Raw genomic sequence first — 57099 nt, 5'->3', positions numbered from 1 at the left:
GCTCGCGCGCCGCGTGCGCGGGCTCGCCGCCTTCGGGGCGCATGCTTTCCTCGACCTCGTCGAACACCACGAGCGTGAGCTGCGGCGCGCCTTGGTCGTCCTGCTGCAGCGGGCGCACCGTGATGTTGAGGAACACCTGGCGTCCGTCCTCGCGCTTCTGCACCAGCCGGGTCTCCACGCTGCGGGCCGTCTGCCCGGCCTTGAAGAGCGCGGTGCGCAGCTCGAGCCGCAGGTCGGGCCGCACGTTGTTCAGCAGGTTGTTCGACGGCTCGCCGCCGGCGCGCTCCAGAAAGCGGCCGACACCGTTCGACAGGTGCAGCACCTCGTGCTCGCCATTGATGAGAACGCTCGGCGGCGAAAACTGCTCGAGCGCACGCTGGTGCAGCTCCGCGAAGGTCGGCCGATCGGGGTGCTTGCGCGCGCGCAACGTCTGGATCGCACCGGCGCCGCCGGGCCGCGCTGGCGCATCGCTGATCAGCGGCAGCTGGCGCACGGCCGCCGGTCCCGGGTTCGCGCGGTAGATGCGGTTCTTCTTGTCGACGGCCGTGAACATGCTCCCGACCGCATCGATCGATTCCGAGGTGCCGAGAAACAGGTAGCCGCCCGGCTTGAGCGCCATGCGGAACATTTCGAGCACATGGGCCTGCGCCGCGCGGTCGAGATAGATCAGCAGGTTGCGGCAGCAGATCAGGTCGAGCCGCGAGAACGGCGGATCGCGCAGCAGGTTGTGCAACGCGAACAGCACCGGCTCGCGCACCACGGTGGCCACCCGGAACTGGTCCTGATCGGCCACGAAGTACTGCCTCAGCCGCGTAGGCGAGAGGTCTTCCGCGATGCCCTGGGCATAGAGGCCCCTGCGCGCCGAGGCGATGGCGCGTTCGTCGATGTCGGTGGCGAAGATCTGGATGTCGAGCGGCTTGGACTGCGCGTCGATCCCCTCGCGCAGCAGCATGCTCAGCGAATAGGCTTCCTCGCCGGTCGCACAGCCCGCCACCCACGCGCGCACCTGCTCGCCCGGCTGCAGGCCCTCGATCAGCGTGGGCAGCGCCTCGCGCGCCAGCGCCTCGAAGGCATCGGGGTCGCGAAAGAAGTTGGTCACGCTGATGAGCATGTCCTGCAGCAGCGGGGTCGCTTCCTCGGGATGCGCCTTCAGGAAGTCGCGGTAGGCCGGCAGGTCGGCGATGCGGTTCACCTGCAGCCGGCGCTCGATGCGGCGCAGCACCGTGGCGCGCTTGTAGTGGTGAAAGTCGTGCCGGGTGTAAGTGCGCAGCAGCCCCATGATCTCCTGCAGCGCTTCTTCGGCCAGTGCAGCCGCGGACGGCCCGCCGGGCTCCTGGCCGGCCGCTGCGGGCTCATTCGCGCCGGGCAGCCGGATCTGCTTCGCATTGCGCCAGTGCTCGACGAGGCGCTGGCCCATCTGCGCGGCCGGCAGCACGATGTCGACCATGCCGGTACCGATCGCCGCGCGTGGCATGCCGTCATGTCCTGCATCCTCGGGCGACTGCGCTATCGCGAGGCCGCCGTTCTCCTTCACGTGCGTGAGGCCGACCGCCCCATCGCTGCCGGTGCCCGACATCACGACGCAGACGGCGCGCCGGTCGTGCACCTCGGCCATCGTGCGGAAGAACACGTCCACCGCCACGTGCCGGCCCTTGATGCGCTCGCTGGGAACGGGCTGCAGGTGGCCGTCGTTCATCATCAGCTCGACGCCCGGCGGGATCACGTAGACGTGGTTGACCCGGATGGGCACCACCTGCGTGACCTGCGTGACCGGCATCGCGGTGGCGCGCTGCAGGATCTCCGGGGCACTGCTCTGGTGCTCGGGCGACAGGTGCAGGATCACCGCGAACGCCATGCCCGGCTCCGGCGGCATCCCTTCGAAGAAGCGGATCAGCGCCTCGAGCCCGCCCGCGGAGGCGCCGATGCCGACCACGGGCATGTCCAGCGTGCTCGGCACGAGTTCGGGTTCGTTGGACGAAGACGGCGGGGGCGTGGGCGGTTTTGGCATGAAGGTGTCGTTGCGCAGCCGCCGCTTGCGTGCCTGCCAGCGTGTGGCGTTCCAGCCCCGATTCTGCCCCCCTGGCGGAGTCCGGCGCGCGACCCTGCGGTCCGCGATGCCGGATTCGCACTGATCCTACAGGCGCTCGCGACGGCCGCTTGCCGATGCGACATGCCCGCGGCGCAAGGTCGCGGGTCATGCCCACCCGCTTCACGAGGTTCTCGGCCATGCGCCCTTCCACCCCAGCCCTTGCCATCACCATCACCCTTGCCGCGGGCGCGCTGCTCGCGGGCTGCGGCGGCAGCAACACCGCATCCAACGTCGAAGCGCCCGGTGCCGGTACGGGCGCGAAGACCGCCGCGCTAGAGAAAGGCGCCGCGGCGCTGCAGGACAAGCCGCCGATCGAAGCGCTCAACGCCTACCTCGACGGCTTTCACTTCTACAGCGGCAACCTGAAGGCCCAGATGGAGGCACACCACTACTGCGCCGTGCTCAACGAGGAGCTCATCCAGTGCGTGATCTACGACGGCAACACCCGAGCCGCAAAGATCATGGGCGTCGAGTACATCGTGAGCGAGCGCCTGTTCCAGATGCTGCCCCCGCAGGAAAAAGCGCTCTGGCACAGCCATGTGCACGAGGTCAAGTCGGGGCAGCTGATCGCGCCGGGCATTCCGCAGGCAGCCGAGCACGCGCTGATGCAGAAGCTGGTCGGCACCTACGGCAAGACCTTCCACACTTGGCACACCGACCTGCAGAAAGAGCTGCCGATCGGCATTCCGCAGCTCATGATGGGGTTCACCGCCGACGGCCAGATCGACCCCGCGATGGTGGCCGAGCGCGACAAGCGCTTCGGTGTCGACTCGATGGAAAAGAGAAAGCAGCGCGAAGACATTCCGTCGCCCCCGATCGCCGAAGGCGCCGACAGCTGGCTGAAGGGCACGCCGGTGCAGATCGCCGATCCCACCGGCACCGAGCACCAGCACCCGAAGGGCGCGCAGGCGGGCCGCTAGACGCTGCAGGAACAGCAGTCGCGGCTGGTGCCCGACCGAGGCAGCTGACCCCCTCGGCAGCGCTCGTCAGCCGCCGCCCACTCCCACGTTGACCTTGCCGGTGCCGCCGCAGGCCGTGCAGCGCTCGCCACCGTCGCCCGCGCCGATGCCCGGCGCGGGCATGACGGTCATTCCGGCTGCGGCTGCGGCTCCGGCGGCACGGCCGACGCCATGGCACGCGCGGCAAGGCTCTTGGCGCGCGCACTTCGCGCTTCCTCAGGGGTGAACTCATGGGCCAGCCCCAGACGGTGCGCGGCACGCCCGCCCTGGCGCGCAATCTCCCGCTGGCGCTTGGGGTCCATCCTCGCAAAACCGCGCGGGGCGCGCGTGCGATCTTGTTGATCGTCCATTGAAGTGCTTTCCTTCGATCCGCGAAACAGTGCGGGCCTGTGCGCGCAACCCTTGCGCGCCGACCCGTTCACCGGCAAGCGGCGTGCCCGCTCGCCCTCAATCGGCAGTAACGGCCTTCTGCACCGCCTGCGCTTCGGCCAGCGCGCTGAGCTTGCCGTCGGTGGCGGTCTCCTCGGCCAGCGAGGCTTCGAGCAGCTCGATGGCGTCGGCGTGACCCAGTTGCTTGGCCAACGTGCACAGCGAGTGGTAGCCGGCGATCTCGTAGTGCTCGACCTTGCGCGCGGCGCCAATCAGTGCCGCGTCGAGCACCGGCCCCTTCTCGATCTGGTCGATCAGCGAATCGCCTTCCTCGACGAGGCCGGCCATGCCTTCGCACTTGATGCGTTTGAGCTTGATCTTCAGCAGTTCGGCGATCTGCTCGATGCGCTCGACCTGGCCGCGCGTCTCTTCCAGGTGGGTCTCGAAGGCCAAGGCGAGGCCTTCGTCGGTGGCGGCGCGCGCGAGCTTCGGCAGCGACCTCGTCATCTGCTTCTCGGCACTGTAGGTGTCGGAAAGCTCGTGGACGAAGAGATCGGAAATGTTCTTGACGGGCATGTGACTTCCTTCGAAAAAGTGAGGTCGGTGGATGAAAGAAACGCAGGGAACACGCAGCCATGTTTGGGACGCGCACGCGGGGCCCAAGCAAGGCCGTTTCGCGTCGGCGTGTCAGCCGCCGCCGCACGCCGGAGGGCACGCCGCTTGCCCGCAAGAAGCTGCGGCGGCGCCGAGCGCGCAGCCGTTCGATCGACAACAGACCCCACCCAACAAAGGAGCAGTCCCCATGTTCTCTCACAACAAGCGCCTGCAATACACGGTGCGCGTCAGCGAGACCAATCCCGGCCTCGCCAACCTCATGCTCGAACAGTTCGGCGGTCCTCAGGGCGAACTCGCGGCAGCCTGCCGCTACTTCACCCAGGCGCTCGGCGAAGACGATCCCGGCCGCAAGGACATGCTGTTCGACATCTCCACCGAGGAGCTGAGCCACCTCGAGATCATCGGCACCATCGTCGGCATGCTCAACAAGGGCGCCAAGGGCCGGCTTGCCGAAGGCGTGGAGGAAGAAGGCGAGATGTACCGCACCATCACCGGCGCGGGCAACGACAGCCACATCACGCAGGTGCTCTACGGCGGCGGCCCGCCGCTGGTCAATTCGGCCGGCGTGCCCTGGACCGCGGCGTACATCGACACCATCGGCGAACCCACGGCCGACCTGCGCTCGAACATCGCGGCCGAGGCGCGCGCAAAGATCGTCTACGAGCGCCTGATCAACCTCACCGACGACCCCGGCGTGAAGGACGCGCTGACCTTCCTCATGACGCGCGAGATCGCGCACCAGAAGTCGTTCGAGAAGGCGCTGTACGCGATCGAGCCGAACTTTCCGCCGGGCAAGCTGCCGGGCGATCCGCGCTTTACCAGCGTGTACTTCCGCATGTCGAAGGGCGAAGCGGACCTGCGCGGGCCGTGGAACCAGGGCGAGCGCTGGGACTTCGTGCCCGTCACCCAGGACTCGGGCCCGGTCGACGGCGGCGACGGACTCGCGACCGTCGAGCTCGACGACGCCGATGCGGCCACGCTGCAGCAGATGGCCGAGCGCACGCAGTCGCAGCCCGCCGGCGACCCGCTCACCGGTGCCGAGCTCGGCATGGGCGAAGGGCCCGCGTCGGGCCCGGCCGACGACGGCCCGGCCGCGGGTGCCAAGAAGAAGAAGGCGAAGTAGGTAAGAAAGAAAGAAAAGAAGGCGCCGGGCCTCAGCGCACGGCGAAGCCCGACGGGCTCGGCGCCTTCAGCGTGAGCTTGCGAAGCGCGGCGCTCACGGCCGCCAGGTCGTCGGCCTCGCGCAGGCTGCCCTCGGGGTCGCCGGTGCCGTCGTCGCGCTGCATCGCGGCCAGGCGGCGCAGGATCGATTCCTTCTCCTGCAGTGTGCGCAGGCTGGTCCAGAGCGCGCCGTCGGTCACTTCTTCCTGCGTGGCCGCCAGGCTGCGCAGGCTGAAGGCGTGGCCGGTGTGGCAGCGGTAGCGCACCGGCCGCTTGTCGTTGAGTTCGAACAGCACGCCGCCGCAGTCGGGGCACGTGAACATCGAGGGCTCGGCAATGGCTTTGAGCTTTTCCACGGTGGATCCTCCGAGACCGATTTCATATTCGTCGCGCAGTGTCGACGACACTGCCGCGGCCGCCACGGCGTCGCGCGGCCCGGCCAGTTGGATCAGCAGCCCCGGCAGCGCCGCGAGCTTCACCACGTGGTCCACCTGCGTTGCAGCCATTGCCGCGCGCGGCATGCCGGGCTCGTGCGCCTCGGCCGGGTCCTGCACCACCGCGAGGCCGCCGCAGTCCTTGATGGCGCGCAGCCCCGCGCTGCCGTCGTCGAGCATGCCGGTGAGGACCACGCCGACGGCACGCGGCCCGCACTCGAGCGCGACGGAGCGGAACAGCGGATCGATGGCGGGACGGGCATGGTGTTCCTTCGGCCCGCGGTTCAGGCGGATCACGCCGCCGTCGAGCAGCATGTGGTGGTCGGACGGCGCCACGTAGATCGTGCCGGCGGTGGGCACATCCCCCGGCCTCGCTTCCACCGCGCGGTTGGGTCCGCGGGTGTCCAGCAGCGACGCGAGCTGGCTGCGGTGAGCGCCGATGTGCTGCACCAGGAAGATCGGCGCCGGAAAGCCGGCCGGCAGTGCGGCAACGAACTGGAGCATCGCATTGACGCCGCCCGAAGAGGCGCCGATGCAGATCGCTTGCAGGGAGGCATAAGGCTGGGACATTCCTGGCGTGCAGAAGCAAGTACGCGAAGATGCACCTTTGCGGCAATCCGCATGCCCGCGGCCGTCAGCCCGAGACGCGCCGGTTCCGCAGCAGGCGCTGCACGTCGCCCAGGGCCACCGGCTTGACGAGATGCTCGTCGAAGCCCGCCGCCAGCGCCATCTGCTTGTCTTCGGGTTGGCTCCAACCGGTGGCGGCCACCAGCAGCAGCCCGCGTCCCCAGGGTTGCGATCGGATGCGCCGTGCCACCTCGTGGCCGTCGAGCCCCGGCATGTCGACGTCGAGCACGGCGGCATCGGGGCGCAACGCCTCGGCGATGCGCAGCGCGTCGATGCCGTTCTCGGCCGTCTCCACGTGGAAGCCCGAGATCGACAGCACCCGCGCCATGCCCCAGAGCGCATCGGCGTTGTCATCGGCCAGCAGCACGCGCAAGGCCCGCTCCGACACCGGCGGCTGTCCGGGCCCCGGCGGCGGCAGGTTCGCCACGTGCTCGGCACCGGCGGCCTGCGCCTCGCTGCGCGCGAGCGGAATGCGCACCGTGAAGCGGCTGCCGTGCCCGCTGCCCGCGCTCTCGCCCATGACGCTGCCGCTGTGCATCTCGACGATGCTGCGCACCAGCGCCAGCCCGATGCCAAGCCCGCCGGCCGCGCGGTCGTGCGAACGCACGCTCTGCGTGAACATCTCGAACATCGCCTGGACGGTATCGGGCTCCATGCCGATGCCGTTGTCCGTCACCGTGAACACCGCCTCGCGCGCCGCGGCGTCGGGGTGCATCGACAGCAGGATCACGCCGCGGTCGGGCGTGTACTTGGCCGCGTTCGACAGCAGGTTCGACAGCACCTGCGTCAAGCGCATCGGGTCGGCGTCGAGCCTGACTTCCTCGGCGCTGACATCGAGCTCGAAGGTATGGCGCCCGAGCTCCATCAGCGGCCGCGTGGCCTCGACGGCAGCCTCCACCACCGCCTGCGCCGTCAAGCGTTCGCGGCGCAGCGCGAGCCGGCCCATGCGCAGGCTGGACACGTCGAGCAGGTCGCCGAGCAGCGCCTTCATGGCCGAGGCCTGCCGCTGGATCACACGCGCGGCGTGCGCCTGGTCGGGCGTGAGCTGGCTTTCGGGCGCCAGCAGCTGCGCCGCGCCGCTGATCGACGCGAGCGGATTGCGCAGCTCGTGCGAGAGCACCGCGAGAAAGCGGTCCTTGGCGGCATCGGCCGCTTCGAGCGCTTGCTGCGCCGCGCGCTGCTCGCTCTGGTCGCGCAGCACCTTCACCATGCCGATCACCGCGCCATGACCGTTGTGCATCGGCATGAGCGCGCCGCTGGCCCAGAAGTGCGAGCCGTCCTTGCGCTTGTGCTGGCGGTCGTCGGCCGCGCGCCCTGCCGCCAGCGCGGTGCGCGCCTCTTCCTCGGGCGCGCCGGCCGTGCGGTCTTCCTCGGTGAAGATGATGTCGGCCGAGCGCCCGAGGATCTCGGGCTCGGTGTAGCCGAGCAGCCGCTGGGCGCCGGTGTTCCAGCTGGTGACGCGGCGCGCCATGTCGACCGAGAAGATGGCGTAGTCGACCGCGTTCTCCAGCATCAGCCGCAGCCGCTCCTCGCTCTCGCGCAGCGCGGCCTCGGCGGCCTTGCGCTCGGTGATGTCGACGAAGCTCAGCACCACGCCGGCGATGCGGTCTTCGATGGTGCGGTAGGGCCGCAGGCGCGCCAGGTACCAGGTGCCCTGGTCGTCGCCGACCTCGCGCTCGCAGGGCAGCAGCGTCTCGAGCACGCGGTGCGCGTCGTCCGGCAGCTGCGGATAGTCGAGCGAGGTGGCCAGGTCGGAGAGCGGGCGCCCGACGTCGGCGGCGATCAGCTTGAACACCGCGGCCGCGCTGGGCGTGAAGCGCGTGACGCGGAACGCACGGTCGAGGAACACGGTGGCGATGGCGGTCGCGTCCATCAGGTTCAGCATGTCGCTGTTGGCCTGGCCGAGGTCGTCCACGCGGCTCTTGAGCTCCTGGTTGACGGTGGTGATCTCCTCGTTGATCGACTGCAGCTCCTCGCGGCTGGTCTCGAGCTCCTCGGTGGCCGACTGGAGCTCCTCGTTCATCGCATGCAGTTCCTCGTTGCTGGCCTTGAGCTCCTCGGTCGAGGTCTCGTACTGCTCGACGGTCTCGCGCAGCTGCTGCTTCAGGCGCTCCACCTCGCGCTCGAGGTGGCCGGCGACGGAGGCAGGGTCGGCGCGCGGCACCACGACGACCTCGCGCAGCGCAGCAGCCGCTTCGCTGGAGCGCAGCAGCACCAGCAGTGCGCCGCCGAGTTCGTCGACCGGAATGACCTCCAGGGCCACGTCGACATCGCGCCCACCGAGGCGCACGTGCACCGGCCCCACATCCAGCGGCTGCCGCCGCTCATGGGCCTGGTAGAGCGCGGTCTGCAGCTCGGACCTGAGCTCGGGCACGATGGCGCGCAGCACGTTGCGCGACGGCTCTCCGCCGCTGAAGTGCAGGAACGCGGTTGCGGCCGGCGAGACGTGCAGCATCTCGTGCTCGGCATCGAGCAGGATCGACGGCGGACCGAGGCGGTCGAGCAGCTTCAGGTGCAGCTCGGCCCAGCTCATCGCACGCGTGCCGGCAAAGGGCGCGAGCGCGATGCGCGGCAGCGGCACCGCGACTTCGCCGGCCACCACCGGTGCCGGCGCGAGCCGGCGCACTGCCCCTTGGAGCACCGGGAGCGCCGGCCGGGGCACGTCCTGCTGCACATGGAGACCGTACGGCGCGTCGACGGCGGAAAACAGCGTGCGCTGGTCTCCGGCCGATTCCTGCGGACCGAGGAAGAGCAGCCCGCCCGACTGCAGCGAGAAGTGCAACTTCGCGAGCACCTTGGCCTGCGCCTGCCGGTCGAGGTAGATCAGCAGGTTGCGGCAGCAGGCGAGGTCGATGCGCGCGAACGGCGAGTCCTTGAGCACGTCGTGCACCGCGAACAGCACCATCTCGCGCAGGTCGCGCCGTATGCGCCAGCCGCGCGGCTCGCGCACGAAGAAGCGGCGCAGCCGGTCGGCCGCCAGGTCGGCCTCGGCGGCGCTCGAATAGATGCCTTCGCGCGCGGTGCGGATCGCTTCTTCGTTCAGGTCGGTGGCAAACACCTGCACCGCCGGCGGGCTCTCGAGCGTCTGCGCATGCTCGCTGAGCAGCATGGCCACGGAATACGCCTCCTCGCCGGTGGCGCACGCCGCCACCCAGACGCGCACCGTGTCGGTCGCGGTCTTGCCGGCGAACAGCGTCGGCAGCCGAGCCTCCAGCGCCTCGAAGCAGGCCGCGTCGCGGAAGAAGTGGGTCACGCTCACGAGCATGTCCTGCTGCAACGCGCCGGCCTCGCCTGGCCGGGTGCGAAGGCACTCCAGGTAGGCCGCGAGGTCGCTGGCGCCGTTCACCTGCATGCGCCGCCCGATGCGCCGCAGCACCGTGGCCCGCTTGTAGTGCGCGAAGTCGCGTCCGGTGCGGTGCCGCACGAAGGCCATCACTTCCCTGAAGGACGACTCTTCGTCGCGCGCCACCGGCGACACGCCCGCCCCGCCTTCCCGGGCCAGCTGTTCGGCCGGCAGCCTGAGCTGCGACTCGATGCGGCGGTAGGCCTGGATGCGCGCAGCGATCTCGCCGACCGGCAGGGTCCAGTCGACCATGCCGGTGGCGATGCACGCCAGCACCATCGCGGCGTGGCGGGCTTCCTGCGGCGCCTGCGCGATGGTGAGCCCGCCGCGCTCCTTGATGCGCTTGAGGCCGATCGCTGCGTCCTCGTGCCGGCCCGACAGGACCACCGCCACCGCGCTCGGGCCGTGGCTGTCGGCCAACGCGCGGAAGAACATGTCGATCGCCGTGTGGGCGCCGCGCGCCGACGCCAGCGCCACCGGCTCGATGCGTTCGCCGCGCAGCCGCAGCGTGCTGCCGGGTGCCACCACATGCACCGCGTCGGCCTGCATGCGCTCGCGCGTGTCGACCGGCAGCACCGGCATGCAGGTGGCGGCGCGCAGCATGTCGAGCACTGCCGCGCGCTCCTGGGCAGCGCAGGGATGCAGCACCACGACGAAAGCCATGCCGGTATCGGCCGGCGCGGCCTCGAAGAAGGCGCGCAGGGCTTCGAGGCTGCCGGCGCAGCCACCCAGGCCCACCACGGGCAGCAGCCGCCCGCGGCGCGGCGGCGCCGCGTCGTCGGCAGGATCGGCGTTCAACTCATCCAATGCGCTTTCTCCTGGTTGCAAGCCGCCATCCACCGATCGGGTCCCGGGGGCGGCACGCAGTTTGCCGGGTGCCGGGCAGGCCGTGCGCGAGAACCCCAAGAAAACGCCTCGTGCGCCTGGAGGTATGCATGAACGAACTCAGCCGTTACTTCGCCCATCATCCGCTCGAGAATCCAGCGAACTACCTGGGAACCGACTTCGACCCTGCCGGCGCCGCGGCCTACAGGCTGCGGCTTCAAACCTGGCAGGAGAGCTACCGCGCGCGCCCGCCCACCCTGCACGAGAGGCAGCCTTCGGGCGCCGCATCATCAGGCCGGCGGCACGGGCCGATGCACGCCGCGTCGCCGCCTCATTCGCGGTACTCCTTCAACCTGTTATAGAGCGTCTTCATGCTGATGCCGAGCAGCGCCGCAGTACGCTCCTTGTGTCGCCCGCAGTGCTCGTAGGTGGCCAGGATCACCTGCCGTTCGATGTCGGCGAGCTGCGTGCCCACCTCGACCACCAGCCGGCTCTTCCCCGCATCGAAGCCACTGGCGGCCCCCTCGGACGCGCCGCCTGGCACTGTCGGCGGCCACGGGTCGGGCGCCTCGGCCGCCGCGTCTGGTGGGGGGAGCCATTCCTCGTCGATGTCGTCACCCGATGCCATCACCCAGGCCCGCTGCACCACGTTGCGAAGCTCGCGCACGTTGCCGGGCCAGGCATAGGCCTGCAGCCGTGCCAGCGCTTGCGGCGTGAACTGCTTGGCCCCGCCCTCCTGGCGGACGAGATCCTGCAGGAAGCTGATGGCGATCCGCACCACGTCCTCGCCGCGCTCGCGCAACGGCGGCAGGGAGATTGGGAACACGTTGAGGCGGTAGAGCAGGTCTTCGCGGATCGCGCCCTGGGCCAGCGCCTTGCCGGTGTCGCGGTTGGTGGCCGCGATGATGCGCACGTCGGTCTGCTGCACCTGGGTCGAGCCCACGCGCATGAAAGTGCCGCTCTCGAGCACCCGCAGCAGCTTCACCTGAAGCTCGAGTGGCATCTCGGTGACCTCGTCGAGGAACAGCGTGCCGCCATGTGCGCGCTCGAAGAAGCCCTGGTGCTGGCGCTCGGCGCCCGTGAAGCTGCCGCGCTCGTGGCCGAAGATCTCGCTCTCGACCAGGTGCGGCGACAGCGCACCGCAGTTCACCGCGAGGAACGGCTGCTCGCGCCGCCGGCTCAGGTCGTGCACCGCGCGGGCCACCAGCTCCTTGCCGGTGCCGCTCTCGCCATGGATGAACACCGACACCGCGGTGCCGGCCACGCGCGAGATCTGGCGGTAGACGCGCTGCATCGGCTGCGAGCGCCCGATCAGGTGCCCGAAGTGCCCGGTCTCACGCCAGAGCTCCTGCACCTCGTCGAGCTCGGCGCGCAACTGCGACGGCGCGATCAGCCGCGAGAGCAGCCCCTTGAGGTGTTGCGGATTGATCGGCTTGACGAGGTAGTCGGCCGCGCCGAGGCGCAGCGCTCGGATCGAGGTCTCGAGGCTCGCCTGGCCCGTCATGAGCACCAGCACCGTGTCCTTCACGATGTCAGGATCGTCCAGCAGGTCGAACCCGTTGCCGTCGGGCAGGTGCAGGTCGAGCAGCAGCAGGTCGGCCCGCTGCATCGCGAGCATGCGGCGCGCGGCCGCGATCGAGTGGGCGTTCATCACCGTGTGCCCCTCGCGCGCAATCAGCGCGCCGATCATGCGCGCCGAATCTTCGTCGTCTTCAACAATGAGTGCGTGGCCCAATTTGTTCCCCGGCTTGCTGCCTGCCCTGCGCTCTTGCCTGCGCCCGCGCCTTGATTGCTTGCGTTGCTCCGCGTCACTCCCTGAAACTCGAGCCTGCCTCGCGGACAGGCGTTCGCCGGACAGCTCAATCGGCCATGCCTTGTGCGAATTCGTGCACTCGCTCTGTCAGCGAGGTCATACGAGCGACCTGGCGTTCGAGCACCGCCATCGCTTCGTTGCGCGTGGCGTCGTCGTCGGCACTGCGCAGCAGCTCCAGCGCCACGGCCATGGCGCCCACGGGGCTGCGCAGGTCGTGCTCGAGCCGCCGCGCCGCCTCTGCGCGTGCCGCCTGGCGCCGTGCATGGTCGGCCAGCGCCAGGTGGGCCGCCGCGGACGAGCGCGCCTGGCGCGCGCACACGAGCCCCAGGCTGAGCAACAGCACGCCCGCGCCGGCCAACTTCGCCCACGCGCCCTCGTTCCCACTTGCCGGAATTTTCATTGGCCGGAGTGTGCTGCAAGCGCAGGCGGCTGTCTCTACCCTGCCGGTCCGCAAGATTTACCGCAAGGCTTTCTGCCGGTGGCGGGGTTCGGCCCGATTTTCGCGAACTTTCGAGTTACTGATCAAGCCGATTCCGGCCCCCGCGGCGCTGGCACGTCCGTTGCGCAGGACCGTCTCCCTGCCGACCGCCCCGCCAGGCCAACACACGGAGATCCATGAACACTTCCATTGCCATGCAGGCCCGCCAGATCCAGGCGCCGGTCTTCTCGCGCCGGCTGCAGCAGGCGGTGCGGCTGCTCCAGATGTCGTCGCTCGACTACGCGCAGGCGCTGCGCGAAGCGGCCGAGCTCAATCCCTTCCTCGAAGTCGATGCGGCCTCTCAGGACGGTACCGAAGCGGGGGCCGTCGTGGCGGCAGACACGGCCGAGGCCGCGCCGGCGCTCGCCGACCATGCCAGTGATGCCGCCGCCTTCGACCGCCTCACCGCCGCGCCCGCCACGGGCGAACGCCACCTGTCGCACGACGAGAGCTTCGACCTGATGCAGCGCGTGCCGCTGCCCGATTCGCTGCGCGCTCACCTGCATGCGCAGCTCGGCGTGCTGCGGCTGTCCGAGCGCGAAGCCGCCTTCGCGCAGGCGCTGGTCGAGGCCCTCGACGAGGACGGCTACCTGCGCATCTCGCTCGAAGAGATCGGTACCGCGCTCGGCGAATGCCATGCCGACGCCGAACAGGAGCTGCGCACCGCGCTGCGGCGCGTGCAGGCGCTCGAGCCGACAGGCGTGGCGGCGCGCGACCTGGCCGAATGCCTGTGCCTGCAGCTCGATGCGATTGCCGACGACGGCACGCGCCAGCTGGCGCGCCGCATCCTCGAACAGCACATCGCGCTGCTCGCCGCGCGCGACACCGGCCGGCTCGCACGCGCACTCGGCGCCGCCGCGCACGAGGTGCAGGCCGCGGTCGACGCCATCCGGCGCCTGAACCCGCGCCCGGGCTGGCAGTTCGGCGAGACCGGTGCGCGTTTCGTGGTGCCCGACGTCACCGTCCGGAAGGTGGCCGGCGCGTGGCGCACCTCGCTCAACCCCGGCGCCGTGCCGCGCGCACGCGTGAACGCCGACTACGTCCAGCTGTTCGAGAAGCACGGCGGCAACCGCTGCCCCGCGATGAAGGAATGCCTGGAGCAGGCGCGCTGGATGGCGGGCAACGTCTCGCAGCGTGCCGCCACCATCCTCGGCGTGGCGCGCGCCATCGTCGCGCGGCAGAAGCTGTTCCTCGAGCACGGCCCACTCGCGATGAAGCCGCTGGGCTTGCGCGAAATCGCAGACGAGGTGGGCGTACATCCGTCCACCGTGTCGCGCACCGTGCACAACAAGTACATCGCCACGCCGGTCGGCGTCTTCGAGCTGCAGTATTTCTTCTCGCGTGGGCTCGCGCATGCGGCCGGCGGCGCGAGTGCGCCCGTGGCGCTGCAGGGCCTGATCCGCGAGCTCATCGCGGTGGAAAAGCCGGTGGCACCGCTCAGCGACGCCGCGCTCGCGCGCCAGCTCGCGCAGCAGGGCTTTCGCATTGCGCGCCGCACGGTCACCAAGTACCGCCAGAGCATGAACATCGACCCGTTCGAACGCCGCCGCGAGGCCGTTCGGCGCCACGGCAATCCCTTGACGATGGAGCAACCGCAATGAGTGCACGCGAACCTGCAGCAGCGGGCGGCGATCCGGGGGCCGGCGATCGCCACGATTTCGCCTACCGCGGCTGGCGTTTCATCTACAGCGCGCGCCGCATGGCCACGGGCGTGTACCGCCCCGTCGTGGTTTGCCTGGGCCAGGGCGCCGGCCACCGCGAACAGGCGCTGCCCGACGACACCGACGAGATCGGCTATGCCAGCGAGGCCGAGGCGTTGCGCCATGCCGAGCAGCAGGCGATGCGCTGGGTGCACGACAGAACAGGCGACGGCCAGGGACAGTTCTAGGACGCCAGCGCGCAGGCGGCGCGGCCTTCGGCGGTGATGGCGGTCACGATCGCACGCGCGATGCGGCGTTCGCCCGTGCGCAGCATCACGGTAGGTTCCGTCTGCGCCTGCAGCAGCAAGGCGCTGCGCAGCGCGAGGATCTTGTCGATCTCATCGGGTTCCGAGCACACCACCGGCAGTTTCCGGCGCGAGAGTTGTTCGAGCAGTTCGTAGCACTCATTGGCGCGGCCCGCGCGCCGCCGCGATCTTTTCATGGCAGTTATCCAGCATCGAGAAAGAAGGAGTCGGTCCGGGAGCAATGCGCTTTCCGGCGCTCGATGGGAGCGGCAATCGGCATGCCCGAGGCAGACATGCGCGGGCACGCGCGGTTGCCTCGCGGCAGCTGAGCAAACCAAAGCTCAATGCCTCATGCGAGGGAGGCGCATGTAGTCTGCATTTGCAGCCCACACGAGAAACGCTCCTACGCGCTGCCACATTCGCCGCACCGAATCTTCATCCAGGGTGAACAAACACCGGCTCGACAACCTTTTCTCTCGTGGGTGCGAGTTGGGCGGCGGCCATCAAGGTCGCCGCTCCTTTTTTTGCGAACACCTTTCTTCTGGTTCCAAGATGACGACCCTCGAACTGCTGTTCGCACGCGCCGGCCGGAGGCGGTCCTGGCGCCGGCTGCTTGGCCTTTGCATCGTCGCGGCCGGCGTGGTGTTTCTTTTGCTCGAAGCATTCGAGGCGGTGGCATTGGGGGATGCCCACGTGCGCGGCGCGTTGCTCGGCGGTTCGCTGGCTGCGCTGGCGACCGCGCTCGGCACGCTGCCGGTGCTGCTGTCGCACCAGTTCTCGCAGCGCACCTTCGACACCATGCTGGGCTTCGGCGCCGGCGTGATGCTCGCAGCCACATCGTTCTCGCTCGTCATTCCGGCCCTTGAGGCTGCCGGCACGCAGGGCTTCGGCGCCTGGGGCGCGGGTGGCATCGTGGGCGGCGGCGTTCTGCTGGGCGCGGCGCTGCTGCTGGCGATCGACCGCGTCGTGCCGCACGAGCATTTCATCAAGGGCGTCGAAGGGCCCCGGGCCGTCAAGCTCAAGCGCGTCTGGCTGTTCGTGCTGGCGATCGCGCTGCACAACCTGCCCGAGGGCCTGGCGATCGGCGTGGCCTTCGCGGGCTCCGATCCGGTGGCCGCCACCGCGCTGGCCACCGGTATCTCGATCCAGGACGTGCCCGAGGGCATGGTCGTGGCGCTCGCGCTGCGCGGCGTGGGCTACGGGCGGCTGGCATCGGCGGGCCTGGGCGTCGCGTCGGGGCTGGTGGAGCCCGTGATGGCAGTGCTCGGCGCCACATTGGTCACGCTGACCGCGAGCCTGCTGCCCTGGGGCCTGGCGCTCGCGGCCGGCGCGATGCTGTTCGTCATCAGCCACGAGATCATTCCCGAGTCGCACCGCCAGGGCCACGAGGCCTTCGCCACCGGCGGGCTGATGGTCGGCTTCGTCGTGATGATGGTGCTCGACACGGCGCTCGGATGAGGCTTGCGATGAACGCGCTCGACCTGCTCAACCTCGATGTGCTGCTGGCGCGCAGCGTGCTGCTGCGCACCGACTACATGCAGGCGCAGGACCGCGTGCGCCGGGCGCTGGACCGGCGCCACGGCGAGGCCGGCCTGCGCCCATCGGAAGAAGACTTCGACGACCTCGTGGCCGCCATGATCCGGTCGCTCGCGGCCGATGCGCGCTACCTGTGCACGCTGGCCGTCACGGTGCGCTGCATCATCGAGCGGGCCAAGACGTCTGTTTAACTTCCTCCGAGCGCCGGCTTCGCGATCATCAGCCAGAACAGCGCCAGGAACAGGAAGAACGCCGGCACGCCGAGCGCCACCCACCACTTGAACAGCAGCCAGTAGCGCGGCGGCAGCGGCGTGCCCTCGCGCGCGGCCTCGGCGGCCAGGTCGCGCAGGCGCATCTGCAGCCACACCACGGGCAGCCAGCAGGCGATCGCGAGCGCATAGCACACGACCGAAGCCTTGAGCCACGGCGTCGAGAGCGGCAGGCCCATGCGTTGCACCAGCATGAAGCCGGTGACCGGCTGTAGCACGGCCGTGGTCGCGGTGAACAGCCAGTCTGCGCGCACCACCATGCGCGCCACCACCGCCACCGCGCTCACGTCGCGCGAAAGCGTGGTCGCGAGCAGGTAGAAGGCCGAGCCGATGCCCGTGCCGAACAGCAGCGTGGACGAGATCACATGCAGGTATTTCAGGACGAGGTATTCCATGGCGGTTTCTTCTCCTTGACTGGACGCGGCGGCTCCATCGCCCAGAGCAGCGCGATGGCAGCGGCCATCGGCAGGTTCTTCGACAACGGTCCGAAGGGATGGAGCCAGAACTCGGGCATGGCCCAGGTGATCGCCGCCGTGTAGAAGGCCATGAGCGCAAGCTGCAGCGGCCACAGCACGCGGGCGCGCCAGGCGGCGGGCAGCGCGACGGTGCCGATGCCGAGCGCCAGGTCAAACAGCGCCGCACCGTTCAGCAGCCATTCGGCCAGCGTGCCGTGCGCGCCCACACGCGCGAGCAGCGCCAGGCTCTGGTCGCGCGGATAGAGGCCGATCGACACCACGAAGGTCCAGATCCACACCGCCGCCACCGACCACCGCAGCAGCGGCAGCATCCACTGCAACCAGGCCGTGCGCCGCAGCGCCTCGGCACCCTGCGCAGGGACGAAGCTGCGGTGCGAGCGCGGCGCGCGCCCGAGCCATTGCCCAAACTCATCGGCCGGCGCGGCGTTGCCCTGCAGCAGCATGCCCGCGGTGTCGGCATCGAGGAAGCTGCCCTTCCAGCGCCCCGCGAGCCGCGCGCCGAAGCGGAACAGGCCTTCGGGCAGCGGCAGCACCCAGGCGCCGCGTGCATGGCCGAGCTGGCGACGCAGGTCGGCCAGGTAGTCGCCGAAGCGCACCGGCTCCGGCCCGACGAAGGCGATAGTGCGGCTGCGCACGGGGCGCGCCTCGGCCAACGCGACCACGCCCGCGACCACGTCGTGCAGGTGCACCGGCTGCACCAGCTGGCCACCGCCGCCGGGCAGCGCGAGCAGCGGCATCACGGCAAGTGTGACGAACAGCCGGGCGCTCGCCCCTTCGTCGCCCCACACCAGCGAAGGCTGCACGATGGCCGACGCCACGCGGCACTGGCGCAGGTGCCGGTCGGCGGCGCCCTTGCTGCGGTGGTAGGCGCTTGCCGCGTCCACCGTGGCGCCGAGCGCCGACACCTGGATGACGAGCGCGGCGCCCGCCGCGGCGCAGGCGTCGAAGAGCTGCACCGGCGCGAGGTGATGGATCGCCTCGAACTCGCCTGCGTTGCGCTCGCGCAGCACGCCCGCGGCATTGATGACCACGTCGCCGGCACGCAGGTGGTCGGCCCAGAACGCCGCGGGCGGAACCTGCATCAGGTCGGCGCCCAGCCACTGCGTGTGTGCCTGCGGCCAGGTGGCGTCGGCGCAAGCGCGCTCGGGGTCGCGTGCGGTGCACAGCAGGTCGGCGCCGTGCGCCGCGAAGGCGGCTGCGAATGCGCGGCCGAGAAAGCCCGAGGCGCCGACGATCACCACGCGCATGGCCGGCCTTCTTTCACCATGCCGCTGGCATCCGCGCGTCAATGCCGCGGCGGGCGATTGGCCACTGCGCAGCCGAGCGCCAGGCCCACTGCGAAGCTGGCATACACCGCAGCCATGGCCGGCCGCGACAGGTGGTGCTCGAACCCGGGCGTCAGGCGCCGGGGTGTCGCCAGATAGTCGACGGCGCAGGCAGTGGCCGCCGCGACGCCGGCACCCGACAGCGCCGCGGGCACCGACTGCGCTGGCCTGCGGTTGGCATGGAGCCAGGCGTAGAGCACCGCCCAGAACGTGGCGGAACCGTGGTGGATGGCGTAGCCGATCAGCGTGTGGCGCAGCGAGGGCGACCGCCTGATCAGCGCGGTGCGGTCCCAGATCCAGTGGCTCGTCGCATTGGTCGGTGCACTGGCGCTGGCGATCTGGCAACGCCCCAATACCGACAGCGCGATCGTCGAGGCCACGCTCGCGAAGGCGCCTGCGATCAGGCCGGTGCGGATGGCGGACCGGAACGGCGGGCAGGCACGCGCGCGCGTGTCGCGCGAAGGATCTTGCGGATCGTCTTCTTTCTGCTGCTGCATGCGCGGAGCATGGCCGCAGAGGCGTCGCACGCGCGTGCGACGCGGAGCACCACCGCGTAGGCAGGCATCGCCAAGGACCCGAGTCGCTGTCCGACACCCCGCTGCCCCCTGCCGAGGCAGCGTGATTGCACCGCATTGAAGGGGTGAATCAAGAATGATGAAGACCGAACAAGCGAAGAGCGACGAGCGCGACAACAAGCGCGTGTTCCGCTGGGGCATTGGCGCGGCGATCACGGTGATGCTGCTCGCGGTGCTTTACAACCTGCTCATCCAGACACGCGAGGAAGGCCCGGTCAAGCCCGAGACGCCGACCCAGAGCGCGCCGCAACTCCAGACCACGCCCGGCACGGGCAACCCGCCCGCCGCGCCTGCCAGCCCGTCGAGCCAATAGACGGGGTCAGCGCGGCGACTTGGCCTTGGCGGCGCGCCGCAGGCACTCGATGAGCTGCTGCGTGCTCGGCGTGCGCCTGCGGCCGCGCAAGGTGATCAGGCCCACCGGCGGCAGATCGATCGGCACCGCGATCGGCAGCACCTTGAGCATGCCCTGCCGCTCGAAATGGCGCGCGACCGAGCGCGCCATGAAGGCCACCGCATCGCGCTGCTGCACGAAGCTGACCTGCGCCAGGAACGAGGCCGACTCGATGATGTCGGCCGGCGGATGCACGCCGTCGCGAAAGAACATCTGATCGAGCTTGACGCGCAGTGACGCCCAGGGTGGCGGCATTACGCAAGGCTCCTTGGCGAGCCCCGCAAAGTCGAGCCGGCGCTTCGACGCGAGCGGATGGCCGGGCCGCACCACCACCGCCATCGGCTCGGCATGCAGCGCCTCGGTTTCAAGGTCGGGTGCCGCATAGCCGGGCTCGAGCCGGCCGACGAACAGGTCGAGCTCGCCGAGGCGCAGCTTGGGCAGCAGGCGGGTGAGGTCGCCCTCTTCCACCAGCACCGTCGTCTGCGCGGAGTGCGCCTTGAGCATCTCGACCGCGCGCGCGAGCAACACCGGCGTGGCGACCACCATGGCGCCCACGCTGGTGCGGCCTGCGGCCCCGCTCGCGACCGCGGCGATCTCGTCGCGTGTGCGGTCGTAGTCGGCGAGCACCGAGCGGGCAAAGCGCACCACGCTGTCGCCGTAGGGCGTGGGCTCGGTGCCGCGCGTGGAGCGCTCGAACAGCGCCAGGCCGAACATGCGTTCGATCTCCGCGAGCGACTTGGACACCGCGGGCTGCGTGACCGACAGGAACTCCGCGGCCCGGCCCAGATGCCTGAACTGGTCGAGTGCCACGAGCATCTGCAGATGCCGCAGCTTGAGGTTGGAACGAAGAACGCGGTCGATCTGGCTCATGGGGTGCTTACGGCGGCTACATAACCTCCAGGCTATGAAGCGAGTCCGCTATTTCATTGGATTGCAATGATTGTCTGCTGAAGAATGCGCGTGGCCTTTCGAACCCGACAACGGAGACAACAAATGAGCATCCATCGCACCCTTCCCCGCCGGCAGCTGGTATTGGGCGGCCTCGGCGCCGCCGCGCTCGCCGCCACCACCGGCCGCGCCTTCGCGGCCGAGTACCCCGAGCGCGCGATCACCTTCATCTGCCCCTGGCCGGCCGGCGGCACAGCCGACCGCTCCATGCGCGCGATCTGCCAGATCGCGGCGCGCGAACTCGGGCAGCCGGTCGCCCTCGAGAATCGCGCCGGCGCCTCCGGGATGATCGGCACCAAGGCGCTCGCCTCGGCCCGCCCCGACGGCTACACCATCGGGCAGATCCCGATCTCGGTCACGCGCTTTGCGCAGATCGGCACAGTGCAGATCGATCCGCTCAAGGACCTGAGCTTTCTCGCGCGCACCTCGGGCCAGACCTTCGGCATCGCGGTGCATGCGAGTTCGCGCTTCAAGTCGCTGGCCGACCTGGTGGCGCAGGCCAAGGCGAAGCCTGGCGCGATCAGCTATGCACATGCGGGCATCGGCGGCGCCACGCACGTGGGCATGGAGCAGTTCGCGCAGGCGGCCGGCGTGAAGTTCAACGCCATCGCCTACAAGGGCGGCTCGGCCGCGCTGCAGGACGTGCTCGGCGAGCAGGTCGACGTGCTGGCCGACAGCAGCTCGTGGGCGCCGCACGTCGAAAGCGGCAAGCTGCGCCTGCTCGCCACCTGGGGCGATGCGCGCACGCCGCGCTTCAAGGACGCGCCCACGCTCAAGGAGCTGGGCTACGACGTGGTGGTCGAAGCGCCCAACGGCATCGGCGCGCCCCGCGGCTTGCCGCCCGCGGTGGAGAAGAAGCTGCGCGACGCCTTCCGCGTGGCGGTGAACAGCGACGAATTCAAGAAAGTGGCCGACAGCATCGATGCACCCGTCATGTACCAGGACGGCCCCGACTACCGCAAGTACGTCGAGGCCGTCTACCGACAGGAGACCGAGCTGATCCGCAAGCTCAATCTCAAGGAGCTGATGGAAAAAGGCTGACCGACATGAACGACGCCCGCCTGCTGCGCCTCCACCCGAACGACAACGTGCTGGTGGCCAAGACCCCGATCGCGCTTGGCGAGACGATCGCTGGCTTCGGCGTGCGCGCACGCGCCCAGATCCCGGCGGGCCACAAGATCGCCGCGCGGGCGATTGCGGCCGGCGAGCAGGTGAAGAAGTACGACACGGTGATCGGCGTCGCTTCGCGCAGCCTCGAGGCCGGCGACTACGTGCACAGCCACAACCTCACTCTGGTCGACTCGTACCGCGACCCGGGCTTTTGCCAGGACGTGCGCCCGGTCGACTATGTACCCGAGGCGGAACGCGCGGGCTTCATGGGCTTCGTGCGGGCCGACGGGCGCGTGGGCACGCGCAACTTCGTCGGCATTTTGTCGTCGGTCAATTGCTCGGCCACGGTGATCAAGCGCATCGCGGCGCACTTCACGCCCGAGCGGCTCGCGGCCTTTCCGAACGTCGATGGCGTGGCCGCCTTCGCGCAGACCAGCGGCTGCGGCATGTCGTCGCCGAGCGAACATTTCGACGTGCTGCGCCGCACGCTCGCGGGCTATGCACGCCACCCCAACCTGGCCGGCGTGCTGATCGTGGGGCTGGGCTGCGAGCGCAACCAGGTCGACGCGCTGGTCGACTCGCAAGGGCTCGAGCAGGGCCGGCTGCTGCGCACGCTGGTGATGCAGGAGGTGGGCGGCACGCGCCAGACCATCGAGGCCGGCATCCGCGCGGTCGAAGAGATGCTGCCCGAGGCCAATGCTGCGGTGCGCACCCGCGTGGGCGCGCACCACCTGAAGGTCGGCCTGGAGTGCGGCGGCTCGGACGGCTTCTCGGGCATCACCGCGAACCCCGCGCTCGGCGCCGCGATGGACCTGCTGGTGCGCCACGGCGGCACCGCCATCTTGAGCGAGACGCCCGAGATCCACGGCGTGGAGTTCATGCTCACGCGCCGCGCCGTCACGCCAGAAGTCGGGCAGAAGCTGCTCGACCGCCTGGCCTGGTGGGAGCGCTATGCGGCGGGGCAGAACGCGCAGTTCAACGGCGTGGTCGGCCACGGCAACCAGGCCGGCGGGCTCGCGAACATCTTCGAGAAATCGCTCGGCTCGGCCATGAAGGGCGGCACCACGCCGCTGCAGGCGGTGTACGAATATGCGGAGCCTATCGACAAGGCCGGCTTCGTCTTCATGGACTCGCCGGGCTACGACCCGGTGGCGGTCACCGGCCAGATCGCGAGCGGCGCGCAGCTGATCTGCTTCACGACCGGCCGCGGCTCGATGTTCGGCAGCAAGCCGGCGCCGACGATCAAGCTCGCGAGCAACACGCCGATGTTTCGCCGCCTCGAAGAAGACATGGACATCAACTGCGGCGTGGTGCTCGACGGCGAGCTCAGCGTGCCGCAGCTCGGCGAGCGCATCTTCGAACAGATCCTGCGCCATGCCTCGGGCGAACGCACGCGCAGCGAGGCACTGGGCCTTGGCGACCATGAATTCGTCCCATGGCACCTCGGCATCGTGAGCTAGAGAAAGGCCCACCCCCGTCCCTCGCTCACTTCGTGTAGCTCGACTCCCCCCTCAAGGGGGCAACACCAGCGGCCCGGCAAAGCCGGTTCCGCGGTGTTCCTGGCCCCAGCCGCACTTTTTCATGCGCGGCGATTGCGCGACGGCTTGATGATTTCTGAACCAATGATCTGAATGGACATGCTCACCCTCTCCCGCCCCGAGCTGCAGCGCAGCGCGAACTTCATTGCTGGCGAATGGCACCGACCGGCCGGTCGCATGTTCGACGTGACCGATCCGGCGACCGGCGCGCCGATCGCGCAGGTGCCCGATTCCGACGCCACCGCCGCCCGCACCGCGGTCGATGCGGCGCATGCCGCCTTTCCGGCCTGGCGCCGCACGCCCGCCAAGCAGCGCGCGCAGATCCTCAAGCGCTGGAACGCCCTGGTGCTCGCCAACCAGGACGACCTGGGCCGCATGATTTCGCGCGAACAGGGCAAGCCGCTGGCCGAGGGCATCGGCGAGGTCGCCTATGCGGCGAGCTACATCGAGTGGTTTGCCGAAGAGGCGACGCGCGCCAACGGCGAGGTGATTCCCGCACCCCTGGCCGGCCGGCGCATGTTCGCGCTGCGCGAGCCCGTGGGCGTGGTGGCCGCGATCACGCCCTGGAACTTTCCGGCCGCGATGATCGCGCGCAAGATCGCGCCGGCGCTCGCGGCCGGCTGCACCGTGGTCTGCAAACCGGCCGAGGACACGCCGCTGACCTCGCTCGCGCTGGTGGCGCTGGCGGCCGAGGCCGGGGTGCCTGCGGGCGTGCTCAACATCGTGACCGCCTCGCGCGAGCGCACGCCCCAGGTGGTCGATGCCTGGCTCGACGATGCGCGCGTGCGCAAGATCACCTTCACCGGATCGACGCCTGTGGGCAAGCACCTGGCGCGGCGCTCGGCCGACACGCTCAAGAAGCTTTCACTCGAACTCGGCGGCAACGCGCCCTTCATCGTGTTCGACGATGCCGACCTCGAGGCCGCGGTCGACGGCCTGATGGCGGCCAAGTTCCGCAACGGCGGCCAGACCTGCGTGTGCCCCAACCGCGTGTTCGTGCACGAGGCCGTGCACGACCGCTTTGCCGCGCTGCTCGTCGCCCGTGTGGCCGCGCTGCGCGTGGGGCCGGCGTCGGACAGCGCTTCGCAGATCGGCCCGATGATCAATGCGCGCGCGGTCGAGAAGATCGAGCGCCATGTGCACGACGCCACCACGCGCGGCGCGCGCGTGCTCACCGGCGGCACGCGGCTGCCCGCGCTCGGGCCGAACTACTTTGCGCCGACCGTGCTGGCCGATGCCGACGCGACGATGGCCTGCGCCTGCGAAGAGACCTTCGGCCCCGTCGTGCCGCTGACGCGCTTCGCCGATGAGGCGGCGGTGATCGCCCAGGCCAACGACACGCCGTTCGGGCTGGCCGCGTACTTCTATTCGCGCGACGTGCGCCGCGTCTGGCGCGTGGCCGATGCGCTCGAGGCCGGCATCGTCGGCATCAACGAGGGCGCGCTGGCCGCCGAGGCCGCGCCCTTCGGCGGCGTGAAGGATTCGGGCTACGGCCGCGAAGGCTCGGTCCATGGGCTGGACGACTACCTGCACACCAAATACGTCTGCCAGGGCCAGCTGGACTGACGAAAACACCCCCCCCATCCAAGGACACCTTCCATGCCTGCCCACAACAACTTCAAGTCCGCGCTGGCCGCGAAACGGCCGCAGGTCGGCCTCTGGCAGTCGATGGCCGATCCGTACATGGCCGAGGTCAGCGCCACGGCGGGCTTCGACTGGCTGCTGATCGACGGCGAGCACGCGCCCAACGACCTGCGCTCCACGCTCGCCACGCTGCAGGCGGTTGCGCCCCACCCGGCCGAACCCGTGGTACGTGCGGTGCAGGGCGACACCGCGCTGATCAAGCAGCTGCTCGACATCGGCGCGAAGAACCTGCTGGTGCCGATGGTCGACACGGCCGAGCAGGCACGCGCGCTGGTCGCGGCCACGCGCTACCCGCCGCTGGGCGTCCGCGGCGTGGGCAGCGCGGTCGGCCGGGCGTCGCAGTGGAGCAGGCGCACCGACTACCTCGACGTCGCCGACGACGAGGTCTGCCTGCTGGTGCAGGCCGAAACCGTGATGGCGCTGTCGAACCTCAACGAGATCTGCGCCGTGGACGGCGTCGACGGCGTGTTCATCGGCCCGGCCGACCTGGCCGCGTCGATGGGCCATCGCGGGCGGCCCGGGCATCCGGAGGTCCAGGCCGCGATCGAAGCGGCCATGCGCACCATCGTGGCATCGGGCAAGGCCGCGGGCACGCTGACCTCCGACCCGAAGCTCGCACGGCGGTATCTCGAACTCGGCTGCACCTTCGTCGCGGTGGGCGTCGATCTGCTGCTGTTCGCGGGCGCCGCGCGGGGGCTTGCGGGCGAGTTCAAGGGCGCGGCGGCGCCTGCCGAAGCCGGCTCGCGTGCCGCTTACTGAGAATTTGGGAAACCATTTGCAACAAAAGTCGCAATTCCGGCGAAAAGCGGGTCTTCCCGAAGCGTTTCTCCTCTCATGCGGGTAGCTCCCACCGCTCTGAGAGTGGTAGTATCCACCCAGCGAGTCGTAACAATGCATCTGTGCAAGTAACCTCGATACGCGCCCAATCCACCTCTGAAAAGGGAAATCATGAAGCACACTCACCTGATCGCCGCAATGGCCTTGGCAGCCCTGGCTTCCGCCCCTGCGCTGGCTCAACAACAGCCCGCCCAAGCGGCCCAGCCGGCCAACGCCTCACAAGCCCGCCAAGCAGCGTCGGGTGGCTCCCTGACCCGCGAACAAATGATCGGCATCGGCGCAGTGACCGGTGTGGTCATCGCAGCAACTGCCGGCGGCGGTGGCGGCGGCGGCGGCGGCTTCTACATTCCCCCGGGCGGTACCGGAACCACCGGCACCAGGTAATGGCCGGAACCCTCCGCAAGGGGGGGTTCTCTGCGAGAGTCCGACGCACCACTGGCGCGGTCCGAAAACTAGGATGTTGCGTTCTCGCATCATCCTTTTTTTTGGGCGGATGTTCCTCGGGCTCCTCGGCAATGCTTGCCACCGCCCGGCATCTCTATGGCGCCTCGCCGTCGGACTCCCCCGTATTGCGCCCGGAATTCAGCTATCTCCGCGCCTCCTTCGAAGGCCGCACCGTTTTTCTCGTGCTCGGATACGTCGACCCCCATCCTGAAGGTCCCACCGAGGTCTGGTACAGCGCCTCGGGTGAAGCAGTGCGCTTGCGCCACGGGCGCGTGGTTTCCACGGCCGGGCTCACGACCGACTGGCGCGCGGTGCGTTTCTCCAACGCTCCCGTTTGGCCACAGGCTGCCGGCGGCGCCCGATCGGCGACGCGCTTCGAGCGCGAGCGCGACCTCATGCCCGGCTACCGCGCCGGCATCCGCGACCAGGTCGAGCAGCGCCCGATCGATCCACCCGGCGACACCATGCTCGCCGGCCGGTCCGCCGAGTCGCTGCGCTGGTTCGAGGAACGCAGCAGCACGCAGCCGGCGTCGGCCTCGCTGCCACCCGCCCGCTTCGGCCTGGCACCCGTGGGCGACCGGCTCGAGGTGGTGTATTCGGAACAGTGCCTCTCCCGCGACCTGTGCCTGAGCTTCGAGCGATGGAACCCGCCTGCCCCGGCCAACACTGCCTCGACAAGCGCTGGTTCATGAGCTTGGCACCGCTCGGCCCGATCAACCTCCCTTTCCGCCTCAGCCTGCTGGCCACAGCGATTGTGTTGACGGTTCATCCAGCCCACGCCGCCTCGAACGATCGCATGGCTGCGAGCGCCGAGCTGGTGCGGCCGGGCGAGCGCCTCAGCGACTGGCTGCTGCGCCAGCCCGAGCAGGCGTCGAACCCCGGCCTGGCCTGGCAGGTGCCGCAGGAGCTGCTGGCGCAGCAACTCCTGAAGGAAACCTTGCTGGTCAGCGTCGAAGCGGCCGTGCGGTCGGCATCTCCCGGCCAGCGGCCGGCGCGCGAGCAGCTGCTGGCCGTGCTGAACAGCCTGCCGGCCACTGGCCGCGTAGCGCTGGGCATCGTCGATGCGCGCTGGCTCCAGGCCAACCCCGAACAAGACCCCGTGCTTGGTGAAGGCCAGCGGCTCGTGGCGCCACCACCCGTGCTGCGCTGGGTGACGGTGGTGCAGCCCGACGGCAGCTTCTGCCGCGTGAGGCACGAGGCCGGGCGCACGGTGCCCGACTACCTGGCCGGCTGCGCGCCCGAGGGCGGTGCCGACTGGGCGTGGATTGCCCAGCCCGACGGCCGCACCACGCGCGCCGGCATCGCCGCCTGGAACGCCGAGCCCATCGACGAGCCCGCGCCCGGCGCCTGGATCTGGGCGCCGCCGAGGCGCATGCCCGAACTGGCGGCGCTGTCGGAGGGCATGATCAAGTTTCTTGCGGTCCAGGGCCCCTCGCCGCAGGAATCGGCCGGTGCCGCGACCACGGATGCACCACTCGCCGCGCCTTCAATTGCGCCTTCCGCCGCGCCGGCTGCCACACCGGCCGCCGCGCCCGTGTACACGGCACCCACGTCGATCGCCTCGCTGCCCGACACGGTCGCCACGCAGCCGCGCCCGCTCGACGTCAGCGGCAACGACTGGGGCGAGATCGGCTTGCTGCAGACGCCTTCAGCGCGCATGGGGCAGGCCGGCGACGGGCGCACGTCGCTCACCTCGATCTGGCCCTACACGCGGCTGAACTTCATGCTCCAGCCGTTCGACTGGATGGAGGCGGGCTTTCGCTACACCTCCATTTCGAACCGCGCCTACGAGGCCAGCAACACCGGCCAGTCGAACAAGGACAAGAGCATCGACATCAAGCTGCGGCTCTTGAAGGAAAGCGCCCGCGTGCCCGAGGTGGCGCTGGGCTTTCGCGACATCGGCGGTACGGGCCTGTTTTCGGGCGAGTACCTGGTGGCGAACAAGCGCTGGAACGATTTCGACTTCAGCCTCGGAATGGGCTGGGGCTACCTGGGCGCGAGCGGCAACATCAGCAACCCGTTCAAGCTGCTCGGCAGCCGCTTCGACACGCGCGCGAATTCGGGCGCCAACACCGGCCGGTTCGGCTCCTACTTTCGCGGCCCTGCCGCGCTGTTCGGCGGCGTGCAGTGGCGCACGCCCTGGGACCCGCTCACGCTCAAGCTCGAATACGACGGCAACAACTACCAGAACGAGCCGCAGGCCAACAACCAGCGCCAGCGCTCGCCCTTCAACATCGGCCTGACCTACCGCGTCTCGCCCGCCATCACACTGTCGACGGGCTTCGAGCGTGGCGACAAGTTCATGGTCGGCATCACGCTGGCGGGCAATATGGCGAATGCCCAGACCACCAAGGTGCTCGACCGGCCCCTGCCGGGCTTCAGGGCCGAAGGGCCCGAGCGCTCGCCCGGCTGGGCGGCCACGGCCATGGAGATCGAGGCGCAAACCGAATGGACCGTCGAGCGCATCGCGCCCAAGCACGACGTGGTGCATGTGTGGGTGACCGACAGCAACACCGTCTATCGCACCGTGCGCGTCGAAAAAGCCATTGCGGTGCTGCACCACGATGCGCCGGACGCCTTCAAGAGCTTTGTCTTTCATTACTCGGAGCGCGGGCTCGCGGTGCATGCGCAGGTGATCGACCGGGCCGAATGGGTGACCGCGCGCATCAAGGCGCTGCCGCCGCACCAGGCCCGCGCCGTGTCGAAGCGCGACTACGAGCCCGCACTGCCGCGCCGCGGCGAGAGGCCACAGATTGCCGCCACGCCCGAGCTGTCGGCACCGCTCCCGCCTGTCGAGCGCAGCGCGGCCGACGGCAACACGCCTGCCGCACCCACCCTCGGGCCATGGGAAAACGCCCGCGACAAGTTCAGCTTCGGCCTGGCGCCGAGCTACGGACAGATCATCGGCGGCCCCGACGCCTTCATCCTTTACCAGCTCGGCGTGCAGGCCACCGCGGAATACCGCTTCACGCCGCGCACCTGGCTCAGCGGCAACGTCAACCTGCGGCTGGCCGACAACTACGACAAGTTCACCTACACCGCGCCCAGCGAGTTGCCGCGCGTGCGCACCTTCCAGCGCGAGTACGTAACTTCGCGGCGCTTCACCATCCCCTCGTTGCAGCTCACGCACGTGGGCCAATGGTCGACCAACCACTACTACAGCACTTACGGCGGCCTGCTCGAACCGATGTTCGCGGGCGTCGGCGCCGAATGGCTTTATCGGCCGGCGCGCTCCCCCATTGCCTTCGGCGTCGACATCAACCGCGTGCGGCAACGCGACTTTGCGCAAGACTTCGGCCTGCGCGACTACAAGGTGACCACCGGCCACGCGAGCCTTTACTGGGACACCGGCTGGAACGGCGTGCTGGCAAAGGTCAGTGCCGGCCAGTACCTTGCGGGCGACCGCGGCGTGACGCTCGAAATCATCCGCCGGTTCGACAACGGGCTGGTGCTCGGTGCCTATGCCACCAAGACGAACGTCTCGTCGCAGCAGTTCGGCGAAGGCGATTTCGACAAGGGCATCTACCTGTCGATTCCGCTGGACGCCCTGCTCCCGCGGTCGAGCAAGTTCTCGCTCACCTTTGGATGGTCGCCGCTCACCCGCGACGGCGGCGCGAGGCTCAGCCGCAGCCACACCCTTTACGACCTGACGTCCGTGCGCGACCGCGGCGCCTTCGACTTTGCGCCGCCACCCGACAAAGCGCCTCGCGCGGGAGACAACATCTTGAACTTCGACAGCAGCAGCAACAGCCAATGAGTGTTCGCATGAAAACCCAGCCCACCCGCGGCCGAGCAGGAAGGAGCGCACGATGAAATCCATTCTCGTGGTCTGCATCGGCAACATCTGCCGCAGCCCGATGGCCCACATCCTGCTGGCCAATGCCCTTCCGCAGCTCACCGTGTCGTCGGCCGGCACCGGAGCCCTGATCGGCCACCCGGCAGACCCGATCGCCCGTGAGCTGATGGCCGCGCGCGGGCTCGACCTAAGCGAACACCGTGCGCGCCAGATCACCCAGTCGATGTGCGCCCCGGTCGACCTGATCCTCACCATGGACGAGGGCCAGCGCCGCCACATCGAAAACAGCTACCCGCTGACGCGCGGCAAGGTCTTTCGCCTTGCCGAAACCGCCAAGCTGAACATTCCCGACCCATACAAGATGGGCCAGGGAGCCTTCGAGCACGCACTCCAACTCATCGACGCCGGCGTCGAGACATGGGCCGAACGCATTCGGCGATTCAAATGAACACTCCTGCTGTCACCAATTCGAATCCTGCACGCAATGGGCAGGGGGCTGCGGCGGCCGATGACGACATCATCAATCTGTCCGAATGGATCGACATCCTGATCGATCGCAAGTGGCTGGTGATCGGTGTCACGACCTTCGCACTCGTGATCGGCGTTGCCTATGCTCTTTTGTCCACGCCCATCTACCAATCGAACCTGTTGATCCAGGTTGAGGATGCTGTACCGGACACCAAGGGTTTTCTTGGCGATGCATCCAACCTCTTCGACGTAAAAACGCCCGCCAATGGCGAGATTCAGATCATTCGCTCGCGGATGGTGATCGGTGCGGCGGTAGACCAGACGCGCGCCTTCATCGATGCACAGCCGCGCTACCTACCCGTGCTGGGCCAATGGCTGGCTCGGCGCGCAGACGGGCTTTCGGAGCCCGGGTTTCTTGGCATCGGCGGCTACGTCACCGGCAAAGAGCGCATTGGCGTAGCGCGGTTCGTTGTGCCTGCAGAGCTCGAAGACGAAGAGCCTTTCCTGGTCACCGTACAGGGCGACGGAAAATACACGTTGACGCACGCGAAGCTTGACGAGCCGCTGGGCGGCACCGTCGGCTTGCCGCTGCGCCATCCGCTGGAGAACGGCGGCATCGACCTGTTGATCGACAAACTCGAAGGAAAGCCCGGCGCTGAATTTATCGTATCGCGTGCTTCGCAACTGCGAACCATCGAGGACCTCCAAAAGCGGTTGCAACTTGGCGAGCAAGGCAAACAATCGAATGTGATCAGCGTGGCGCTGCAAGACAGCGACCGCGACTGGCTTTCCCGCATTCTCAATGCCGTCGGCGAGCAGTACGTGCGGCAAAACGTCGAGCGCAAGGCGGCCGAGGCGGAGAAGACACTGGCCTTCCTGAACGAGCAACTGCCGGAGTTCAAACGCCAGCTCGAAGCCTCTGAAGATGCCTACACACGCTTCCGTAACAAAAACGGAACCGTAGCCTTTGACGAAGAAGCCAAGGGCGTGCTGGCGCAGACGATCGAGCTACAGACCAAACTTCTCGAAGCGCAACAACGTCGACGCGAAGTGGCAGCCCGATTTACCGATATCAACTCACGCGTGAAGATCATCGATGGGCAAATCACCGCCATCGAAAGAGAACTCGGCAGCCTCAACGGCCGGGTCAGTCGCATGCCGACGATGCAGCAGGACGCCTTGCGCCTGGAACGCGACGTGCGGGTGAACAGCGGTCTTTACCAATCACTGCAGAACAACGCGCTGCAATTGCGCCTAGTAAAAGAGGGCAAGACGGGCAACGTGCGCCTGCTCGATAAGGCGGTTAAGCCCAAGAATCCAGTCAAGCCGCAGAAGATGCTTGTTGTCGCTTTGGCGCTGGTGTTGGGCCTTTTGGGCGGCATCGCACTCGCGATTCTTCGCAGCCGCTTCTTCACCGGCATCAAGGACCCGCAGGAGATCGAGGCCCAGACCGGGCTCGCGGTGTATTCGGTCGTGCCCTTCACCGCCGAACAAACCATGCTCGACCAGCGCGTTGCCGCCGGTGCCAAGGGCATTCAACTGCTCGCAGCCACCCATCCTGACAGCCCGCCGATCGAGGCGCTGCGCAGCCTGCGCATCGCGCTGCAATTCACCACGCTCGAAGCCGGTAACAACCGGGTGCTCATCACCGGCGCTACCCCCGGCATCGGCAAGAGCTTTGTCTCCGGCAACTTCGCCGCGATCATGGCGCATGCCGGCAAGCGGGTGCTGCTGATCGATGCCGACATGCGCAAAGGGCACCTGAACAAGCAGTTCGGGCTGCCGCGCGAAGGCGGCCTCTCGGAACTGCTGGCCGGCCAACTCTCTGCCGAGCAGGCGATCCACAAGCAGGTTTTGCCCAACCTCGACGTGCTGACCACCGGCAAGCTGCCGACGAATCCGGCGGACATGCTGATGTCGGAGAGCTTCTTGCGTGTGCTCGAGATGGCCTCCGAACAGTACGAACTCGTGATCATCGACACGCCGCCCGTGCTGGTCGCTGCCGACACGGCTGGCGTGGCACCGCACATGGGCGCGGTGCTTCTGGTGGCTCGCGCCGACCAGACTCAACTGGGCGAGCTCAACGAGAGCGCCAAGCGCCTCTCGCATGCCGGCAAGGGCGTTACGGGCGTCATCTTCAACGGCATCGACCTGACGCGCCGACACTACGGCAGCCATGGCTACCGCTACGGCGGCTACCGGTACACCGAGTACAAGTACAACGAATAATCTGCGCAGGATCGGGATTGCGGCGCAGCGCGATCCCGAAGCCTCACAAGGCCGACCAGATCACTCAGATCGGGACGAATCCTGGTTCCGTCGCCGCTGCATCTGCCGCAGCAGCCGCCGGCAATGCCGACGTCCGGCGCTGGCGCTCCAGATAGACCCAGTCCACCACCTCGGCGTGCGGCTGGTAGCCCCCGAGCAGCAGCTTCAGCTTGCTCTTGATGGCAGGCACGTCGTTGCGCTCCAGCAGCACGCCGAGTTCTTCGATCTGCTGCGCCAGCTGTGCCCAGGGTGGGCAGGCCTCATGCGCCTTCATCACGCGCGGATGCGCGGTAGGCATCGCGTTGTCGCCGATCAGCAGCTCTTCGTACAGCTTTTCGCCCGGCCGGAGGCCGGTGATGCGCAGTTCGATATCGCCTTCGGGATTTTGTTCATCGCAGACCGTGCGGCCCGAGAGTTCGACCATGCGGCGGGCCAGGTCGACAATGCGCACCGGCTCGCCCATCTCGAGCACGAACACGTCGCCGCCTTCCGCCATGGCGCCGGCCTGGATCACCAGTTGCGCCGCTTCGGGAATGGTCATGAAGTAGCGCGTGATGTCTTCGTGCGTGAGCGTGATGGGCCCGCCCGCCTCGATCTGTTGGCGAAACAGCGGCACCACCGATCCGCTGGAGCCGAGCACGTTGCCGAAGCGCACCATCGAAAAGCAGGTGTGCGGCTTTTGCTGCGCCAGGCCCTGCAGCGTCATCTCGGCCAGGCGCTTGCTGGCGCCCATGATGTTGGTCGGCCGCACCGCCTTGTCGGTGCTGACCAAGACGAACTGCGCCACGCCATGGTCACGCGCGGCCAGGGCAGTGGTGAGCGTGCCCAGCGTGTTGTTGACCAGGCCTTCGACCGGGTTGTGCTCGACCAGCGGCACGTGCTTGTAGGCCGCGGCGTGGTAGACGGTGTCGGGCCGCCACACGCCCATAATCTGCCGCATGCGCGCGCCGTCGCTGACCGACGCGAGTAGCGGCACCACGTTGACCGCGGGTGCGGCCTGCTCCAGTTCGCGGTGAATGGCATAGAGCGCGAACTCGCTCCACTCGACCAACAGCAGTGTCGAGGGAGACAGCTGCCCGATCTGGCGGCACAGCTCGCTGCCGATGGAGCCGCCGGCGCCGGTCACGAGCACCACCTTGCCGCGCACATGGCGGTGCAGCAGGTCATCGACCGGCGCCACAGGGTCGCGCCCCAACAGGTCTTCGATGTCGACCTCCATCAGGTCTTTGACCTGGACCCGGCCCTGCGCCAGATCGGCCATGCCCGGGAGCGTGCGCACATGCAGGTGCAGCGACAGCAGCTCGTTCAGTATCTCTGCCCTGCGGCTGTGCGAAACGGAGGGCATCGCGAGCAGCACGTCGGTGATGCCATGCGCTGCAGCGTTGGCCTTGAGCCACGATGGCGCGTGAATTGGCAAGCCGTTCAGCGTGCGGCCCTGCATCTGCACGGCATCGTCGACAAACCGGCGAACCACCATCTCGGGGCTGTGCGACAGTGCCGCCGCCAGTTGGCGCCCGGCCTTGCCAGCGCCGTAGATCACCACCTGCGGCAACGACTTGCTGCGCAGCACCTGCAAGTACAGCCCGCCCAGCCAATAGCGCGCCAGCATGCGCGACGCGCCGATCGCCAAGAACAGCAGCACCGGCACCAACACACCGACCGTCCGTGGAATTCCGGGAACGCCGATGACAGTGAACATCAGGAAATAGGCGATGCCGAACACAAAGCAGGCGCGCACGACCGCCATCATTGCCGCGCTCCCCGCATAACGGAAGATGGCGCGGTAGAGCCCCGTGAAGATGAAAACCGGCAGCGCCACCAGGATCGCGGCCCCGACTGCCAGCCAGTGCACCCCTTTCAGTTCTACCCATGCTTCGTACCGCAGGCTGAGCGCCAGCCACACGCACAGCACGCAAAGGGCCGCGTCGATGGTCAACGCCAGCGACCGCTTTACGGAACGCGGCAACGCCAGCAACGGCTGGGCCATCCGATCGATCATGACAATTCCCTCGGCAAACGTTCGGTCATCAGAGCCTCCGGCCTGCGGAGCACCAACGCTCCGACAGGGCCGCCATTGCGGCGCCCAGCAACAGGCCCACGCCGTCCGCCAACAGGTCGCCGTACTCGGCGAGCCGGTCGGGCGTGAACGACTGCAGCAGTTCGATCAGTGCGCCATAGCCCAGCAGCGCGGGCAGGACGATCACCATGCGACCCGGCCAGCTCCACCGCCCCAGCCAACCCAGGATCGCAAACCCGAGTGCGTGGTTGCCCTTGTCCCATCCCGTGCTAGGCAGGCTACTCGACAATGGCGCCAGGCTCAGCACCAGCAGCGCGAGCATCGCCAGCCCGAGCAACCACCGCCAGACCGCAGCACCGGGCCGCGGCCATCGGCTGAGCACGGCGAGCACGCTCATGCTGCGCTTGCGTCGTCAAGCACGCGCGCAATGGCCGCACAGGTTGCGTCCATCTCGGCGGCCGTCAGCGTCGGGTGCACCAGGAACATGATGCTGGTGTCGCCCAACTCTCGCGCCACCGGCAAGCGCTCGGCCGGCCGCCAGCCGGTGCCGTCGAAAGCCTTCTCGAGGTACACCTCGGAGCACGAGCCCTGGTAGCACGGAACGCCCATGGCCTGGATCGCACTCACGATGCGGTCGCGGGTCCAGCCGGGCGCGAGGCGCGACGGCTGCACGTAGACATAGCATTTGTAGTGCGCATGCACGCTGCCTTGGGGCAGCGCGGGCACACGCACCGCCGCATGCGGCTGACAGGCGGCCCAGATCGCTTCGGCGTGCCGCGTGCGCTGCGCCGTCCAATCGGCCAAGCGGCGCAACTGGATGCGGCCGATGACAGCCTGCATTTCGAGCATGCGCCAGTTGGTGCCAAAGCTTTCGTGCAGCCAGCGGAACCCGGGCGGGTGCTCGCGCTTGAACACCGCATCGTGGCTCTTGCCGTGGTCTTTGAACTCCCACATGGCGCGCCACAGCGATTCGTCGTTGGTGGTGACCATGCCGCCCTCGCCGCCCGTGGTCATGATCTTGTCCTGGCAGAACGACCATGCGCCCACATGGCCGATGGCGCCGACCGCGCGGCCCTTGTAGCGTGCACCATGCGCCTGCGCGCAGTCTTCAATCACCTTGAAGCCATGCTGTTCGGCCAGCGCCATGATCGGATCCATGTCGCACGGCCAGCCGCCCAGATGCACGCAGATCACCGCGCGCGTGCGCGGCGAGAGCACGCGCGCAATGGTCGCCGCCGAGAGGTTGCCGCTGTCGGCCTCTACATCGGCAAACACCGGCGTTGCCCCCGCATTGACCACGCACGACACGCTGGCAATGAAGGTACGCGGCGTGACCACTACCTCGTCGCCCGGCCCGATGCCCAGAGCCTTCAACGCAACGTCGAGCGCGAGCGTGCCGTTGGCCAGCGACACCGCGTGCGCGGTGCCCGCCCAGGCGGCGAACTCTTTTTCGAACTCGCGGCATTCCTGCCCGGTCCAGTAGTTGACCTTGTTGGACAGCAGCACGCGCTGCACGGCTTCGGCTTCTTCGGTGGTGAAGTTGGGCCAGGGAGAGAAAGAGGTATTCAACACAACAAATCAGCCTTTGGGAGAAAAGAGGCGGGCCGGGTTGCCCACCACCGTGGCGCCAGCCGGCACGTCGCGCGTGACCACGGCGCCCATGCCGACGACGGCACCGCGCCCGATGACCAACGGCTTGCCCGGTCGGCCCTGCTTGATGACCGCGCCCGAGCCGATGTAGGCGTGGTCTTCGATGACCACATTGCCGTTGCACTTGGCACCCGGCGCGAACGTCACGAAATCGCCGATCACGCAGTCGTGCTCGACATAACTGTAGAGATTGGCGTGGAAATGCCGGCCGATGCGAATGTTGGAGGTGATGGTGACGAAAGGACTGAGTGCCGCGCCCTCGCCCATTACCACCTCGTCCATTCGGACCACGCTGTCTGCGATCACCGTCCAGGGGCGCACTCCATCGGCCGCGCAACGCGCTGCCAGCTGCTCGCGCACCTTGCTGTTGGCAATGGCCAGCACGGCATGGCGCTCGCTCGCCGGTTCCTGCAGAAATTCGGCGTAGCGGAGCACCCGCTGGCCATTGACCACAGTTGCTTCGGGATCGTCGTCAACAAAGATCAGCCGCGACGATGCGATGCCCTGTCGCGCCAGCTGCACGCGCGCCAACGGCATGATGCCGCGACCGCAGCCGCTGGCGCCGTACACCGCGAACAAGGGGCTCGTCATGAATTGCCTCCCCCATGCGGGGCGGACGACGGGCCCGTAAAGCGCGGCATGGTGGCCTCGCCCTCGGCAGAGATGCCCTCGCGCACCAGCACCTTGCGAACCGTCAGCCACAGGATCTTGATGTCGAGCCACATCGTCCGGTTGTCGACGTACCAGACATCGAGCTTGAACTTTTCGTCCCAGCTCAGAGCGTTGCGGCCGTTGACCTGCGCCCAGCCGGTAATACCGGGGCGCACTTCATGGCGGCGGGCCTGTTCGGCGGAGTACAGCGGCAGGTATTCCACGAGCAATGGGCGCGGGCCGACCAGGCTCATGTCGCCCCTGAGCACGTTCCAAAGCTCGGGCAACTCGTCCATGCTGCTGGCTCGCAGAAAGCGGCCGAAAGGCGTGAGGCGTTGGGCGTCGGAGAGCAGATTGCCATCAGTGCCTCGCCCGCCGGTCATGGTGCGAAACTTGACCACCTCGAAAGGCTGCCCGTCCAAACCAGGGCGTCGCTGACGAAAGAGCACCGGACTGCCGAGCCTGGCGCGAACCAGCGCAACCAGCAGCAGCAGTGGAACAGACAGAAGCACCAGCGCCGCCAAGGAAACGGCGATGTCGAAAGCGCGCTTCATTTCGGCTCCATGCCTTTGCTCTCATCCAGCACGCGCTGCTTCGCGTGCGCAGCGCGAGGCGAGACGCCCACAACCCAATCGGCCCATCTCGCCGCCAGTTTCGAGCGGTCAAACTCCCGCTCTGCCAACGCGCGACCGCGCAGCCCCATGGCTTTCAATACCGCGCGATCTTCGGCGGCCTTCTCAAGTGCATCGGCAAAAACAACCGGATCGTCCGGCGGAACAGCAAAGCCGCACTCGTTCTCGACGATCTGGTCGGCCAGCCATCCTGGGTAGTTGTTCAACACGGGCAGCCCCGCGGCGATGTAATCGAAGAACTTGTTGGGCGAGGTGCCGTAATAGAACGCAGGAACGTTGGCCAGGATCTGCAGGCCGACATCGGTGCGCGCCATCAAGCCGGCGAGCCGAGCCTTTCCTACGGGCTCGTGGAACACGACATTGTCGAGACCTTCCCGTGCAGCACGCTGCTTCAACTTTTCCTTCAGCTTACCTTGCCCGATCAACAGCAGCTTGATGTCGCTGCGATTGCGGCGCTTCAGTTCGCGCGCCGCATCCAGCACCGAATCGAGCCCGTTGGCCATTCCGTGCGTGCCGGCAAAAACTGCCAGGAGATCGTTTTCTGCCACGCCGGCAGGCCGCCAAGGCTCCGACGACTGACCGAAGATTCGCAAGTCGCAGCCATTGGGCACCAGCGCGATGCGCTCGCGCGGCACGCCACGGCGTGCGATTCCCTCGACGATTCCTGGCGACAAACCAATGACTCGCCGGGCCGATCGATAGCTCGCCCACTCGAGCAGCGACATGGCGCCCAGCACCAGCGGATTGCGGATCACGCCCATGGCCTTGGGCAGCTCCGGCCAGAGATCTCGCACTTCGAACACGAAGGGCCTGCGGCGGAGCCAACGCGCAAAGATGCCCGGGATGCCGGCCGTCAATGGCGTGGTGGTAGCGAACACTACATCGCAAGGCTCTGTCAGCGCGAGTCCGACACTGCGCATCGCGAACTTCAGGAACAGCATGGCGCGCTTGAAAAGCCCGTCGCTGTTGGAGTAAGCCAGTTCGAATTCAACGATGTCGATGCCATCGACGCAACCGCGCCGGCGACCTCGTGCAAATGGCGTTGACAGCCCGGTTTCGCCGCCGTTGTAGCTGCCGCACACCATCGTGACCTGGTAGCCAAGCGCCACAAGGTGTCGGGCCATTTCGTAGGAGCGAATTCCTGCAGCGCCCTTCGGCGTCGAGAAATGCTGGTGGAAATAGAGGATCCTCATACATTTAGTGGCACAGAGGAAGACTACAAGAGCTTCTTCGCGCTGCAAAAGAACCCAAAAAGCTAAAGCTGCACATGCAATTACCTAGATTGGTCAACTTGGTGAATATTCTTTAGCCGTGTCAGTGAGAAAAACTTCGAATTCTTCCAGTATTTTCGTCTCCGCGAGCAAGACAGAACCGTGAACAGTTTCATCGTAGACGTGATAACGATCAACCCAGTTGTCATCAAAAAAGTCTCTCAGACCCCAAAGCGCAGATAAATCAAAATTCTGAAGGACTGGAACCACCTTTGCCTCTACGAAACCGTAATAGTCCGTCTTTATCTGATCCATCCCAGAAACATAAAAAGTGGGCCTCCCATGGTGCAGTGACTCTATCGCCACACCGCTATTTGGAACCAACACCAGATCCACATCCTCAAAGAAAGAATCGGCCGACTGCAGTGGTTTTTGAATTCGAACGTTCTTGGCCGCCAGCAGATCGCTCAAATCGAGCCGACAGCGCGGATGCGGCCGCAAAACGATCTCTTCTACACACTGTTCTGCAGAAATCTTTTTAACCAACCTGACGAGAAAATCCAGCTCCGGAAGAAAACTTAAACACACACCCACCCGCGTGATCGGCCACTGAAGAATCGGCCTCTGAAATTCATTCTCGAATGGAGAGAGTAGCACTATGGATGAAGTGAAGCGCAATCCTCGCTCAGCGGCCGCTCTCTCGTAACTCAGCGCTGAAGCTTTATCGAAAAGTATAGATAAGTCATGACGCAACGGAGGGAAATATTGCGTGACGGGAGCATGCTGGATATAGCAGGTCCTTATATTTCTTCTTCGGCCGACAAATAACAGCGCCATGCAAATAGGTGAATGATCACTTGCTACACAAATTACTTTGAGGCTAGAAGGAAACGATCGAGACAAATAGACGAGCAGTGCCGCGCAGCCGAGGAGAGTTTGCGTATGCGCCAAAGGCGTTACATGCATATTCGCCGTTATTACCCTCGCGACAGTCCGTAGCCGAGTCAATGAACTCAGCACCTTTAGCCGATCGCGAATTGAAAGCTGAACTCCATTCAGAGATATATCATTAATCTTTCCAGCCTCAAGGACTTTTCGAAGGCGCTGCAGTGACTTGACGTTATTCTTAGATGAGCCGAACTGAAAAACCCTTGAACCTTCAACTGGAAAACGAAATATTCTATAAAAAGCGACGGCCGCGATGAGGGCCAACATATTGAACCATTGCCAGCTCGATAAGTAGCTCACCACCAGGAAGAAAAAACGCATATGCGTTTTTTTCTTCGCGATAGCAGGCCCAACGAATTCATAAACCTTCTGACCGTGAAACTCGTGCAATTCTCCTATAAAGCCGCGAATTTCATCATCAAAAGAGTCAAACTTCTCCACTACTGCCTCCGGATTTTCTGTCGATCGATATCGGGAAATTTGCATATCGAACCCAGATCGTTGATCTTTATCTGGCCCGAAAAAGAAACCATGCAGCACTGTCGTTAAGCATAAATCCTCGGCCCCATCTGACGCTTAGCGATCAAAAGAGATCCAGCCAAAAAGAAGGCCGCATACAAAATGGTTGGCGAGATCACAGTAAAAAATTCAGAGAAATTCGAATGCAACCCCTTCAACACAAATGAGTACGCAAAAATTTCCAGAATCGAAGCCTTTCTTTCAATGCCAAAAAATAATTGGAGAAAAAGAAATGCGAGAAAAATAGGCGCAATCATAAATGCGACAGGCCCTAGTAGCGCAGTGCCCAACAATATTCCAGGACTAGAGCCTGCGTCGTAGACGCCCATCATATCGTAATAGAGTGCCTCGGAAACACTTCTGGGATATTCAATGAAGATTGGATTATCCAAAAGCAAATCAATTCTATTTGATATCGATTTAGATATCAAATCCCAATAACTAAGGTACTCATTAAATACACTCTGTCCAGCAACAAAGTGGTACATCTGCTCAGCCTGGATAGAAAATCTTGCAATCAACCAAGTTAATATGAATTCCAGATTCAAATAATCAGGGATCTCAGAGAATTTACTGTTGAAGCCAACCCACAAGAAAACGAACAAGAGCAAAGAGAGAGCCAAATACTTTTTGACGTGCTTGCCTTTTAATTTTATTGCCTCGAGATCAAAAGCGAGAAATATAAAAATCCCTGCGGTCAATGCAGAAGCCAAGCCATCGATCGTCAAGAATAACGACATAAAAAACGGGATGCTCCATGCTCGTGGAAGCGGGTTTCCAATCTTTTTTTGCCTAATGCACAACAAGCCAACAGCTAGATTAAACGCTTGACTGATGCCATAGATGATGCCGCCTCCGCCCGCAAGCCCCCCAGAAACATACCGGGCATTACTATCAAGAACCGCAAGCCTCACAAGATTTAGCCCAACGGTTAATGCCAGGGCCATCAATATCCATCGCGAGGAAATCATCACTTTTCCGAGCGGCTTAAATGCGAGAGCGGCAACTCCTCCAGTCGTCGCGAAAATTGCTGCCAGAGCGACGAATACAAATACCGCGGACCACTCAAACGGGGAAACTCGATAAAACGGTTCCACGAATGAGTGCGAAATTCGAGAAGCCGCCAGCCAAAAGACGTCTTGCAAATAAATGAACGCCACGAGCGCGCATGCATTGCGCCTTGCAATGCTCAGTCGGTTGACTGGCCGAGACAAATCCACTTGATTATTCATCAATCAAAATTCTAGAATCAATGAGAGCTCACGCCACTACCTCAGAACAAAGTGGCGCTTGACGATGATGAGTGTCCACAGCGCACCCAAAAGTGTCATGAATGCAGGGACTTGAAGGATCGAAACCTCATCAAATACTTTAAAATAGTACAAAGCACCACATAAAATAAAGGTGAAGGCCATGCACAAAATATAGGTCGTCAAAGCGACCAGTCTTTTAGCAAACCACGGCAAATAGCCTAAGTACGCCGAGACTATCGCCAAGCCAAGAGCCTCAGAGATAACGATCGGAATCAGTGCCGCAACGAAACCAATTTCCCCTAGGGGAGATATCTTCTCAGATATTTCACCATAGATGTAGCCCAAAGCGACGGCCAAAATAACGCCGATGATGACTGCCATTTGCGGCCGAAGTATTTTCTGAAACATAGGCGCATGCCGGGCGATCAATTTTCGATAAGGTATCTGATAGCGAACGTTGAAAAGCAAGGCCGCGCCCTGACCGACCTGAGCCATAGCTAAATAAAGGTGTGCTTGTTCGGGAAATACCTTCGCTACAAATATTCTTGGAAGTTGCCGATATGATGCAGTCAGAAGGCCACTTGCCAAGTACATTGTATTTTTGAATATTAACGGTAGTCCTCGGAATCCGAATGACGGACGCAATTCAGCAATCAAAAAGAAAAGCAACACCATCAAGCCACTCATAGCAACAGCGGAAATCAGGAAGCTTCCCTGATAATCAAAACCCAACAAAAAGAAAGCAACCGGGAAGATCAGCCAGATTGATCGCAATCCTTGCATGAAGAACCATCTTCCGAATTGCCTCTGGAACTCGAACTTTCGAGATATTTCATCTGAGATCTTTTCACATAAAAAGATAAAGCAGATGATCCAGGCAACCGCGCCGGTTGCAAGAGAAAAAATTCTCAAAGCACTAAAAAGCAACACAAAGCCCAGGATAGTCACCCAAGTTAGCGCCGCAACATACTCGCGGGCTAAAAGCCCCGTACCTTGCTCGTTCATTCTCTTGAAATAACTTAGATGTACAGGCACCGATGAGATCGCCAACGCCATCATGGCCGTCGGCAATGCTAACGTTAGAACGCCTTCTCTCCCAATAAATGCACCTTCAAGTACAATGGCAGCTGGGCGAAAAAATAAGGGCGCAGCCCTTATTAAGATCAGCTTAATCATTCGCGCCTATGCTTATTCACTGCCATGTAGATTGAATTGCGCTTTCCGAGTCGAGTCCGCTTTTTTTGAATATTCGTTTTACTCCGTCGACGTTTGCAAACGTATAAAGCGTCACCGCATAACGAGCTCCACCAATAATGGGTTTTCCACCGTGTATGCATTTTGTGTCACACACCAACAAGCTTCCCGCTGCAGCATGAACTTCAGTTACCTCTGCGTCGACGTGATCAAAACGACTTTGCCCTAATGGGTATTTGTGGCGCTGAGAGATCAAGCGGGAATGCGTGCCTTCGACGTACTGAAAAGGTCCATTATCAGCAGTGACATCGTTGAGATACCAAATGCACTTTACTTGGTGCGAAAAAGGAGAATCACGATGCAGCCCTCCTCCCGATCCAAGATTATTTTCCTTGGGAAGAACTCTATTAGCCATCAAAAACCAGGCTCGCGTTTTTTTTCCCAAATAGGCGTCGATCGCTCTTATTCTTCTTTCGATCTCGAAGTTTTCCAGCAAATCTTCGATGTCTTGCTCAAAACAGAGGATACGGGTATCCGAACCAATGGCATCGCGCCAAATTCGGCCATTTTCCGTTTCAGATATTTTGTCGATTCTCTCTACCAAAGCCTTGCAGACATGGGGCGGAACGCTGTTTTTTACCACGAACGCTGTTTTTTCCCGCAGATGCTTAAACTCTCCACGTGTGCCGAGAGTGTTCAGCCAAGCCGAACTAATTTGTGCTTTTGCAAAATTTAGTAGAGACATCATTTTTTGCCTGCTTTTATCTCTTCGCATTCGATATGCTGCCACAAGAGGGGTTCGCCTGGCTTTAGAGATTTATTTACCTTCCTCCCCAACACATCTTCATAGTGCTTCGGAGGAAGTCCATATCCCGGGCGAATGGATGTGACATTGCTTTCGGTTAAAACATCGCCGGCCTCGATGGCCAACTTGATGTATAACGATCTTCGAAATTGAAGATTTCCCTTTTCGCTTGGCTTTCTTGAGTAGTCAATTTTCCCCAAAGAATGCCAAGCAGTTTTACTGTCCCGACACAATTGAGTTAATTCAGATGGCTCAAGAGAGAAGCTGTCGTCAGGTCCGCCTCCTTTTCGATCCAGGGTAAAATGCTTTTCTATTATTGAAGAGCCTAGCGCCACACTTGCAATTGCGGTAGTGTTGTCAAGCGTATGATCAGACAGGCCAGTTACCAAACCGAATCGTCGAATCATGTCTGGAATGGTCTGCAAGTTGTAGTCTTCAGCCGGAGCCGGGTATCCGCTCACGCAATGGAGGATCGCCAGCTCTTTGCACCCGCCTTCGCGTGCGGCCGCAACCGCTTCCTCAATTTCCTCCACATCTGCCATTCCCGTAGAAATAATCATGGGCTTTCCTGTGGCGGCTACGTACTTAATTAGAGGCAGGTCGACCGCCTCGAACGAAGCGATTTTGTAGGCCGGAGCATCGAGCTTCTCCAACAAATCAACTGCAGTTCTGTCGAATGGCGAACTGAAGATAGTAATCCCCAACTCACGCGCATAGGAGAAAAGGGGGGCATGCCAATCCCAAGGCATGTGAGCTTCTTTATACAGTTGATAGAGGGTCTTTCCGTCCCATAGTCCGCCGTGTATTTGAAAATCTTCGGTATCGCAATCTAACGTGATTGTGTCTGCGGTGTACGTCTGCAATTTAATGGCGTCCGCCCCTGATTTTTTTGCCTCTTCGATGATTCTCAATGCGGTTTCTAGGCAACCATTATGGTTTGCCGATAACTCGGCGATGACATAGGGCGGCATGTCGGCAGCGACACGGCGGCCAGCGATGTTGATGAAGGGAATATTTGACATCGTGGTCTTTCAGGTTTTCGCTTGCCATTCGGAATTTAGAAGGCCAAGGCACATCACATCGTGGTAAATCTGGCCGTCGAAGTGCTGATCGCGCAAAATTCCCTCGTGCTTGAAGTCAAGGCTCAGATGAAATCTGATGGAGCGCTCGTTGTATGCGAGCACTTGGGCGCAGAGCTTGTGGAAACCGAGCTGAACGAATGCGTATTGAAGGGCGTTCCGCCCTAGCCGCTGGCCAGTGCCTTTGGGCGCGTCGGGAGCGGCGTAAAACCCCCAGTCCCCCACACCTCCTTTGGCGATCTCATGAAGGTTGATAAAGCCCAGCGGCGTCGCGCTTTCTTCATATACGAGCAAATGGCGGGCCGCGTCCTCGGAAGCACGCTCATACCAACGCGCATGCTCAGCAACGCTGACCTCGTGTTGGGTGTACATGTATTGGCGAATCTCCGGATGATTGCGCCACGCACGCACCCGTGGCAGATCGTCCGAGGTCATTGGGCGCACGTGCTGCTGAATCGAAAGATTCACTTCACAATTCCAGTTGACGAAGGACACTTGTCACCCCCGCACCGTCGACGACCGCTGCCGCAGCTCGACTCATCGCGGCCCGCTGGGCTGACGAGCCGAGCAGACCGTTCAATTGCCGAAGAAGATCGGCCTCAATCTCATGCGCGTCGGACAAAACCCTGGCAGCTCCCACCTGCTCCAAACCTCTTGCGACCTTGCTCTGATTGGTCGCCAACACCACCAGCACTGTGGGCAATCCCAGACAGCATCGCTCCCAAGATGTGGCACCCGCCGCCCCGATTGCCAAATCGCTGTCCGCCATCAGTTGGGCCATGTTGGTTGTGCCCACCTCGACCGTGGTTCGCCAGGGCATCGTCTCCGCTGCTAAACGAACTTCTGCAAGCCAAGGGGCTGTATTTCCCATGACGACAGTAATACGCCAGTCGGCTGGTAGCGCGCTGCCCTTCAGCGCATGGAGAATCCGCGTGGTGACGTTGTCCTTGTCGACGCCGCCCATGGTGATGAGAAGGTGCTGGGCACACCCGGTCCTCCGGCGCTCCAAGCTGTAAGCGCGTAGAGCGGCGAACTCTGGTTTTAACAATGCATGTTGAGATCCACACAGCAGGGTGCATGTCGCCGAAACCAAAGCCCGGTAATCCGAAACACTGCGACCAAACGTCTGATCCACCAACAGATCGCAGCAGTGGGAGCGATCTGCGAGATCGTCGATGACTAGCAACTTGTCGAAGTATGGCTTGAGCGCGTGTTCCCAGCGTGCATCGAGGGCGTAGTGATCCACGACGAGCCAGTTGACACGGCGGTTGCCCAGAATGGCAGCACATTCACTCGCATCCTGAGACTGGCTCACGCCAAGCCAACTGGTATGGGCTTCTCCCGGCATGTCATTGCTCACAGGGAGCGGCGTTGCGACATGCTCCTTCGCAGGCAGGGCCTGAGTGGCGTAGCCCTTGCTGCGGATGAAATCGATCAGATTTCCGGGGTGCTCTCGGCAGATAAATTGGCAATCAGCGCCTCGAGCTCGGAGAGCGTCGGCCAGAGTCAGGCAACGCATGACATGTCCCGTGCCGATTTGCACCGAAGCATCGGCCCGGAAAACAATCCGCGGAGTGCCGTTCACCAGCAAGTCCAGCCTCCATCCACCACAATGTTGGCCCCATTAACGAATGATGACGCGGACGAGGCGAGAAACAGCGTGGGTCCCTTAATTTCTTCAGCTTGACCGACTCGGCCCATCGGGACCTTTTGGCTCAGCATTTCGACGAAGTCTGGGTTTTCGTTCTGAACCGAGGTTGACGGAAAGGGCCCAGGCGAGATGGCGTTTACCCGAATTCCTTCTTTTCCAAATTCGCACGCCACATAACGCGTCCACTGCAGCAATGCCGCTTTTGCTGCTCCGTAAAACGGCGGGTTGACGCCGGCTGCCGAATCATAGATCCGCTGATCAGGCGAAACCATCGCATACATTGATGCGAGATTGATAATCGAGGCATCACCACTTTCGCTCACTGCTCTGCGCAATCCCGGCAGAGCCGCGTGAAGTAGATTATGCGCTGCCACGACCGAGACGTCATAGCTACGGGCATATGCTGCGGCATCAGACAGTTCAACACTGCCAGCACCACCAACATACGCGTTGTTAATCAGAACATGAAGTGGCCGAGTTTTGAATTGCTCAAAAAAGATCTCAATCGCGCTCTGATCCGTCACGTCGAAGATCGCGGATTCAGCAGCGCAGCCCTGTTTAACCAATTGGTCAACCAAAGTTTCCACTTGCTCGGACGAACGAGCATTGACAAGCACACACGCACCGGCCTCAGCAAGCGCGAATGCCATGGCCTTGCCAAGATAACCGGTGGCGCCGGTGACCAATACGGTTCTCCCGCACATGGAAAAATCACAGGCAGAGCTTTTCACACGTTCACCTTTTCCAGAGTGCCGGATTGAGGGACGTTTCAGTCAACCTTGGCCGCTCTTTATTGATGTCTTGGACCTGGCTTGCTGTCAAAGTTGGGCGATTGAAGAGATCTAAGTTCCTCCGCAACTGCATCAGGTTTTCCATCCCCACGGTCACTCCGTCAACCCACGGCAATGAGTTGACATAGCTCAGGCACAAGTCCGCAATGCTGTCACGGAGATGTGCCTTCGCACAATCACCAAGCCATCTGCAGACTTCAATCGAACTGTTGACGCAAGCACGACGCCAGAGACTCTCATCGGTACTTAGCAAAAGCCCTTGCAGAAAGGCGCCCCGTACATGCACGACTAGGTTGCGGCGAGACTTGACCTCGAGAATCTTCAAGATGACCATATCCCATCGCCAATCAAGCAGGTTGAATGGCAGCTGAACATATTGGACCTCGGGGATATCTAGTGCCCGCGATAGTTCATCCGGATTTTGCACGGATACGCCCAACTCACCGATCATGCCCGCCTGCTGCAACGACAACAGTCTGCGCCAAGCTCGACCCTCCCAGTCTGAAAGGTGCGAAGAGCGGTGAAGGAGCAGGACGTCAAGTTTGTCGGAACGCAACGCCGCGGAAGACTGAAAAACGCTTGCGTCGACAAATGCATTCAGTACCTGCTCTGAGGCGTCCGGAGGGCAACTCAGCATTGGAGAGAGTTTGGTAATAACCTTTGCCCGTCCCTGCCAACCGTCTTCCAAAGACTTGCCTATGACCTGCTCGCTATTCCCATAAGCACGCGCGGTATCTAGGTAGACAACGCCGTTCGAAATGGCAGTTTTAATCAGTGCCTGACTGGTTGCTTGACTCGGCTGGCCGGTTCTATTGGCTATGCCGTAGGCTCCTCCAAGCTGAGCAGTGCCAATGACGAGTCGGCATACCGGAATATTGACCGTCGGCTGTAGCGGATCGACCGTCAGCTTGCTCACCAAGTCGAAAGCGGGAACATAAATCGGGTCGATGACATCAGAAAACACCCGCTGAATACACAGATAATCATCCAGACAGTCGATGGTGCAGCGGAAATGACCCTTTCCCTCATTTTTGTATTTTCCGAAGAAACTGACCCCGAACTTTTTAGCGACATACGGCGTCACATGCTCTCGTTCATATGCACTGATGCTCTCTCGATCGGCCTCACGCAGATGCGCCAAGCGCGTAACCTCCACGCTCATGCCATATGGCAAGCCGGACTGCTCCCCATTGCAGCAGAGATACTCAAGCCCCTCGGCGACGAACTCTCTCTCCATTTCGTCGAGCAAGGCTCCATCAGGGAATACGTTGTCTGCCGTCAATCGAAACACCAACGTCTCATCATCAAAGCGTGCTAGCGCATGGACCACCCGCTCCAATGTGTTTTCGAGGCTGCCACGAAAACAACCGAGTCCGTGGCTTTGCGCAAGAGCAGCAAGGCCGTCGTCACTTCGCATGGTTGAGGTGGCCACAATGACCTCTCGCCCTGTATTTGCCGCTCGTTTCGCGGCCAGCACTGCAAGAGGCAAGCCATTGATGGGCAGCAGTACCTTTCCAGGCAATCTGGTCGAATTGGTGCGAGCTTGAAGAACAGCCACACTTGTCAAGAGAGTGTCTCCTCCAGCGCGGCTACGACCCTTTCCTGCTGGTCATTCCCCAAGGTCTGGAACATCGGAAGGCTGATTGCCTCGGCATAGTAGCGCTCCGCGTTGGGGTAGTCGCCAAGCTTGAATCCCATCTGACGGTAATACGGCTGGGTATGGACCGGGATGTAGTGCAGGTTAACGCCAATGCCTCGTGTGCGCAGCGCCTCGAACACAGCACGATGGTTGAGCGAGACCTTTTCCAACTGGAGACGGATCACATACAAATGCAATCCGGAATAGCTGTCTGGATGCTGCCAAGGCAGTGTCAAAGGCAGCTTCGACAGCAGCTCGTCATATCTGCGAGCCAATTGATGGCGTTTCGCAACGTACGCATCCAATCGTTCCATTTGGCTCACACCGATGGCGGCCTGAAGTTCCGTCATGCGGTAGTTGAAGCCTAGCTCGATCTGCTGGTAATACCATGGTCCGTCTGCTTCCTGGCTCATACGCGCTTGGTCTCGAGTAATGCCATGGCTACGCAGGAGATCCATCTTCTGAGCCAAGTCAGCACTGTTGGTCAAAGCCATCCCACCTTCAGCGGTCGTGATGATCTTGACCGGGTGAAAGCTGAAGACAGTGATGTCGCTGTGTTCGCAGTTGCCAATGGGACGGCCTTGGTATTGACCACCAATCGCGTGAGAGGCGTCCTCGATGATCTTGAAGCCGTAGCGCTTGGAGAGTTCATGGATGGCCTGCATATCGCATGGCTGCCCGCATAGATGAACAGGTACCACTACTTTGGGCAGGCGCCCTTCTCGCTCTGCTTGCTCCAACTTGCGCGCCAGTGCTTTTGGACAAAGGTTATAGGTGCGTGGATCAATATCCACGAATTCCACTCGCGCACCACAATACAAGCCGCAGTTGGCCGACGCGACGAAGGTGATAGGCGAAGTCCACAACCACTCCCCGGGCCCCAGGCCCAAGGCGAGACAAGCGATATGCAAGGCCGAAGTAGCGCTATTCACAGCGAGTGCGTGCGCAGTACCACAATAGCTGGCCACCGCCTCTTCGAAAGCCGGCACCACGGGTCCTTGCGTCAGGAAGTCCGACCGAAGCACGGACACGACGGCATCAATGTCCGCTTGAGTGATGTCCTGTCGCCCATAGGGAATGGCTTGCATTAAAAACTTCCAATCTTTTCGCGATTGGTTTTGATCCAGCTCCTCAATGTCTCAGCGGTCATCCACTCGGGGTTGTTGTCACTCGCGTACACAAAGCCCTCAGGGACTTTCCTACCGTCTTTGATGCGTTTCTCGCAAGTGGCCCAGCCATTGATGGCCGGCAATATCTTGAAATGCTTTGGATATTCGTACGTGTAATAGGCATCTTCGGAGCTGATCATTTGCTCGTGAAGCTTCTCGCCCGGCCGAATGCCAATAACCTCTTGTCGTGCCTCCGGCGCCACGACCCGAGCGAGATCGGTGACTTTCATGGAAGGAATCTTCCTTACATAAATTTCACCGCCTTCGATGTCCTCAAATGCATGCCAAACCAATTCAACTCCCTCTTCGAGAGAGATCATGAAGCGAGTCATTCGCTCGTCCGTAATGGGCAGGACGCCTTTTTCCTTGATAGACATGAAGAACGGAATCACAGAGCCCCGAGAGCCCATGACGTTGCCGTAGCGCACTACAGCAAAGCGCGTTTCGTGACCACCAGAATAAGAGTTTCCGGCGACAAACAGTTTGTCCGACGCCAGCTTGGTTGCACCATAGAGATTGACGGGGCTGCTGGCCTTATCGGTAGAAAGTGCGACTACACGCTTGACACCTTTATCGATGCAGGCATCGATAAGATTCATAGCGCCGATGACATTGGTTTTTACGCACTCGAACGGGTTGTACTCCGCCGTAGGCACAATTTTTGTGGCGGCGGCGTGGACCACGTAGTCAACGCCGTCCAAAGCGCGATATAGGCGGTCTTTATCGCGTACGTCGCCGATAAAAAATCGCACCCGGCTGTCCCCCTGAAATTTTTTGGCCATCTCCCATTGCTTCATTTCGTCGCGAGAGAATATGATGATTTTCTTGGGATTGTATTTGGCGAGAGTCATCGGCACAAAAGTATTGCCGAACGAACCGGTACCACCGGTGACAAGAATAGTTTGGTCGTTAAACATGTTAGTTTTTCTTTATCCAGACACCTTTGAAATCGAGAACTTTTCCTTCCGGGAGCTTCGATCCCCTAAATTGCTTATGCTCGACGAGCAGCACCTTTATGTCTGCTCGGCAATTTGCCTCCTCCATGGGCTTCAGCGTGAATAGGTCGCTTAGTGAGCCCGTAAGCATTTCGACGTTTGGCTCTACCGCCCAGACTGGTCCTGGATGAATGGAAGCAATGCGGCTTGTGATCGCAAGCGCGGGGCTTTCTCTCAAATCATCGATGTCTGGCTTGAACGCAAGACCGTAGCAGGCAATGACCACGTCTTTCGCAGACTTGGCCGAATTAGCCTGCAGATATTCAGCGACGGCCAGTTTCACCTTCTCGACGACCCACTCGGGCTTACTATCGTTAACCTCACGGGCGGCGCGGATGAGGCGCGACTCTTTCGGTGCGGCACTGACAATGAACCAAGGATCGACTGCAATGCAGTGGCCACCCACCCCGGGCCCTGGTTGTAATATGTTGACTCGTGGATGGCGATTGGCCAACTTGATCAACTCCCAAACATCGATATTCAGCTGGTCACAAATTACCGACAACTCATTGGCAAAGGCGATGTTCACGTCCCGAAAGCTGTTCTCGGTCAATTTGCACATTTCGGCGGCTCGTGCATTGGTGATGACGCACTCGCCCAGAACGAAGATGTTATAAAGCGCAGCTGCCGCCTCGGAGCATCTCTGTGTAATCCCGCCGATAACTCGGTCGTTCTGAACCAGCTCACGTAATACTTGGCCAGGCAGCACTCGCTCAGGACAATAAGCCACCCGAACATCCGAGTCCTCGCCATGCGTCTGAGGAAACGTAAGATCCGGCCTGGCTTCCGCAAGCCAATCTGCCATTTGCTCTGTGGCCCCCACCGGAGAAGTGGATTCAAGGATGACGAGGTTGCCCTTCTTGAGTACGGGAGCAATCGATTTGCTTGCCGCTTCGATATACCTCAGATCCGGCTCATGATCACCCGTGAGACCACTCTTGAACGGGGTCGGAACGGCGATAAGGAAAGCTTCTGCCGGCTCCGCGCGGGTCGTAGCCCGCAAGTACCCTTCCGTGACTGCAGCATGCACAACGATATCGAGATCAGGCTCAACGATATGGATCTGCCCACTGTTGATGATGTCTACAGCCCGCTGATTAACGTCCACACCAATGACTTTGACCTTGCGCGACGCTAAAACGGCAGCAGTTGGAAGGCCAATATACCCGAGGCCGATAACGGAGATGGTCTTGAAATTCATGCGGTCGCTGTTTGAGATTGAGACAAATTGGTTCCAGCGAGCGACAATGCCGCGCTGATGCGTTGACACGCACGACCATCCCCATAGGGGTTATGCGCGTGGGCCATGGCTTGGTACGCAGCGGAATCCGTCAGCAGCGCATGGGTCTGAGCCACGATCCGGAGGGAGTCTGTACCCACCAATTTCACGGTGCCGGCCGCCACGGCTTCTGGACGCTCTGTGGTGTCTCTCATCACCAGCACTGGCTTGCCCAAGGATGGGGCTTCTTCCTGAATGCCTCCCGAGTCCGTCAAGATCAACGCACTACGGTCCATCAAGTACACAAACGGCAAATAATCCAGCGGTTGGATCAGATGCACGTTGGTGATATTGCCCAGCAGGCGTCGTACTGGTTCCTGTACTTGTGGGTTCAGGTGCACCGGATACACCACCTGCACATCGGCGTGATTCGCTGCAATACGTGCAAGCGCTTCGCAAATCCGTTCGAAGCCGCCCCCGAAGTTCTCACGTCGGTGGCCCGTCACGAGCACCAAGCGTTTGGCCGGATCGATGAAACGAAACTGCTCAGCAAAGCCTTGCTGCAATGCCGAGTCCCGCCTGATCAGGTCTCGCACTTGTAGCAATGCGTCGATAACCGTATTTCCAGTCACATGCACATTGTCTGGAGCAACGCCTTCTGCCAACAAGTTGTCGCGCGAGGCATTGGTCGGCGCAAAATGCCAATGTGCTAGAACACTGGTGAGCTTTCGGTTGGCCTCTTCCGGCCACGGAGAATAAAGATTGCCGGTGCGAAGCCCAGCCTCGATATGACCTACCGGAATCCGCTGATAAAAGGCAGCGAGCGTTGCAGCCAGCGTAGTGGAGGTGTCGCCGTGAACCAGCACAGCGTCGGGCCGCCACTTGCTCAAAGTTTCCTTCAATCCCTGCAACACACCAGTCGTGATGTCGGTCAGGTCTTGACCGGGTTTCATGAGATTGAGATCGAAATCCGGGGTGATCTCGAAAAGACTGAGCACCTGGTCCAGCATTTCGCGATGCTGAGCTGTCACGCACACTCTGGTTTCGAAGACCGGCAGCGTCTGCAAGTGCTTCACAAGCGGCGCCATTTTGATGGCCTCTGGCCGGGTACCGAACACGAGTAGGATCTTCATAGGTGCACGCGTTGAGAGACACCCGCTCGAATGCAGCATTCCAGTGAGCGGGTTAAAAGGGGCCAGCTGCTTTTGAAAAGGGCCAACGCAGCCGGTCCCGACCGAATCAGCGGAGCCGATCGGCCGTCGCGCCACCCAGGTTCACCACTTGGGCAGCAGGCAAGATCAAGCTGATCACGCGGTTCCACCTCACGAGCGGAACCGGGTCGACATACACCACGTCTTGCGGTTCGAGCCTGAACTGCCTGGCCAGCACCAAGGCCGCCGGGTTCTTGGCGTCGAGGTGAAAGATCGCGGGCAGCCCGGTGGCGCCCTGGCGAATGACGAAGATCTGGCCAGGGTTGGATGTGGTCAGGATCGGCCCGCCCGCTTCGCCCAGCGCTTCATTCAGGTTGAGGCGGCCGTTGCTGCGCATCGTCAGCGCCGAGGGGCGCAGGATTTCGCCCATCACGTACACCTTGGCGTCTTCGCGGTTGGCGATGCGGACGGTGTCTCCGTTCTTCAGCGGAATGTCGTTGCCGTCGCGGCCGGCTTCGCGCAGGCGCGTCAGGTCGATGTCGATCGAATTGCCGTCGCGCACCAGGGTCACCGCGGCGCGGTTGCCGTTGGCGGTGATGCCGCCCGCACGGTTGATGGCCTCGCTCAGCGTCATCGGCAGGTCGGTGACGATCTGCGAACCGGGCGAGCGCACTTCGCCTTCCACATACACGCGACGGCTTCTGAACGACTGGATGCGCACCGTCACCTCGGGCTCGCGCACCTGGGTGACGATGAGCTTGGAGATCAGCTCGCCGGCCTCGGCTTCGGTGAGCCCGGCCACGCGGACACGGCCGACATACGGAAAGGCGATCTCGCCCGACGAATCGACGATGAAGCCGGGCGCCACGCTCACGCCCGTGGGGTCGGTCTGCTGCGAGATCACGGCGCCCGCGTTGGGCAGCAGCTCGGGGTGGTCATACACGATGACGCCGACGACGTCGCCCGGGCCGATGGTGTAGCGCTGCGGCTTGCCGAACAGCGCACTCACTTCGGACGGCAAGGCCGTGGGCGCGGTCTTGGCGAAGGTGCGCACCAGCGCGGGGGTGATGGGGGTGATGCGGTCTTCGGGCGCCGCATCGGGGAGATACTGAAACTTGGGGGGCAGGTCTTCGGCAACCCGGTAGGGCTCGGCAGTGCCCATGCCCGGAACGACGGCGCAGCCTTGCAGCATGGCCAGCACCAACAACCCAGCGACGGCCGCTGCAGCCGCGTTTACTTCACGAATCAAGACTGACCTCTACGTTTTGTTTCTTTTTGAGCGACATGCTCACAGAGAACCCGCTGTTGCTGAATGCCTCGTTTTCACTCGGATTTTATCTTTCGTTGCAAAACGTTTGGGATTGAGACCGTTGCCAGGGCGACTCGGATGCCAACTAAATGACGACTATTACCTTTTGCTACCCAACACTTCGAAAATATGACAGCGGCTGGATGTATGCAGGTTGGCGCTCGATCACGCGCTGTGCCGCCCGCGCCCTCAACTGACCGCAACCGCCCTCTACGTCCTGCCCTGCCGAATCGCGCAGCTTGGTGAGAATGCCGCGCTGATGCAGCGTGTGGGCCATCTGCTTGCAGCGCACCCAAGCGGGGCGTGCGAAAGCCACGCCATCGACCGCGTTGAACGGAATGATGTTGAGCACGCCGTACTTGCCCGACAGCAGGGCGACGATGCCGTCGATCTCGTCCTCGCCGTCGTTGACGCCTTCGAGCAGCGTCCATTGGTATTGAATGGGGTAGCCCGTACCACGGGCGTAGCGCTCTCCTGCGTCGACCAGCTCCTCGGGCGTCATTGCGGGCGCGCGTGGCAAAAGGCTCTTACGCAGTTCGGCCTTGGTGGTGTGCAGCGACAAGGCAAGCGCAGGCTTCACGCGTTCACGCGGCAGCCGCTCGAACACGCGTGGATCGCCGACGGTGGAGAACACGAGGTTCTTGTGGCCGATGTTGCCGATGGTGCCGAGCAGCTCGATGGCCTCGAGCACGTTGTCGAGGTTGTGCGCGGGCTCGCCCATGCCCATGAAGACGACCTTGCGCACGGGGCGCCGCGTGCGCGCAAGGGCAACCTGGGCCACGATCTCGGCACTGCCAACCTGCCGGATCAAGCCATCACGGCCGGTCATGCAGAACTGGCATCCCACGGCGCAGCCGACCTGTGACGAAACGCAAAGTCCGTCTCGAGGCAGCAACACACTTTCAACGGTTTGCCGTCGGCCAAGGCAACAAGCAGGCGCTCGGCGCCGTCGGCACCAGGGTGAACGGCCTGGATGCGCGCAAGCCCCGCAAGCTCGGCTTCGATCGCTGGCAGCGCGGCGAGCAAGGTAGACGGGAAGAAGGTCTCCGGCAGGCGCCTGCCGCTGCCTCGGGGCAATGCATGCGACCACAGGCGCAAGATGCGCTGCTCGTGGCTCGGGCCAGCGCCAGCATCGCGCAGTCGGCGTTTCAGCTCTTGGATTCGCATCAGCGGCAATTGTGCAAGGCCCGGCGGTGGGACATGAAAAAGCCCGCGCTGAGACCAGGCGGGCTTGTTCGGAATTTGGTCGTGAACTCTTACGCGGTCCACGCTACGGCAAATATTCTTTTGCGGAAGTCATTGTTGTTTTTCTCGTCGTAGTGACTTCGACGCGCTGGTGTGAGATTCAGCTTGCCTGGCCAGGCAACGCTCAGCATTGTGAGCGAGGCCGTATTGTAGCAGACCGCTCCAGCGGCCCGCCTCGGTCACTGCCCGGCCGGCCTGGGTGCCAGATAACCGACCTTCGGCCGTACGCTGTCGTCGGTGTAGCAGGCGCCGGTCGGCGCATAGCGAATGACCTTGCCACCCTGGATGTAGAAGATGTTGTTGCAGACAGTGCGGCTCTCGGAGCAGCTGGTGAACGCGCTGTGGCTCACGTACTTGCCGTCTCCTCGGCGAGCGCCAAGGTTGGTGAAGCACTGCTCCGTTTCCTGGCTGTTGACGTAGTTGCGCGTCTCGACCCCGCTGGCGGTTTGCGCCCGGTACATCGGCATCGTGAGGAAGAGCGGATGCGCGTCCAGGGCCTCTACCGGGGCGCCTGCCCATGCATCGAGATCCTGCTGACGCACGGTGGCACAACCGCTGACGATGCCGACGATGAGTGCGGCGCCGGTGATGGATCTGAGCAACGACATTCTTTTTGGTCTTTCTGAAACGGTGCCGCGGGGCGGTCCGGGATCGTCAACCGCGGGAAAGCTGCCAGGCAGCGAACCCCGCCGCAACCGCCGGAACCAGGAAGTTGAGCAGCAGGATGAGGGATTCGTCTTTCACACTGTAGCCCGCATGCGTGACGCCCACCCACATGTTCACCACGGCAACGACGAGCCAGAAAGGCATGAAGGCCTTCGCGGCCAGCGCCATGGCAGCGGCGCTGTTGCCCCACAGCCATCCGAACAGGATGAAGATCCCCAGCTGGAGGATCCCTCCGGCCATCACGAGCAGGATGTGCATGCGCGGTTCTTCCTCTTTTCAGCGGGTGGTGTAGCCACCGTTGGCGAAAATAGTCTGCCCTGTGATCCACCAGCCTTCGGTTACGAGAAAGCGGATCAGCGGCGCGATGTCTTCGATGTCGGTCAGCCCGGTTTTTGAATACTTGCTCAGCGCGGCGCCGGCCTTGTTGTAGGCGATGGCATCCGGCGTCTCCTGGCCGTAGAAGAAAGGCGTGTCCATGGGGCCGGGGCCCACCGCGTTGACCGAGATGCCGCGCTCGCCGAACTCCTTGGAGGCCGCGCGCGTGTAGTGCTCGACGGGTGCCTTGCTGCCGGGATAGATGCTGTAGAACGGCGTGTAGGCCGCGAGCAGCGAGCTGACGATGGTGACGATGCTGCCGCGCTCTTCGAGCACCCGGCCTGCCTGCTGAAGGAAGAAGAACGCGGCCTTGGAGTTGGCGTCGAAGCTCTTGTCGTAGTCCTCTTCGGTGACATCCTGGATCGGCTTCTTGATGACGATGCCAGCGGTGTTGATGCCGACGTGAACCGCGCCGAACTGCGACTTCGCCAGGTCGAACAGCCTGGCGTTGTTGTCGACCACCGAAAGGTCCCCCTGAAAGGTGACCACGTCGGCGCCCTTCTCCTTGAGCGACGCCGCGGTCTTCTCGGTTTCACCTTTGGACGACTCGCTGTTGTAGTGCAGGACGAATGATCTTGCCCCCGTATTTCAGGACACGGACTATTCGCAATGTAGCGTCTGCTCGATCTGAGCAAGGCGCTGGTGGG

General features: G+C 63.8%; 51 protein-coding genes and 2 pseudogenes (1 of these 53 only partly in view). 17 read left to right on the top strand and 36 right to left on the bottom strand.

The genetic code is table 11. From position 1 onward, the window contains the following. Positions 1 to 2008: the beginning of a CheR family methyltransferase gene (locus AC3A6J_RS04335; RefSeq protein WP_487858684.1), read on the bottom strand. The gene continues 2126 nt to the left of window position 1, outside the view; the window shows 2008 of its 4134 coding nt (coding positions 1-2008); it begins with the start codon at positions 2006 to 2008; its stop codon lies off the left edge, out of view. A gap of 218 nt (positions 2009 to 2226) precedes the next feature. Here AC3A6J_RS04335 and AC3A6J_RS04330 point away from each other — a divergent pair, with 218 nt between their 5' ends. Continuing rightward, positions 2227 to 3009 carry an OBAP family protein gene (locus AC3A6J_RS04330; RefSeq protein WP_487858683.1) on the top strand — a complete coding sequence of 261 codons (783 nt, stop codon included), beginning with the start codon at positions 2227 to 2229 and terminating at the stop codon, positions 3007 to 3009. Positions 3010 to 3176: 167 nt separating this feature from the next. On the opposite strand, the gene AC3A6J_RS04325 is transcribed toward AC3A6J_RS04330, so the two are convergent. Continuing rightward, entirely contained in the window at positions 3177 to 3398 is a 222-nt protein-coding gene (locus AC3A6J_RS04325) for a KGG domain-containing protein (protein WP_487858682.1), read from the bottom strand. A gap of 97 nt (positions 3399 to 3495) precedes the next feature. Then, the gene (locus tag AC3A6J_RS04320; protein ID WP_487858681.1) at positions 3496 to 3993 is read right to left on the bottom strand and encodes a YciE/YciF ferroxidase family protein; all 498 of its coding nucleotides are present in this window, start codon (positions 3991 to 3993) and stop codon (positions 3496 to 3498) included. Between the two features lie 226 nt (positions 3994 to 4219). Between AC3A6J_RS04320 and AC3A6J_RS04315 the strand changes: the two genes are divergently transcribed. Then, a complete protein-coding gene (locus AC3A6J_RS04315; protein WP_487858680.1) occupies positions 4220 to 5155 on the top strand; it encodes a manganese catalase family protein in 936 nt (311 codons plus the stop codon). Between the two features lie 31 nt (positions 5156 to 5186). On the opposite strand, the gene AC3A6J_RS04310 is transcribed toward AC3A6J_RS04315, so the two are convergent. Together AC3A6J_RS04310 and AC3A6J_RS04305 are read right to left on the bottom strand one after the other, a co-directional pair. Then, the gene (locus AC3A6J_RS04310; RefSeq protein WP_487858679.1) at positions 5187 to 6197 is read right to left on the bottom strand and encodes a chemotaxis protein CheB; all 1011 of its coding nucleotides are present in this window, start codon (positions 6195 to 6197) and stop codon (positions 5187 to 5189) included. A 64-nt stretch (positions 6198 to 6261) separates the two neighbouring features. Continuing rightward, on the bottom strand, positions 6262 to 10404 hold the full coding sequence (locus AC3A6J_RS04305) for a CheR family methyltransferase (protein ID WP_487858678.1): 4143 nt from the start codon (positions 10402 to 10404) through the stop codon (positions 6262 to 6264). 128 nt (positions 10405 to 10532) lie between these two features. On the opposite strand from AC3A6J_RS04305, the gene AC3A6J_RS04300 reads away from it, so the two are divergent. Continuing rightward, complete coding sequence (locus AC3A6J_RS04300; protein WP_487858677.1) at positions 10533 to 10784, top strand: hypothetical protein; 252 nt, start codon at positions 10533 to 10535, stop codon at positions 10782 to 10784. Here the strand turns inward: AC3A6J_RS04300 and AC3A6J_RS04295 are convergent. Then, on the bottom strand, positions 10754 to 12157 hold the full coding sequence (locus tag AC3A6J_RS04295) for a sigma-54-dependent transcriptional regulator (RefSeq protein ID WP_487858676.1): 1404 nt from the start codon (positions 12155 to 12157) through the stop codon (positions 10754 to 10756). The genes AC3A6J_RS04300 and AC3A6J_RS04295 overlap by 31 nt on opposite strands. A gap of 124 nt (positions 12158 to 12281) precedes the next feature. Next, entirely contained in the window at positions 12282 to 12635 is a 354-nt protein-coding gene (locus AC3A6J_RS04290) for a histidine kinase dimerization/phospho-acceptor domain-containing protein (protein ID WP_487858675.1), read from the bottom strand. Between the two features lie 215 nt (positions 12636 to 12850). On the opposite strand from AC3A6J_RS04290, the gene rpoN reads away from it, so the two are divergent. After that, positions 12851 to 14314, top strand: coding sequence for an RNA polymerase factor sigma-54 (gene rpoN, locus AC3A6J_RS04285; protein WP_487858674.1), 1464 nt, complete (start codon positions 12851 to 12853; stop codon positions 14312 to 14314). After that, positions 14311 to 14601 carry a hypothetical protein gene (locus AC3A6J_RS04280; protein WP_487858673.1) on the top strand — a complete coding sequence of 97 codons (291 nt, stop codon included), beginning with the start codon at positions 14311 to 14313 and terminating at the stop codon, positions 14599 to 14601. Before rpoN ends, AC3A6J_RS04280 begins: the two co-directional genes overlap by 4 nt. Here the strand turns inward: AC3A6J_RS04280 and AC3A6J_RS04275 are convergent. Beyond that, positions 14598 to 14855 carry a hypothetical protein gene (locus tag AC3A6J_RS04275; protein WP_487858672.1) on the bottom strand — a complete coding sequence of 86 codons (258 nt, stop codon included), beginning with the start codon at positions 14853 to 14855 and terminating at the stop codon, positions 14598 to 14600. The genes AC3A6J_RS04280 and AC3A6J_RS04275 overlap by 4 nt on opposite strands. Positions 14856 to 15210: 355 nt before the next feature. Here AC3A6J_RS04275 and AC3A6J_RS04270 point away from each other — a divergent pair, with 355 nt between their 5' ends. Beyond that, on the top strand, positions 15211 to 16116 hold the full coding sequence (locus AC3A6J_RS04270) for a ZIP family metal transporter (RefSeq protein WP_487858671.1): 906 nt from the start codon (positions 15211 to 15213) through the stop codon (positions 16114 to 16116). An 8-nt stretch (positions 16117 to 16124) separates the two neighbouring features. Then, a complete protein-coding gene (locus AC3A6J_RS04265) occupies positions 16125 to 16385 on the top strand; it encodes a hypothetical protein (RefSeq protein ID WP_487858670.1) in 261 nt (86 codons plus the stop codon). On the opposite strand, the gene AC3A6J_RS04260 is transcribed toward AC3A6J_RS04265, so the two are convergent. Genes AC3A6J_RS04260 through AC3A6J_RS04250 form a run of 3 tightly spaced genes read right to left on the bottom strand, consistent with a single transcriptional unit; the run spans position 16382 to position 18761 of the window. Further along, positions 16382 to 16858 carry a DUF2269 family protein gene (locus AC3A6J_RS04260; protein WP_487858669.1) on the bottom strand — a complete coding sequence of 159 codons (477 nt, stop codon included), beginning with the start codon at positions 16856 to 16858 and terminating at the stop codon, positions 16382 to 16384. The genes AC3A6J_RS04265 and AC3A6J_RS04260 overlap by 4 nt on opposite strands. Next, complete coding sequence (locus tag AC3A6J_RS04255; RefSeq protein ID WP_487858668.1) at positions 16840 to 18186, bottom strand: SDR family oxidoreductase; 1347 nt, start codon at positions 18184 to 18186, stop codon at positions 16840 to 16842. Before AC3A6J_RS04255 ends, AC3A6J_RS04260 begins: the two co-directional genes overlap by 19 nt. A 38-nt stretch (positions 18187 to 18224) precedes the next feature. Then, positions 18225 to 18761 carry a hypothetical protein gene (locus tag AC3A6J_RS04250; protein WP_487858667.1) on the bottom strand — a complete coding sequence of 179 codons (537 nt, stop codon included), beginning with the start codon at positions 18759 to 18761 and terminating at the stop codon, positions 18225 to 18227. 157 nt (positions 18762 to 18918) lie between these two features. Between AC3A6J_RS04250 and AC3A6J_RS04245 the strand changes: the two genes are divergently transcribed. Next, positions 18919 to 19152: a hypothetical protein gene (locus AC3A6J_RS04245; protein ID WP_487858666.1), complete on the top strand. Its 234-nt coding sequence runs from the start codon at positions 18919 to 18921 to the stop codon at positions 19150 to 19152. A gap of 6 nt (positions 19153 to 19158) precedes the next feature. Here the strand turns inward: AC3A6J_RS04245 and AC3A6J_RS04240 are convergent, their stop codons facing one another. Next, positions 19159 to 20100: a LysR substrate-binding domain-containing protein gene (locus tag AC3A6J_RS04240; RefSeq protein ID WP_487858665.1), complete on the bottom strand. Its 942-nt coding sequence runs from the start codon at positions 20098 to 20100 to the stop codon at positions 19159 to 19161. A gap of 123 nt (positions 20101 to 20223) precedes the next feature. On the opposite strand from AC3A6J_RS04240, the gene AC3A6J_RS04235 reads away from it, so the two are divergent. The 9 genes from AC3A6J_RS04235 to AC3A6J_RS04195 all read left to right on the top strand — a co-directional run bounded on the left by AC3A6J_RS04235 (position 20224) and on the right by AC3A6J_RS04195 (position 32244). Then, complete coding sequence (locus AC3A6J_RS04235) at positions 20224 to 21219, top strand: tripartite tricarboxylate transporter substrate binding protein (protein WP_487858664.1); 996 nt, start codon at positions 20224 to 20226, stop codon at positions 21217 to 21219. 5 nt (positions 21220 to 21224) lie between these two features. Continuing rightward, the gene (locus AC3A6J_RS04230) at positions 21225 to 22748 is read left to right on the top strand and encodes a UxaA family hydrolase (RefSeq protein ID WP_487858663.1); all 1524 of its coding nucleotides are present in this window, start codon (positions 21225 to 21227) and stop codon (positions 22746 to 22748) included. A gap of 177 nt (positions 22749 to 22925) precedes the next feature. After that, complete coding sequence (locus AC3A6J_RS04225; RefSeq protein WP_487858662.1) at positions 22926 to 24392, top strand: NAD-dependent succinate-semialdehyde dehydrogenase; 1467 nt, start codon at positions 22926 to 22928, stop codon at positions 24390 to 24392. Between the two features lie 33 nt (positions 24393 to 24425). Continuing rightward, on the top strand, positions 24426 to 25229 hold the full coding sequence (hpaI, locus tag AC3A6J_RS04220; protein WP_487858661.1) for a 4-hydroxy-2-oxoheptanedioate aldolase: 804 nt from the start codon (positions 24426 to 24428) through the stop codon (positions 25227 to 25229). Between the two features lie 189 nt (positions 25230 to 25418). After that, positions 25419 to 25691: a hypothetical protein gene (locus AC3A6J_RS04215; protein ID WP_487858660.1), complete on the top strand. Its 273-nt coding sequence runs from the start codon at positions 25419 to 25421 to the stop codon at positions 25689 to 25691. A 131-nt stretch (positions 25692 to 25822) separates the two neighbouring features. After that, on the top strand, positions 25823 to 26443 hold the full coding sequence (locus tag AC3A6J_RS04210) for a YjbF family lipoprotein (RefSeq protein WP_487858659.1): 621 nt from the start codon (positions 25823 to 25825) through the stop codon (positions 26441 to 26443). After that, positions 26440 to 29508, top strand: a complete 3069-nt coding sequence (locus AC3A6J_RS04205) for a YjbH domain-containing protein (RefSeq protein WP_487858658.1) — start codon at positions 26440 to 26442, stop codon at positions 29506 to 29508. The genes AC3A6J_RS04210 and AC3A6J_RS04205 overlap by 4 nt, the downstream gene beginning before the upstream one ends. A 52-nt stretch (positions 29509 to 29560) precedes the next feature. Continuing rightward, on the top strand, positions 29561 to 29995 hold the full coding sequence (locus AC3A6J_RS04200; RefSeq protein WP_487858657.1) for a low molecular weight protein-tyrosine-phosphatase: 435 nt from the start codon (positions 29561 to 29563) through the stop codon (positions 29993 to 29995). After that, entirely contained in the window at positions 29992 to 32244 is a 2253-nt protein-coding gene (locus AC3A6J_RS04195; RefSeq protein WP_487858656.1) for a polysaccharide biosynthesis tyrosine autokinase, read from the top strand. The genes AC3A6J_RS04200 and AC3A6J_RS04195 overlap by 4 nt, the downstream gene beginning before the upstream one ends. Positions 32245 to 32308: 64 nt before the next feature. Here the strand turns inward: AC3A6J_RS04195 and AC3A6J_RS04190 are convergent, their stop codons facing one another. The 24 genes and pseudogenes from AC3A6J_RS04190 to AC3A6J_RS04075 all read right to left on the bottom strand — a co-directional run. Then, positions 32309 to 34282 carry a polysaccharide biosynthesis protein gene (locus tag AC3A6J_RS04190; RefSeq protein ID WP_487858655.1) on the bottom strand — a complete coding sequence of 658 codons (1974 nt, stop codon included), beginning with the start codon at positions 34280 to 34282 and terminating at the stop codon, positions 32309 to 32311. A gap of 28 nt (positions 34283 to 34310) precedes the next feature. Continuing rightward, positions 34311 to 34697 carry a VanZ family protein gene (locus AC3A6J_RS04185; RefSeq protein WP_487858654.1) on the bottom strand — a complete coding sequence of 129 codons (387 nt, stop codon included), beginning with the start codon at positions 34695 to 34697 and terminating at the stop codon, positions 34311 to 34313. Further along, a complete protein-coding gene (locus tag AC3A6J_RS04180) occupies positions 34694 to 35872 on the bottom strand; it encodes a DegT/DnrJ/EryC1/StrS family aminotransferase (RefSeq protein ID WP_487858653.1) in 1179 nt (392 codons plus the stop codon). The genes AC3A6J_RS04185 and AC3A6J_RS04180 overlap by 4 nt, the downstream gene beginning before the upstream one ends. Positions 35873 to 35878: 6 nt before the next feature. Further along, the gene (locus AC3A6J_RS04175; RefSeq protein WP_487858652.1) at positions 35879 to 36541 is read right to left on the bottom strand and encodes an acetyltransferase; all 663 of its coding nucleotides are present in this window, start codon (positions 36539 to 36541) and stop codon (positions 35879 to 35881) included. Then, positions 36538 to 37155 carry a sugar transferase gene (locus tag AC3A6J_RS04170; protein WP_487858651.1) on the bottom strand — a complete coding sequence of 206 codons (618 nt, stop codon included), beginning with the start codon at positions 37153 to 37155 and terminating at the stop codon, positions 36538 to 36540. The genes AC3A6J_RS04175 and AC3A6J_RS04170 overlap by 4 nt, the downstream gene beginning before the upstream one ends. Further along, positions 37152 to 38426 (bottom strand): glycosyltransferase family 4 protein, encoded by a 1275-nt coding sequence (locus AC3A6J_RS04165; RefSeq protein WP_487858650.1) that lies wholly within the window; start codon positions 38424 to 38426, stop codon positions 37152 to 37154. The genes AC3A6J_RS04170 and AC3A6J_RS04165 overlap by 4 nt, the downstream gene beginning before the upstream one ends. Positions 38427 to 38519: 93 nt before the next feature. After that, entirely contained in the window at positions 38520 to 39878 is a 1359-nt protein-coding gene (locus AC3A6J_RS04160) for a hypothetical protein (protein WP_487858649.1), read from the bottom strand. 59 nt (positions 39879 to 39937) lie between these two features. Continuing rightward, positions 39938 to 41143 (bottom strand): hypothetical protein, encoded by a 1206-nt coding sequence (locus AC3A6J_RS04155; protein ID WP_487858648.1) that lies wholly within the window; start codon positions 41141 to 41143, stop codon positions 39938 to 39940. Between the two features lie 36 nt (positions 41144 to 41179). Continuing rightward, positions 41180 to 42340, bottom strand: coding sequence for a hypothetical protein (locus AC3A6J_RS04150; RefSeq protein WP_487858647.1), 1161 nt, complete (start codon positions 42338 to 42340; stop codon positions 41180 to 41182). A gap of 16 nt (positions 42341 to 42356) precedes the next feature. After that, a complete protein-coding gene (locus tag AC3A6J_RS04145) occupies positions 42357 to 43106 on the bottom strand; it encodes a phytanoyl-CoA dioxygenase family protein (RefSeq protein WP_487858646.1) in 750 nt (249 codons plus the stop codon). Next, a complete protein-coding gene (gene pseI / locus AC3A6J_RS04140) occupies positions 43103 to 44185 on the bottom strand; it encodes a pseudaminic acid synthase (RefSeq protein ID WP_487858645.1) in 1083 nt (360 codons plus the stop codon). The genes AC3A6J_RS04145 and pseI overlap by 4 nt, the downstream gene beginning before the upstream one ends. 9 nt (positions 44186 to 44194) lie before the next feature. Further along, positions 44195 to 44710: a UDP-4-amino-4,6-dideoxy-N-acetyl-beta-L-altrosamine N-acetyltransferase gene (pseH, locus tag AC3A6J_RS04135; protein ID WP_487858644.1), complete on the bottom strand. Its 516-nt coding sequence runs from the start codon at positions 44708 to 44710 to the stop codon at positions 44195 to 44197. 1 nt (position 44711) lies between these two features. After that, positions 44712 to 45827 (bottom strand): UDP-2,4-diacetamido-2,4,6-trideoxy-beta-L-altropyranose hydrolase, encoded by a 1116-nt coding sequence (pseG, locus tag AC3A6J_RS04130; RefSeq protein ID WP_487859336.1) that lies wholly within the window; start codon positions 45825 to 45827, stop codon positions 44712 to 44714. Continuing rightward, complete coding sequence (locus AC3A6J_RS04125) at positions 45824 to 46624, bottom strand: SDR family NAD(P)-dependent oxidoreductase (RefSeq protein ID WP_487858643.1); 801 nt, start codon at positions 46622 to 46624, stop codon at positions 45824 to 45826. Before AC3A6J_RS04125 ends, pseG begins: the two co-directional genes overlap by 4 nt. Positions 46625 to 46628: 4 nt before the next feature. Beyond that, the gene (locus AC3A6J_RS04120; RefSeq protein ID WP_487859335.1) at positions 46629 to 48242 is read right to left on the bottom strand and encodes an aldo/keto reductase; all 1614 of its coding nucleotides are present in this window, start codon (positions 48240 to 48242) and stop codon (positions 46629 to 46631) included. 5 nt (positions 48243 to 48247) lie between these two features. Then, positions 48248 to 49411, bottom strand: coding sequence for a UDP-4-amino-4,6-dideoxy-N-acetyl-beta-L-altrosamine transaminase (gene pseC / locus AC3A6J_RS04115; RefSeq protein ID WP_487858642.1), 1164 nt, complete (start codon positions 49409 to 49411; stop codon positions 48248 to 48250). Next, the gene (gene pseB, locus AC3A6J_RS04110) at positions 49411 to 50409 is read right to left on the bottom strand and encodes a UDP-N-acetylglucosamine 4,6-dehydratase (inverting) (protein ID WP_487858641.1); all 999 of its coding nucleotides are present in this window, start codon (positions 50407 to 50409) and stop codon (positions 49411 to 49413) included. The genes pseC and pseB overlap by 1 nt, the downstream gene beginning before the upstream one ends. 1 nt (position 50410) lies before the next feature. Further along, entirely contained in the window at positions 50411 to 51688 is a 1278-nt protein-coding gene (gene wecC, locus AC3A6J_RS04105) for a UDP-N-acetyl-D-mannosamine dehydrogenase (protein ID WP_487858640.1), read from the bottom strand. Further along, positions 51685 to 52839, bottom strand: coding sequence for a non-hydrolyzing UDP-N-acetylglucosamine 2-epimerase (gene wecB / locus AC3A6J_RS04100; protein WP_487858639.1), 1155 nt, complete (start codon positions 52837 to 52839; stop codon positions 51685 to 51687). The genes wecC and wecB overlap by 4 nt, the downstream gene beginning before the upstream one ends. Positions 52840 to 52945: 106 nt before the next feature. After that, positions 52946 to 54106 (bottom strand): polysaccharide biosynthesis/export family protein, encoded by a 1161-nt coding sequence (locus AC3A6J_RS04095; RefSeq protein ID WP_487858638.1) that lies wholly within the window; start codon positions 54104 to 54106, stop codon positions 52946 to 52948. A 169-nt stretch (positions 54107 to 54275) separates the two neighbouring features. Beyond that, positions 54276 to 55333: pseudogene (locus AC3A6J_RS04090) on the bottom strand (RNA methyltransferase). A gap of 257 nt (positions 55334 to 55590) precedes the next feature. Then, a complete protein-coding gene (locus AC3A6J_RS04085; RefSeq protein ID WP_487858637.1) occupies positions 55591 to 56019 on the bottom strand; it encodes a hypothetical protein in 429 nt (142 codons plus the stop codon). A 46-nt stretch (positions 56020 to 56065) separates the two neighbouring features. Further along, positions 56066 to 56335, bottom strand: a complete 270-nt coding sequence (locus AC3A6J_RS04080; RefSeq protein WP_487858636.1) for a hypothetical protein — start codon at positions 56333 to 56335, stop codon at positions 56066 to 56068. Positions 56336 to 56353: 18 nt separating this feature from the next. Further along, a pseudogene (locus AC3A6J_RS04075) lies at positions 56354 to 57034 on the bottom strand (SDR family oxidoreductase); the annotation flags it as partial. Positions 57035 to 57099: the final 65 nt, after the last annotated feature.

The sequence above is a fragment of the Variovorax sp. Soil_C_39 genome, from assembly GCF_057656815.1.
Note: the sequence above shows the minus strand (reverse complement) of the source record. Positions and strands in the feature narration are given on the sequence as shown.

Excerpts from the sequence above, each read along its gene's own strand:
- AC3A6J_RS04170 (WP_487858651.1), bottom strand. The coding sequence starts at position 37,155 with ATGAAGCGCGCTTTCGACATCGCCGTTTCCTTGGCGGCGCTGGTGCTT.
- AC3A6J_RS04185 (WP_487858654.1), bottom strand. The coding sequence starts at position 34,697 with ATGAGCGTGCTCGCCGTGCTCAGCCGATGGCCGCGGCCCGGTGCTGCG.
- AC3A6J_RS04210 (WP_487858659.1), top strand. The coding sequence starts at position 25,823 with ATGCTTGCCACCGCCCGGCATCTCTATGGCGCCTCGCCGTCGGACTCC.
- AC3A6J_RS04260 (WP_487858669.1), bottom strand. The coding sequence starts at position 16,858 with ATGGAATACCTCGTCCTGAAATACCTGCATGTGATCTCGTCCACGCTG.
- AC3A6J_RS04310 (WP_487858679.1), bottom strand. The coding sequence starts at position 6,197 with ATGTCCCAGCCTTATGCCTCCCTGCAAGCGATCTGCATCGGCGCCTCT.
- AC3A6J_RS04145 (WP_487858646.1), bottom strand. The coding sequence starts at position 43,106 with ATGATGTCTCTACTAAATTTTGCAAAAGCACAAATTAGTTCGGCTTGG.
- AC3A6J_RS04215 (WP_487858660.1), top strand. The coding sequence starts at position 25,419 with ATGAAGCACACTCACCTGATCGCCGCAATGGCCTTGGCAGCCCTGGCT.
- AC3A6J_RS04155 (WP_487858648.1), bottom strand. The coding sequence starts at position 41,143 with ATGAATAATCAAGTGGATTTGTCTCGGCCAGTCAACCGACTGAGCATT.
- AC3A6J_RS04330 (WP_487858683.1), top strand. The coding sequence starts at position 2,227 with ATGCGCCCTTCCACCCCAGCCCTTGCCATCACCATCACCCTTGCCGCG.
- rpoN (WP_487858674.1), top strand. The coding sequence starts at position 12,851 with ATGAACACTTCCATTGCCATGCAGGCCCGCCAGATCCAGGCGCCGGTC.
- AC3A6J_RS04195 (WP_487858656.1), top strand. The coding sequence starts at position 29,992 with ATGAACACTCCTGCTGTCACCAATTCGAATCCTGCACGCAATGGGCAG.
- wecC (WP_487858640.1), bottom strand. The coding sequence starts at position 51,688 with ATGAATTTCAAGACCATCTCCGTTATCGGCCTCGGGTATATTGGCCTT.
- pseC (WP_487858642.1), bottom strand. The coding sequence starts at position 49,411 with ATGCAAGCCATTCCCTATGGGCGACAGGACATCACTCAAGCGGACATT.
- wecB (WP_487858639.1), bottom strand. The coding sequence starts at position 52,839 with ATGAAGATCCTACTCGTGTTCGGTACCCGGCCAGAGGCCATCAAAATG.
- AC3A6J_RS04275 (WP_487858672.1), bottom strand. The coding sequence starts at position 14,855 with ATGAAAAGATCGCGGCGGCGCGCGGGCCGCGCCAATGAGTGCTACGAA.
- AC3A6J_RS04080 (WP_487858636.1), bottom strand. The coding sequence starts at position 56,335 with ATGCACATCCTGCTCGTGATGGCCGGAGGGATCCTCCAGCTGGGGATC.
- AC3A6J_RS04245 (WP_487858666.1), top strand. The coding sequence starts at position 18,919 with ATGAAGACCGAACAAGCGAAGAGCGACGAGCGCGACAACAAGCGCGTG.
- AC3A6J_RS04300 (WP_487858677.1), top strand. The coding sequence starts at position 10,533 with ATGAACGAACTCAGCCGTTACTTCGCCCATCATCCGCTCGAGAATCCA.
- AC3A6J_RS04250 (WP_487858667.1), bottom strand. The coding sequence starts at position 18,761 with ATGCAGCAGCAGAAAGAAGACGATCCGCAAGATCCTTCGCGCGACACG.
- AC3A6J_RS04225 (WP_487858662.1), top strand. The coding sequence starts at position 22,926 with ATGCTCACCCTCTCCCGCCCCGAGCTGCAGCGCAGCGCGAACTTCATT.
- AC3A6J_RS04280 (WP_487858673.1), top strand. The coding sequence starts at position 14,311 with ATGAGTGCACGCGAACCTGCAGCAGCGGGCGGCGATCCGGGGGCCGGC.
- AC3A6J_RS04325 (WP_487858682.1), bottom strand. The coding sequence starts at position 3,398 with ATGGACGATCAACAAGATCGCACGCGCGCCCCGCGCGGTTTTGCGAGG.
- AC3A6J_RS04240 (WP_487858665.1), bottom strand. The coding sequence starts at position 20,100 with ATGAGCCAGATCGACCGCGTTCTTCGTTCCAACCTCAAGCTGCGGCAT.
- AC3A6J_RS04165 (WP_487858650.1), bottom strand. The coding sequence starts at position 38,426 with ATGAGGATCCTCTATTTCCACCAGCATTTCTCGACGCCGAAGGGCGCT.
- AC3A6J_RS04320 (WP_487858681.1), bottom strand. The coding sequence starts at position 3,993 with ATGCCCGTCAAGAACATTTCCGATCTCTTCGTCCACGAGCTTTCCGAC.
- AC3A6J_RS04270 (WP_487858671.1), top strand. The coding sequence starts at position 15,211 with ATGACGACCCTCGAACTGCTGTTCGCACGCGCCGGCCGGAGGCGGTCC.
- AC3A6J_RS04190 (WP_487858655.1), bottom strand. The coding sequence starts at position 34,282 with ATGATCGATCGGATGGCCCAGCCGTTGCTGGCGTTGCCGCGTTCCGTA.
- AC3A6J_RS04265 (WP_487858670.1), top strand. The coding sequence starts at position 16,125 with ATGAACGCGCTCGACCTGCTCAACCTCGATGTGCTGCTGGCGCGCAGC.
- AC3A6J_RS04230 (WP_487858663.1), top strand. The coding sequence starts at position 21,225 with ATGAACGACGCCCGCCTGCTGCGCCTCCACCCGAACGACAACGTGCTG.
- AC3A6J_RS04200 (WP_487858657.1), top strand. The coding sequence starts at position 29,561 with ATGAAATCCATTCTCGTGGTCTGCATCGGCAACATCTGCCGCAGCCCG.
- hpaI (WP_487858661.1), top strand. The coding sequence starts at position 24,426 with ATGCCTGCCCACAACAACTTCAAGTCCGCGCTGGCCGCGAAACGGCCG.
- AC3A6J_RS04235 (WP_487858664.1), top strand. The coding sequence starts at position 20,224 with ATGAGCATCCATCGCACCCTTCCCCGCCGGCAGCTGGTATTGGGCGGC.
- AC3A6J_RS04290 (WP_487858675.1), bottom strand. The coding sequence starts at position 12,635 with ATGAAAATTCCGGCAAGTGGGAACGAGGGCGCGTGGGCGAAGTTGGCC.
- pseB (WP_487858641.1), bottom strand. The coding sequence starts at position 50,409 with ATGTTTAACGACCAAACTATTCTTGTCACCGGTGGTACCGGTTCGTTC.
- AC3A6J_RS04255 (WP_487858668.1), bottom strand. The coding sequence starts at position 18,186 with ATGCGCGTGGTGATCGTCGGCGCCTCGGGCTTTCTCGGCCGCGCATTC.
- AC3A6J_RS04175 (WP_487858652.1), bottom strand. The coding sequence starts at position 36,541 with ATGACGAGCCCCTTGTTCGCGGTGTACGGCGCCAGCGGCTGCGGTCGC.
- AC3A6J_RS04160 (WP_487858649.1), bottom strand. The coding sequence starts at position 39,878 with ATGCAAATTTCCCGATATCGATCGACAGAAAATCCGGAGGCAGTAGTG.
- AC3A6J_RS04205 (WP_487858658.1), top strand. The coding sequence starts at position 26,440 with ATGAGCTTGGCACCGCTCGGCCCGATCAACCTCCCTTTCCGCCTCAGC.
- AC3A6J_RS04315 (WP_487858680.1), top strand. The coding sequence starts at position 4,220 with ATGTTCTCTCACAACAAGCGCCTGCAATACACGGTGCGCGTCAGCGAG.
- AC3A6J_RS04150 (WP_487858647.1), bottom strand. The coding sequence starts at position 42,340 with ATGATTAAGCTGATCTTAATAAGGGCTGCGCCCTTATTTTTTCGCCCA.
- AC3A6J_RS04085 (WP_487858637.1), bottom strand. The coding sequence starts at position 56,019 with ATGTCGTTGCTCAGATCCATCACCGGCGCCGCACTCATCGTCGGCATC.
- pseI (WP_487858645.1), bottom strand. The coding sequence starts at position 44,185 with ATGTCAAATATTCCCTTCATCAACATCGCTGGCCGCCGTGTCGCTGCC.